The 47,096-nt window shown below is 68.4% G+C and carries 43 protein-coding genes, 1 tRNA gene, 2 rRNA genes and 1 pseudogene (1 of these 47 cut by a window edge); 21 read left to right on the top strand and 26 right to left on the bottom strand.

Going from position 1 to position 47,096, the window contains the following annotated elements:
• Window positions 1-115: 115 nt before the first annotated feature.
• Complete coding sequence (gene ykgO, locus ABDK56_RS09360) at window positions 116-241, bottom strand: type B 50S ribosomal protein L36 (protein WP_006833921.1); 126 nt, start codon at window positions 239-241, stop codon at window positions 116-118.
• Window positions 242-417: 176 nt separating this feature from the next.
• Between ykgO and ABDK56_RS09355 the strand changes: the two genes are divergently transcribed.
• Both ABDK56_RS09355 and gpmA read left to right on the top strand, forming a co-directional pair.
• Window positions 418-1,584 carry a M14 family metallopeptidase gene (locus ABDK56_RS09355; RefSeq protein WP_349807993.1) on the top strand — a complete coding sequence of 389 codons (1,167 nt, stop codon included), beginning with the start codon at window positions 418-420 and terminating at the stop codon, window positions 1,582-1,584.
• Window positions 1,584-2,270 carry a 2,3-diphosphoglycerate-dependent phosphoglycerate mutase gene (gene gpmA / locus ABDK56_RS09350; RefSeq protein WP_349807992.1) on the top strand — a complete coding sequence of 229 codons (687 nt, stop codon included), beginning with the start codon at window positions 1,584-1,586 and terminating at the stop codon, window positions 2,268-2,270. Before ABDK56_RS09355 ends, gpmA begins: the two co-directional genes overlap by 1 nt.
• 4 nt (window positions 2,271-2,274) lie before the next feature.
• Here the strand turns inward: gpmA and ABDK56_RS09345 are convergent, their stop codons facing one another.
• Window positions 2,275-2,853, bottom strand: coding sequence for a GGDEF domain-containing protein (locus tag ABDK56_RS09345; RefSeq protein ID WP_349807991.1), 579 nt, complete (start codon window positions 2,851-2,853; stop codon window positions 2,275-2,277).
• Window positions 2,854-3,032: 179 nt separating this feature from the next.
• On the opposite strand from ABDK56_RS09345, the gene purE reads away from it, so the two are divergent.
• Both purE and ABDK56_RS09335 read left to right on the top strand, forming a co-directional pair.
• On the top strand, window positions 3,033-3,488 hold the full coding sequence (gene purE / locus ABDK56_RS09340) for a 5-(carboxyamino)imidazole ribonucleotide mutase (protein WP_349808144.1): 456 nt from the start codon (window positions 3,033-3,035) through the stop codon (window positions 3,486-3,488).
• Window positions 3,485-4,549 (top strand): 5-(carboxyamino)imidazole ribonucleotide synthase, encoded by a 1,065-nt coding sequence (locus ABDK56_RS09335; protein ID WP_349807990.1) that lies wholly within the window; start codon window positions 3,485-3,487, stop codon window positions 4,547-4,549. Before purE ends, ABDK56_RS09335 begins: the two co-directional genes overlap by 4 nt.
• Before the next feature lie 346 nt (window positions 4,550-4,895).
• Here the strand turns inward: ABDK56_RS09335 and ABDK56_RS09330 are convergent, their stop codons facing one another.
• Together ABDK56_RS09330 and ABDK56_RS09325 are read right to left on the bottom strand one after the other, a co-directional pair.
• Window positions 4,896-7,721 (bottom strand): M16 family metallopeptidase, encoded by a 2,826-nt coding sequence (locus ABDK56_RS09330; RefSeq protein WP_349807989.1) that lies wholly within the window; start codon window positions 7,719-7,721, stop codon window positions 4,896-4,898.
• Between the two features lie 110 nt (window positions 7,722-7,831).
• Window positions 7,832-8,605 (bottom strand): DUF1206 domain-containing protein, encoded by a 774-nt coding sequence (locus ABDK56_RS09325; RefSeq protein ID WP_349807988.1) that lies wholly within the window; start codon window positions 8,603-8,605, stop codon window positions 7,832-7,834.
• 86 nt (window positions 8,606-8,691) lie between these two features.
• On the opposite strand from ABDK56_RS09325, the gene lepA reads away from it, so the two are divergent.
• On the top strand, window positions 8,692-10,512 hold the full coding sequence (gene lepA / locus ABDK56_RS09320) for a translation elongation factor 4 (protein ID WP_349807987.1): 1,821 nt from the start codon (window positions 8,692-8,694) through the stop codon (window positions 10,510-10,512).
• Window positions 10,513-10,632: 120 nt separating this feature from the next.
• On the opposite strand, the gene ABDK56_RS09315 is transcribed toward lepA, so the two are convergent.
• From ABDK56_RS09315 to ABDK56_RS09290, 6 genes are read right to left on the bottom strand one after another with little or no spacing between them, the layout of a single operon-like run.
• Complete coding sequence (locus ABDK56_RS09315; protein ID WP_349807986.1) at window positions 10,633-11,505, bottom strand: restriction endonuclease; 873 nt, start codon at window positions 11,503-11,505, stop codon at window positions 10,633-10,635.
• Window positions 11,502-11,735 carry a hypothetical protein gene (locus ABDK56_RS09310; RefSeq protein ID WP_349807985.1) on the bottom strand — a complete coding sequence of 78 codons (234 nt, stop codon included), beginning with the start codon at window positions 11,733-11,735 and terminating at the stop codon, window positions 11,502-11,504. The genes ABDK56_RS09315 and ABDK56_RS09310 overlap by 4 nt, the downstream gene beginning before the upstream one ends.
• Window positions 11,732-11,923, bottom strand: coding sequence for a hypothetical protein (locus ABDK56_RS09305; RefSeq protein ID WP_349807984.1), 192 nt, complete (start codon window positions 11,921-11,923; stop codon window positions 11,732-11,734). Before ABDK56_RS09305 ends, ABDK56_RS09310 begins: the two co-directional genes overlap by 4 nt.
• Entirely contained in the window at window positions 11,883-13,415 is a 1,533-nt protein-coding gene (locus ABDK56_RS09300) for a site-specific DNA-methyltransferase (RefSeq protein WP_349807983.1), read from the bottom strand. Before ABDK56_RS09300 ends, ABDK56_RS09305 begins: the two co-directional genes overlap by 41 nt.
• Window positions 13,416-13,474: 59 nt before the next feature.
• The gene (locus ABDK56_RS09295) at window positions 13,475-13,813 is read right to left on the bottom strand and encodes a hypothetical protein (RefSeq protein WP_349807982.1); all 339 of its coding nucleotides are present in this window, start codon (window positions 13,811-13,813) and stop codon (window positions 13,475-13,477) included.
• A 52-nt stretch (window positions 13,814-13,865) separates the two neighbouring features.
• Window positions 13,866-14,888 carry a hypothetical protein gene (locus ABDK56_RS09290; protein WP_349807981.1) on the bottom strand — a complete coding sequence of 341 codons (1,023 nt, stop codon included), beginning with the start codon at window positions 14,886-14,888 and terminating at the stop codon, window positions 13,866-13,868.
• A 73-nt stretch (window positions 14,889-14,961) separates the two neighbouring features.
• Here ABDK56_RS09290 and ABDK56_RS13150 point away from each other — a divergent pair.
• Window positions 14,962-15,246, top strand: a pseudogene (locus ABDK56_RS13150) (DUF202 domain-containing protein); the annotation flags it as partial.
• Here the strand turns inward: ABDK56_RS13150 and ABDK56_RS09285 are convergent.
• The 3 genes from ABDK56_RS09285 to crcB are packed head-to-tail and all read right to left on the bottom strand — an operon-like array spanning window position 15,150 to window position 16,680.
• Entirely contained in the window at window positions 15,150-15,434 is a 285-nt protein-coding gene (locus tag ABDK56_RS09285; protein WP_349807980.1) for a hypothetical protein, read from the bottom strand. The pseudogene ABDK56_RS13150 and the gene ABDK56_RS09285 overlap by 97 nt on opposite strands.
• A complete protein-coding gene (gene yghU, locus ABDK56_RS09280) occupies window positions 15,424-16,269 on the bottom strand; it encodes a glutathione-dependent disulfide-bond oxidoreductase (RefSeq protein WP_349807979.1) in 846 nt (281 codons plus the stop codon). The genes ABDK56_RS09285 and yghU overlap by 11 nt, the downstream gene beginning before the upstream one ends.
• 42 nt (window positions 16,270-16,311) lie before the next feature.
• Complete coding sequence (gene crcB, locus ABDK56_RS09275) at window positions 16,312-16,680, bottom strand: fluoride efflux transporter CrcB (RefSeq protein ID WP_349807978.1); 369 nt, start codon at window positions 16,678-16,680, stop codon at window positions 16,312-16,314.
• Between the two features lie 74 nt (window positions 16,681-16,754).
• Here crcB and ABDK56_RS09270 point away from each other — a divergent pair, with 74 nt between their 5' ends.
• The gene (locus ABDK56_RS09270; RefSeq protein ID WP_349807977.1) at window positions 16,755-20,156 is read left to right on the top strand and encodes a trifunctional glycoside hydrolase family 18/polysaccharide deacetylase/glycosyltransferase family 2 protein; all 3,402 of its coding nucleotides are present in this window, start codon (window positions 16,755-16,757) and stop codon (window positions 20,154-20,156) included.
• On the opposite strand, the gene ABDK56_RS09265 is transcribed toward ABDK56_RS09270, so the two are convergent.
• Window positions 20,153-20,491: a winged helix-turn-helix transcriptional regulator gene (locus ABDK56_RS09265; protein ID WP_349807976.1), complete on the bottom strand. Its 339-nt coding sequence runs from the start codon at window positions 20,489-20,491 to the stop codon at window positions 20,153-20,155. The genes ABDK56_RS09270 and ABDK56_RS09265 overlap by 4 nt on opposite strands.
• 81 nt (window positions 20,492-20,572) lie before the next feature.
• Between ABDK56_RS09265 and ABDK56_RS09260 the strand changes: the two genes are divergently transcribed.
• From ABDK56_RS09260 to ABDK56_RS09220, 9 genes are all read left to right on the top strand, one after another.
• The gene (locus tag ABDK56_RS09260; protein WP_349807975.1) at window positions 20,573-21,103 is read left to right on the top strand and encodes a hypothetical protein; all 531 of its coding nucleotides are present in this window, start codon (window positions 20,573-20,575) and stop codon (window positions 21,101-21,103) included.
• A gap of 48 nt (window positions 21,104-21,151) precedes the next feature.
• A complete protein-coding gene (gene serS, locus ABDK56_RS09255) occupies window positions 21,152-22,414 on the top strand; it encodes a serine--tRNA ligase (RefSeq protein ID WP_349807974.1) in 1,263 nt (420 codons plus the stop codon).
• Complete coding sequence (locus tag ABDK56_RS09250) at window positions 22,401-23,093, top strand: alpha/beta hydrolase (protein ID WP_349807973.1); 693 nt, start codon at window positions 22,401-22,403, stop codon at window positions 23,091-23,093. The genes serS and ABDK56_RS09250 overlap by 14 nt, the downstream gene beginning before the upstream one ends.
• Window positions 23,094-23,138: 45 nt before the next feature.
• Window positions 23,139-23,945 (top strand): esterase/lipase family protein, encoded by an 807-nt coding sequence (locus ABDK56_RS09245; RefSeq protein WP_349807972.1) that lies wholly within the window; start codon window positions 23,139-23,141, stop codon window positions 23,943-23,945.
• Window positions 23,946-24,035: 90 nt separating this feature from the next.
• The gene (locus ABDK56_RS09240; RefSeq protein WP_349807971.1) at window positions 24,036-24,749 is read left to right on the top strand and encodes an ImuA family protein; all 714 of its coding nucleotides are present in this window, start codon (window positions 24,036-24,038) and stop codon (window positions 24,747-24,749) included.
• Window positions 24,658-26,187, top strand: a complete 1,530-nt coding sequence (locus tag ABDK56_RS09235) for a DUF6504 family protein (RefSeq protein ID WP_349807970.1) — start codon at window positions 24,658-24,660, stop codon at window positions 26,185-26,187. The genes ABDK56_RS09240 and ABDK56_RS09235 overlap by 92 nt, the downstream gene beginning before the upstream one ends.
• Before the next feature lie 64 nt (window positions 26,188-26,251).
• Window positions 26,252-29,548 (top strand): error-prone DNA polymerase, encoded by a 3,297-nt coding sequence (locus ABDK56_RS09230; RefSeq protein WP_502959288.1) that lies wholly within the window; start codon window positions 26,252-26,254, stop codon window positions 29,546-29,548.
• A gap of 71 nt (window positions 29,549-29,619) precedes the next feature.
• Window positions 29,620-30,003, top strand: a complete 384-nt coding sequence (locus ABDK56_RS09225) for a DUF2147 domain-containing protein (RefSeq protein ID WP_349807969.1) — start codon at window positions 29,620-29,622, stop codon at window positions 30,001-30,003.
• 47 nt (window positions 30,004-30,050) lie between these two features.
• Window positions 30,051-30,692, top strand: a complete 642-nt coding sequence (locus tag ABDK56_RS09220) for a DedA family protein (protein WP_349807968.1) — start codon at window positions 30,051-30,053, stop codon at window positions 30,690-30,692.
• On the opposite strand, the gene hutH is transcribed toward ABDK56_RS09220, so the two are convergent.
• Window positions 30,641-32,146: a histidine ammonia-lyase gene (hutH, locus tag ABDK56_RS09215; protein WP_349807967.1), complete on the bottom strand. Its 1,506-nt coding sequence runs from the start codon at window positions 32,144-32,146 to the stop codon at window positions 30,641-30,643. The genes ABDK56_RS09220 and hutH overlap by 52 nt on opposite strands.
• A 136-nt stretch (window positions 32,147-32,282) precedes the next feature.
• Between hutH and ABDK56_RS09210 the strand changes: the two genes are divergently transcribed.
• Together ABDK56_RS09210 and ABDK56_RS09205 are read left to right on the top strand one after the other, a co-directional pair.
• The gene (locus tag ABDK56_RS09210) at window positions 32,283-32,441 is read left to right on the top strand and encodes a Flp family type IVb pilin (protein WP_349807966.1); all 159 of its coding nucleotides are present in this window, start codon (window positions 32,283-32,285) and stop codon (window positions 32,439-32,441) included.
• Between the two features lie 215 nt (window positions 32,442-32,656).
• Window positions 32,657-34,822 (top strand): fused MFS/spermidine synthase, encoded by a 2,166-nt coding sequence (locus tag ABDK56_RS09205; RefSeq protein ID WP_349807965.1) that lies wholly within the window; start codon window positions 32,657-32,659, stop codon window positions 34,820-34,822.
• Between the two features lie 246 nt (window positions 34,823-35,068).
• On the opposite strand, the gene ABDK56_RS09200 is transcribed toward ABDK56_RS09205, so the two are convergent.
• The 4 genes from ABDK56_RS09200 to ABDK56_RS09185 form a co-directional block, all read right to left on the bottom strand.
• A complete protein-coding gene (locus ABDK56_RS09200; protein ID WP_349807964.1) occupies window positions 35,069-35,467 on the bottom strand; it encodes a lysozyme inhibitor LprI family protein in 399 nt (132 codons plus the stop codon).
• Window positions 35,464-37,134 (bottom strand): urocanate hydratase, encoded by a 1,671-nt coding sequence (gene hutU / locus ABDK56_RS09195; protein WP_349807963.1) that lies wholly within the window; start codon window positions 37,132-37,134, stop codon window positions 35,464-35,466. The genes ABDK56_RS09200 and hutU overlap by 4 nt, the downstream gene beginning before the upstream one ends.
• Window positions 37,135-37,174: 40 nt before the next feature.
• Window positions 37,175-37,765 carry a Pr6Pr family membrane protein gene (locus ABDK56_RS09190; RefSeq protein WP_349807962.1) on the bottom strand — a complete coding sequence of 197 codons (591 nt, stop codon included), beginning with the start codon at window positions 37,763-37,765 and terminating at the stop codon, window positions 37,175-37,177.
• 94 nt (window positions 37,766-37,859) lie between these two features.
• Window positions 37,860-38,441 (bottom strand): hypothetical protein, encoded by a 582-nt coding sequence (locus ABDK56_RS09185; RefSeq protein WP_349807961.1) that lies wholly within the window; start codon window positions 38,439-38,441, stop codon window positions 37,860-37,862.
• A gap of 37 nt (window positions 38,442-38,478) precedes the next feature.
• Between ABDK56_RS09185 and ABDK56_RS09180 the strand changes: the two genes are divergently transcribed.
• Window positions 38,479-38,730: a hypothetical protein gene (locus ABDK56_RS09180; RefSeq protein ID WP_349807960.1), complete on the top strand. Its 252-nt coding sequence runs from the start codon at window positions 38,479-38,481 to the stop codon at window positions 38,728-38,730.
• Between the two features lie 26 nt (window positions 38,731-38,756).
• Here the strand turns inward: ABDK56_RS09180 and ABDK56_RS09175 are convergent, their stop codons facing one another.
• On the bottom strand, window positions 38,757-39,356 hold the full coding sequence (locus ABDK56_RS09175; protein WP_349807959.1) for a hypothetical protein: 600 nt from the start codon (window positions 39,354-39,356) through the stop codon (window positions 38,757-38,759).
• A 214-nt stretch (window positions 39,357-39,570) separates the two neighbouring features.
• Window positions 39,571-39,966: an MAPEG family protein gene (locus tag ABDK56_RS09170; RefSeq protein ID WP_349807958.1), complete on the bottom strand. Its 396-nt coding sequence runs from the start codon at window positions 39,964-39,966 to the stop codon at window positions 39,571-39,573.
• Between the two features lie 255 nt (window positions 39,967-40,221).
• On the opposite strand from ABDK56_RS09170, the gene ABDK56_RS09165 reads away from it, so the two are divergent.
• On the top strand, window positions 40,222-41,016 hold the full coding sequence (locus ABDK56_RS09165; protein ID WP_349807957.1) for a TerC family protein: 795 nt from the start codon (window positions 40,222-40,224) through the stop codon (window positions 41,014-41,016).
• Here ABDK56_RS09165 and hutI read toward each other — a convergent pair.
• On the bottom strand, window positions 41,013-42,218 hold the full coding sequence (hutI, locus tag ABDK56_RS09160) for an imidazolonepropionase (protein WP_349807956.1): 1,206 nt from the start codon (window positions 42,216-42,218) through the stop codon (window positions 41,013-41,015). The genes ABDK56_RS09165 and hutI overlap by 4 nt on opposite strands.
• Window positions 42,219-42,257: 39 nt before the next feature.
• Between hutI and ABDK56_RS09155 the strand changes: the two genes are divergently transcribed.
• Complete coding sequence (locus tag ABDK56_RS09155) at window positions 42,258-43,136, top strand: arginase family protein (RefSeq protein WP_349807955.1); 879 nt, start codon at window positions 42,258-42,260, stop codon at window positions 43,134-43,136.
• A 3-nt stretch (window positions 43,137-43,139) separates the two neighbouring features.
• Here the strand turns inward: ABDK56_RS09155 and ABDK56_RS09150 are convergent, their stop codons facing one another.
• The 4 genes from ABDK56_RS09150 to ABDK56_RS09135 form a co-directional block, all read right to left on the bottom strand.
• A complete protein-coding gene (locus ABDK56_RS09150; protein WP_349807954.1) occupies window positions 43,140-43,919 on the bottom strand; it encodes a transporter in 780 nt (259 codons plus the stop codon).
• A gap of 228 nt (window positions 43,920-44,147) precedes the next feature.
• Window positions 44,148-44,224: transfer RNA gene (locus tag ABDK56_RS09145), tRNA-Met, on the bottom strand.
• 213 nt (window positions 44,225-44,437) lie between these two features.
• Window positions 44,438-44,552, bottom strand: a 5S ribosomal RNA gene (rrf, locus tag ABDK56_RS09140).
• 130 nt (window positions 44,553-44,682) lie between these two features.
• Window positions 44,683-47,096: ribosomal RNA gene (locus tag ABDK56_RS09135) — 23S ribosomal RNA — on the bottom strand; it runs 407 nt beyond the window's last position.

The raw sequence follows: 47,096 nt of genomic DNA, 5'->3' as shown, positions 1-47,096 counted from the left end.
ACGGCGGCTGTCGATCCGCCGGACGCGCTAAAGCCGCCCCCGGCATCCCGGCGGCGGCTTTCGCGGGTCGGTGGCTCAGCCCGGATGGTCCCGGCGTCCAGCGTCCTTTAGGACGTTAGCCCTGCCTCGCCTTAAAACGGCGGTTCGTCTTGTTGATGACGTAGGTCCGGCCGCGACGGCGAATCACCCGGCAATCGCGGTGACGCGACTTGAGCGACTTGAGTGAATTGCGAATCTTCATGGCCGAAAACGCCTGCCTTCGTCTGATTGTCTGAATTGGACGGTCCGAAGACCGGCGGTCCCCCTACGGAGCGAGGGCGCGCGAGTCAAGGCACGAAGGAGGGGCAGGAGGGGGTTTGCCGTTCGCGGGCGGCGCGACTATGGCCGCGCCATCCTTGGCCGACGAGTAGGGGCGTCATGAGCATTACCATTTCCAGCGCGTTCGACGCGGGCAACATCCGCGTCACCGGCATCGACGGCGACACCGCCACGCTGGAGATCGTCACCGATCACATGAGCGACTTCTACCAGTGGTTCCACTTCCGCCTCGCCGGCGCGGGCGGGCGCGAGGTGACGCTGAAGATCACCAACTGCGCCGGGTCGGCCTATCCCGATGGCTGGCCCGACTACAAGGCGTGCGTGTCGCTCGACCGCGAGGACTGGACCCGGGTGCAGGACACCCGCTTCGACGGCAAGGTGCTGACGATCAGGCTGGTGCCCGAGACCGACTGCGTGTGGATCGCCTATTTCGCGCCCTATTCGATGGAGCGGCACCACGACCTCGTCTCGACCGTCGCCGCGCTTCCGGGGGTCGACTATCGCTCGCTCGGCAAGTCGCTCGACGGGCAGGACATCGACTGCCTGACGATCGGCGAGGGCAAGCTGACCTGCTGGCTCTACGCCCGCCAGCACCCGGGCGAGACGATGGCCGAATGGTGGATGGAAGGCGCGCTCGAGAAGCTGACCGATCCCGACGACCCGGTCGCGCGCGCGCTGCGCACCGCCTGCACCTTCCACGTCGTTCCCAACATGAACCCCGACGGGTCGCGCCGCGGGCACCTCAGGACCAACGCGGTCGGCGTCAACCTCAACCGCGAATGGCACGCGCCGAGCGCCGACAAGAGCCCCGAAGTGCTGGTCGTGCGCAACCGGATGGACGAAACCGGGGTCGATTTCGCGATGGACGTCCACGGCGACGAGGCGATCCCCGCCAACTTCCTCGCCGGGTTCGAGGGCATCCCCTCGCTGACCGAGCGGCAGTCGCGGCTGTTCGACCTGTTCAGCAAGACGCTCGAGAAGGTCTCGCCCGATTTCCAGACGCGGCAGGGCTACGAGCTCGCCGCGCCCGGGCAGGCGAACATGAGCATGTCGACCACCCAGCTGGCCGAGCGCTACGGCTGCGTGTCGATGACGCTCGAAATGCCGTTCAAGGACAATTTCGACCTGCCGGACCCGGTTTACGGGTGGAGCCCGGAGCGGTCGAAATATCTCGCCGGGGCGTGCCTCGACGCGCTGCACATGATCCTGCCCGAGCTGGAGCGCGCGCGCGCCGACAAGCCGGCGCGCGCGAGCGTCGACGCCTGATGCCGACGCTGATCCTCCTCCGCCACGGCCAGTCGCAGTGGAACCTCGAGAACCGTTTCACCGGCTGGTGGGACGTCGACCTGACCGACACCGGGGTCGCCGAGGCGCGCGCGGCGGGGCGGCTGCTGGCCGACAAGGGGCATGACATCGACCGCTGCTTCACCTCGGTGCTGACGCGGGCGAACAGGACGCTCAACCTCGTGCTCGAGGAAATGAAGCGGCTGTGGCTTCCGGTCGAGAAGAGCTGGCTGCTCAACGAGCGCCACTATGGCGGGCTGACCGGACTCAACAAGCAGGAGACGATCGACAAGGTCGGCGCCGAGCAGGTCAAGATCTGGCGGCGCAGCTTCGACATCCCCCCGCCCCCGCTCGACGCCGACAGCCCCTACCAGCTGGCCGGCGACCGGCGCTACGCGGGGATCGCGATCCCCCAGACCGAGAGCCTGAAGGACACGATCGCGCGGGTGCTGCCCTATTATGAGGCGGCGATCGTCCCGGCGCTGAAGGCGGGCGAGCGGGTGATCGTCGCCGCGCACGGCAATTCGCTCCGCGCGCTGGAAAAGCACCTTTCGGCGATCCCCGACGACGAGATCGTCGAGCTGGAGATCCCGACCGGGCAGCCGATCGTCTACGAGCTCGACGACGCGCTGAAGCCGACCGCGCGCTACTACGCGAGCGAACGCTAAAGGCTCACGCCGCCGACTTTACCCGGTACATCGCCTGGTCGGCGCGGGCGAGGACCGACTGGGGGGTGTCGCCGGGCTCGATCATCGTCGCGCCGATCGCCACCGACAGCGGCATCGGCTTGCCTTCGAACAGGAAGTCGTCCCCCGCGATCGCCTCGATCAGCCGCTCGGCGGTGGCCATCGCGGTCGCCTGGTCGGCATGGTCGAGCAGGACGCAGAACTCATCCCCGCCGAGCCGCGCCACCGTGTCGGTCGCGCGCGTGCCGTCGCGAAGCTGTTCGCAGACATGGACCAGCGCCGCGTCGCCGCCCGAATGGCCGTAGCGGTCGTTGACCTGCTTGAGCCCGTCGAGATCGACGAACAGCACCGCCGCCGGCTCGCCGAAGCGCGCGTGGCGGGCGATCAGCTTGTCGAGCTCGCGCATCATCCCGCGCCGGTTGGCGGCGGGGACCAGCACGTCTTGGCAGGCGAGCGCGTCGAGCTCGCCGACGCGCTGCCGAAGCGCGGCGACCTCCGCCTTGAGCGCGGCGATCTCCTCGAGCAGGGCGCCGGGCGCGCGATCCTCCAAAGCCACGTCGTGCATCGTGATTCTCAACCCCAGGACCGGGGCTATATCCTAAACCTGGATCAATGTTGAGCCGATTCCACGCGCCTGTCCCGGATTGCGCCAGTCCCTGATTGCGCCGGTTCGACGGGGACGCTAGCAACCGCACGCTCTGGCGAGCTTGCGGGAACCGGCGATTGAGCGACATCGGCATCATCATGGGCAGCACCTCCGACTGGGAGACGATGCGCCACGCCGCCGAGACGCTCGACGCGCTCGGTATCGCGCACGAGGTCAAGGTGGTCTCGGCGCACCGCACCCCCAGGCGGCTCTACGACTATGCCGCGGGCGCGGCGGCGCGCGGGCTCAAGCTGATCATCGCCGGCGCGGGCGGCGCGGCGCACCTGCCGGGCATGGCGGCGTCGATGACCGAGCTGCCGGTGCTCGGCGTTCCGGTCGAATCGAAGGCGCTCAAGGGCATGGATAGCCTGCTGTCGATCGTCCAGATGCCCGCCGGAATCCCGGTGGGGACGCTCGCGATCGGCAAGGCGGGGGCGATCAACGCGGCGCTGCTCGGCGCGGCGATGCTGGCGACCCACGACGAGGCGCTGGCCGGGCGGCTCAAGGCGTGGCGCGCGGCGCAGACCGACAGCGTGCCCGAGGCGCCCGAATGATCGAACCGGGCGCGACGATCGGCATCGTCGGGGGCGGCCAGCTCGGGCGGATGCTGGCGATCGCCGCCGCCCAGCTCGGCTATCGCTGCCACGTCTTCGACCCGCACGAGGCGCCCTGCGCGGCCGAGGTCGCCGCAAAGCACACCCGCGCCGCGTTTGACGACCAGGCCGCGCTGAAGGCGTTCGCCGCCGACTGCGCGGTGGTCACCTACGAGTTCGAGAATCTGCCGAGCGCGCCTTTGGGGGTGATCGACGCGGCGATCCGCCCGTCGCGGCGCAGCCTGGAAGTGTCGCAGGACCGCGCCGAGGAAAAGGCTTTCCTCGAGAGCGCTGGGGCGCGGGTCGCGCCGTGGCGGACGGTCGACAGCGCCGCCGACGCGCGCGCCGCCTTCGAAGCGCTGGGCGGACCGGTGCTGCTGAAGACCCGGCGGATGGGCTATGACGGCAAGGGGCAGGCGTGGCTGTCCGCCGCCGACGAGGCCGAGACGGCGCATGAGGCGATCGGCCGCCAGCCGGCGGTGGCCGAGGCGAAGGTCGCGTTCGACGCCGAATTCTCGGTGATCGTCGGGCGCGGGCCCGACGGCGCGACCGCCGCCTTCCCCGTCCCGCGCAACGAGCATCGCGACGGAATCCTGCGCCACAGCATCGTGCCCGCCGGCCCGCTGGTCGCGCCCCACGAGGCCGAGGCGGTGCGGCTCGCCACCGGGATCGCCGCCGCGCTCGACCATGTCGGGGTGATCACCATCGAGTTCTTCGCCTGCGCCGACGGGCCGCTGGTCAACGAGTTCGCCCCGCGCGTCCATAACAGCGGCCACTGGACGATCGAGGGGGCCGAGACCTCGCAGTTCGAACAGCATGTCCGCGCGATCTGCGGACTCCCGCTCGGCCCGACCGGGCTGACCGGCGCGCGAGTGGTGATGGACAACCTCATCGGCCGCGACGTCGAGGCGTGGCCGGCGCTGATCGCCGAACCGGGCGCGCACCTGCACCTCTACGGGAAAGGCGAAGCGCGCGACGGGCGAAAGATGGGGCATGTGACGAGAGTGAGCCGCCGAGCGTAACGCCGCCGACGCGCATCGCACGTCGCGCGTTACGCGAAGAGACGGCGAGCCCCGGCGGAGCGACCCAAGGTTCTGGCGGCGCGAAGCGCCGTTGGAAAGGGAGCGGAGGTCGGCGTGCGCGCAAGCGGCCGAAGCCGCGCCGCGCGACACGACCGACGTCACGGGGATTTACTCCCCGTGACCCGCAGCGCTGCCCAAGAGAGACCTCCCACCGACACAGGCCGTCACGGGAATAAATCCCGTGACGTCGGTCCTGTCGCTTCGCGCAGGCCGGCCGGCTCGGGCCGGCTCTACGCGCAAGCCCGGCGAGGCGCACGCGCCTCTTCGGGCTTGCGCTCGGCGGCCCTCAGCGCGGCTGCTGCACCTCCACATTATACCCCAGCTTGTCGAGCTGCGGCTTGACCGTCTTCGCGTCGCCGACGACGACGAAGGTGAAGCCGGTCGGGCGGATCGCCGCCTTGAACGCGGCATCGGCCTGCGCCGGGGTGAGCGCGCGGAACTTGGGCCCGAACGTCTCGTAATAATTGTCCGGGCGGCCGAACTGGGCGTTGCCGATCATCGCCGACAGCACCGCCGCGCCGGTTTCGAACTGGCCGGGCAGCCCGTCGACGTTGTTCGCCACCGCCTGCGACAGTTCGGCGGCGGTGATCGGGGTGCCGCCGTTCATCCCGTTGAGCTGGCTGACGATCTCCGCAATCGATTCGCCGGTGCGGTCGGCCTGGACCGGGGCGGAGACGAGGTAGGGCACCGCGTTGGCCTGCATCCGAAGGCCGCCGCCCGCCCCGTACGACCAGCTCTTCTGTTCGCGCAGGTCGAGGTTGAGGCGCGAGCTCGCCATCCCGCCGAACACGTCGCTCGCCGCCATCACCGGGATGGTGTCGCCGCGCGGGTCGACCGGGGTCAGCTGCCCGCCGAGGATCACCGACTGGGGCGAGCCCGGCCGGTCGATCAGCACGATCCGCGGCGCCGCCGGTGCGGCGGGCATCGGCCCGAACTGCTTGACCCCGGCGGGGGTCGCGGGCGCCTGCCAATGGCCGAAGGCGGCGTCGAGCAGCGGCAGGATCTTGGCCAGCGGCTCGTCCGACACGACGAACAGCCGCGCCTTGTCGGGCCGGAGCCAGCGGTCCTTGAACGCCATCAGGTCGGCGCGGGTGAAGCCCTTGACCGCCGCCTCGTCGCCGAGCGCCGAGCCGCCGTAGGGGCTCGCCTCGCCATAGAGCAGCGCGGGGAGCGCGCGGCGCGCGATCGAGCCGGGGTCGGTCTTGGCCTGCGCGATCCCGGTCAGCAGCTGGCTCCGCACCCGGTCGATGTCCGACGGGTTGAAGTCGGGCCGCTCGACCAGCGTCCGCACCAGCGCCAGCGACGGGGCGAGGTTGGCGCTCAGCGCCGAAAGCGTCACGGTGGTGTCGTCGGACGAGCCCGCCGCGCCGATCGACGCGCCGAGCCGCTCCTTCGCCTCGGCGATCTGCTGCGACGTCATGCCGCCGGCGCCTTCGTCGAGCAGCGAGACGGTCATGTTCTGGAGGCCGCGGCCGGTCGGCGCGTCGGCGGCGACCCCGGCATCGAACATCAGCGCCATCTGGGTCAGCGGCGCGGCGGTGCGCTGCGCATAATCGACCGCGATCCCGTTCGACAGCCGGACGTGCTGGACCTGCGGGAAGACCAGCGCGGGGGCCGGGCCGGCGGGGGGCATGGTCCGCTTGACCGAGGCGACCGGGATGTCGGCGGCCGCGCTGCGCGGGGCGGCGACCGGCTTGGCCTCGTCGTAGGGCGGGCGCTCGCCCGGCTCCATGACGATGGTCAGCGCGGGGCGGCCCATCCACTTGGCGACCTCGCCGCGCACCTGCGCGGGGGTGGCGGCGGCGTAACGGGCGAGCGAGGCCTTGTAATAATCCGAGCTGCCGGTGAACAGCTTGCCTTCGGCCAGCGTGCCCGCCTGGCCGCTGAACCCGCCGACCTTTTCGAGCGCGCGGATCTGGTCGCCGACCTCGCTGGTCACGGCGCGGCGGACGTCGTCGGCGGTGGGGCCGTTGGCGATGTAGGCGGCGACCACCTCGTCGAGCCGCTTTTCGACCAGCGCGGGGTCGGTGCCCGGCTTCACCGTCGCGCTGACCTCGAGCAGGCTGAGCTTCTGGTGCGGTTCGATCCCGGCGCTGACCGACACGGCGATCTTCTCGTCGCGCACCAGCGTCTTGTCGAGCTTCGAGCTACCGAGCCCGCCGAGCACCGACACGCCGACGTCGAGCGGTTCGAGCTCGTTCGACTGGTAGCCGGGGACCGCCCAATATTTGTGGATGGTGACCGCCGCGACGCGGTCCTTCATCACGATCCGCCTGGCCGCGGGCAGCGTCGGGATCGGGGCGATCACCGGCTTGACCTTCGGCCCGGCGGGAATCGCGCCGAAATATTTGGTCATCAGCGTCCGCGCCTCGGCCGGGGTGATGTCGCCGGCGAGGCTGACCACCGCGTTGTTGGGCGCATAATGGTCGAGGAACCAGCGCTTGACGTCGGCCAGGCTGGCGGCGTCGAGGTCGGCCATCGAGCCGATCGTGGTGTGGTGGAACGGGTGGCCGGCGGGGAAGAGATTCTCCAGCTCGGCATATTCGATCAGCCCGCCGGGCGCATTGTCGCCCTGCCGCTTCTCGTTCTGGACGACCCCGCGCTGCAGGTCGAGCCGTTTCTGGTCGATCGCGGGCAGGAGGTACCCCATGCGGTCGCTTTCCATGAACAGCACTTTTTCAAGCGCGCTCTTGGGTACCGTCTCGAAATAGTTGGTGCGGTCGTACCAGGTGGTGCCGTTCCAGTCGGTCGCGCCGGTCTTCTCGAGCCAGCCGAGGATGTTTTCGCGCAGATTGTCCGACCCGTAAAACATCAGATGCTCGTAGAGGTGGGCGAAGCCGGTCTTGCGCGCGGGCTCGTTGGTCGAGCCGACCCCGTACCATACGCTGAACGCGACGACCGGCGCCTTATGGTCCTCGTGGACCAGAACGGTGAGGCCGTTGGGCAGCTTGAACTCGGTATGCGGCAGCGCGACCGAGCGGGCGAGCGAGGACAGCGGCGCGGGCGGCTGGTCGAGGCTCGCGACCGCGGCCGGTTGCGGCGCGGCGGCGATCGCGGCGACGGGGGTCAGCAGGCTCGCCGACAGCAGGAGCATCAAGGTACGCTTGGTCATGGAAATAGTCCCTCCGATCGCCGGGGAGACTAGGCCGCGCGTTGCGCGATGCAATTCCCTTCGTCGAGCCCGACCCCGCTCCTGCGGAAAACAGCCGGGGCGGACGGAATTCAGCCGGGGAGCGCGTCGCCGATCTTGCGCCTGACGCTCCGGTCCTCGGGGAAGCGGCGGTAGCGCGCCTCGACCAGGCTGAACGCGCCGAACAGCGCCAGCCCGATCGCGACCGGGACGAACAGCGTGGGATGACGCCCGATCGCGGCGAACCCCTGCCGCCAGTCGCGCAGGTGCTGGCCGCCCAGCCCGAAGCGAAGGATCGACCAGCCGACGACCAGGAACACCGCCCCGCGCGCGGCGTGGCCGGCGCGGCCCAGCCAGCAGGCCCAGCCGGGCGTATCGTCCTGCATGCAGCGCATGAAGCGCGCGGTCACCGCGGTCGCGAACTGGCCGATCGCCGCGCCGATCACCACCAGCCCGAGCGCGATCATCGCCAGCCCGCCCCCCGGCGCGGCGCGGACGTCGTGCGCGGTCGCGGTCGAACTGGGAGTGGCAGCGGTTCCGTCGAGCAACAGCTGCAGCGCGAACCAGGCGAGCGCGAGATAGCCGAGCGCGCCGATCGCGCGGCCGAGCCGCTGCAGCCGCGGCCGGACGCCGTCGCCGCGATGGTCGAGGTCGAACGCCGCCTCGACCAGCCGGAACAGCCCGATCCCGACCAGTCCGACGATCGCCACCGCCAGGATCACCCCGCCGAGCGGCAGGTCGCGCATCGCCTCGACCACGCCGTCGGGCGAAATCGCGCGGCGGGTGACGAGCGCGACCAGCCCGAGCGCGACCCACACCACCCCGCGCACGACGTGGCCGAGGCGAAACCAGCTTTTGAGCGACACTTTCTCCACCCCGGGCAGACGCCGCGCGCCCGCCAACGGTTCCCCCAGATGACAGCCGCCCCCCACCCTGCTAGCGCCCGCCGCAAATGACCGAGCTTCGTAGAATCCGCAATTTCAGCATCATTGCCCACATCGATCATGGGAAGTCGACGCTGGCCGACCGGTTGATCCAGCGGACCGGCGGGCTGTCCGAGCGCGAGATGACGCATGGGCAGGTGCTCGACAACATGGAGATCGAGCAGGAGCGCGGGATCACCATCAAGGCGCAGACGGTGCGGCTGGAATGGCCCGATTCCAACGGCGACGTCTACGAGCTAAACCTGATGGACACGCCGGGCCACGTCGACTTCGCCTATGAAGTGTCGCGCTCGCTCGCGGCGTGCGAGGGGGCGCTGCTGGTGGTCGACGCGGCGCAGGGGGTCGAGGCGCAGACGCTGGCCAACGTCTACCAGTCGATCGAGCACGACCACGAGATCGTGCCGGTGATCAACAAGATCGACCTGCCCGCCGCCGAACCCGAAAAGGTGCGCGCGGAAATCGAGGACATCATCGGGCTCGACGCGAGCGAGGCGGTGCTGGCGAGCGCCAAGTCGGGCATCGGCATCGACGAGATCCTGCAGGCGATCATCGACAAGATCCCGCCGCCCAAGGGCGACCGCGACGCGCCGCTGAAGGCGATGCTGGTCGATTCATGGTACGACCCCTACCTCGGCGTGGTCATCCTCGTCCGCGTGATCGACGGGGCGATCCGCAAGGGCCAGCAGGTCAAGTTCATGCAGGCGGGCACCCAGCACCTGGTCGACCGGGTCGGCTGCTTCACGCCCAAGCGGGTCGAGCTGCCCGAACTGGGGCCGGGCGAAATCGGCTTCATCACCGCGCAGATCAAGGAAGTCAGCCAGACCGCGGTCGGCGACACGATCACCGACGTCAAGCGCCCCGCCGCCGAGGCGCTGCCCGGCTTCAAGGAAGTGCAGCCGGTGGTGTTCTGCGGGCTGTTCCCGGTCGACGCCGCCGATTACGAGAAGCTGCGCGACAGCCTGTACAAGCTGCGGCTGAACGACGCGTCCTTTTCGTTCGAGGTCGAGACGAGCGCGGCGCTGGGGTTCGGGTTCCGCTGCGGATTCCTGGGGCTGCTCCACCTCGAGATCATCCAGGAGCGGCTGACGCGCGAATATGACCTCGACCTCATCACCACCGCGCCGAGCGTGGTGTACCGGATGCACCTGGGGCACACGAAGAACGAGGATGCGAAGACGATCGAGCTTCACAACCCGGCCGACATGCCCGACCCCAACCGCATCCAGAGCATCGAGGAGCCGTGGATCGCGGCGACCATCTATACCCCCGACGAATATCTCGGCGGCATCCTCAAGCTGTGCCAGGACCGGCGCGGGATCCAGACGCAGCTGACGTACGTGGGCGACCGCGCGCAGGTGAAGTACGAGCTGCCGCTCAACGAGGTGGTGTTCGACTTCTACGACCGGCTGAAGAGCATTTCGAAGGGCTATGCCAGCTTCGACTATGAGCAGATCGGCTATCGCGAGGGCGACCTCGTCAAGATGAGCATCCTGGTCAACGAGGAGCCGGTCGACGCGCTCAGCATGATCGTCCACCGCGGCACCGCCGAGGCGCGCGGGCGCGGGATGTGCGAGCGGCTGAAGGAGCTGATCCCGAGGCACCTGTTCAAGATCCCGATCCAGGCGGCGATCGGCGGCAAGGTCATCGCGAGAGAAACGATCAGCGCGATGCGCAAGGACGTCACCGCGAAGTGCTACGGCGGCGACGCGACGCGGAAGCGGAAGCTGCTGGAGAAGCAGAAGAAGGGCAAAGCCCGGATGCGCGAATACGGCAACGTGTCGATCCCGCAGGAGGCGTTCATCGCTGCGCTGCGGATGGGTGAAGAATAGCCGAGCCTAAGCGAGCGATTGCGCCAGCAATCGTGAGCTTAGGCGAAGAGACTATGCCGACCCGGCCGGCGGGTGGCCGAAGGCCAGCCCGTTCGACGTCACGGATTTACTCCGTGACGGCTAAATCTCGTCGAAAAACTCATCGATGATTGTCACTTCCTCGACCATCTCTACACGAACTCCCAGACGATTGTCCTTCAATAGAAGACACAAGGTCTGCCCATCGATCAGATCGATTGCCGGTGCACCGTCGCGCGTCGCTTCCTTCCGCGCGTCAGGAGTAAACGTGCCAGTGGTGATAATAAGGCCCTTGTCGGCTCTACCTTGCATGGCGCCGCGGAAGTCCCGGACCGTGCTTGAGCCTACCGATCCTTGGTATCGCTTGCACTGGAAAAGGACATGGAAAGAGACAAGGTTTACGCGAACAACGCCCTTCCCATCTATCCCGCCGTCGCCAGATTTGCCGGTTACCTCGACCTGCGTAAACCCAGCCTTGCGGAGAAGACGCTGACAAAGCCTCTCAAAGGCGTACGGCTCTATTGATTGAACCTTTGCGAGAAGCGTATCCGTCCAAGCGGCATCATCGGGCACGTTTGCATCCTCGACGAAGACTGGCTTCTCGGATTTCTTCTCTGCCTTTTTCTCCTGATATCGCTTGTTATATTCCTTCATGGCCGATTTCACGGCCTCCCGAATCGCTGCTTCTCCGGCGCCAAGCTTTTCTCGCCCTCTGTCGGTGAGAACCCAAAGCCCGCGCCCTTCGCTTTCAACCATCCCGCCTTCGCGCAGGTAAGATCGGGCCCAGCTGATTTTGTCCGGCACCATCAAGGCGCCGCTCTTGTCGTAGCGAGTCTCCAGATCGGCAGTCGTCAATTGCTTGAGTTCAATGACGCGGTTGTCGATCTCCTCAACTTGTCCGGACCCACCGAGTTCATCCAGTGCCCGCAAAACCGGCAGATAGAAATCATCTTTGCGAAGGTCCTTGATGCTCATCGGTCGGTGCCCTTTTCGCCAGCTCCGGGGTCGAAACTGTCCGTCCAAGAATGGTGCAGCCGCGCGAGAAGATCGTCCAATTCCCTTGCGCGTTTGCTTTTTCGGAAGCCCAGTTCTGCACGAAGCGCCTTCAAATCGCTGAGATCTCCGACCTTCTTCACGTGCGCTTCCATCTCATCGATCGAATAATGATAGAAAGGCCGTCCGGCCACGCCACCGCTTCGCTTCACAACAAATTTCCCTGCTTACCCGCGCTGCCATCTTCGCGCTTCGCGCGCTTGACGCTGGCCGGGTCGACGAAGGGGATGTCGGGCTTCTTGCCCTGGAACAGTTCGGCCAGCGTGATGATCTGTAGGCGGGGGTAGGTGCGGCCCCATTCATCCTCGAAGCGACCGACGGCGGCGGCTTCGGTTTCCATCGGGCGGGTCGGGAGAGCGGCGCAGACGAAGACGCCGATGGGCGCTTTCTCGCGCTCCATCGCGCTGTGGAGGTCGCGTAATTTTGACGTCGACCTTCCCGCCGCCCTTGACCGAGACGAGCGCCTTTTCGGTGCGCTTGCCGTCGGGCTTGAAATAGATGATGCCGTCGATGCCGCCGTCGGCCCCCTTCTTTTTTCCGCCGAAGGGGAGCGCATCGACCATCGACACCGCCCACCACTGGAACTGGTATTTGTCGCGTTCGGCGAGGTCCTGCGCACTGGCAAGGTCCTTGGGCGTGCCTTCGACGGTGAACTGGATGTCGGGATAGCGATCCTTCAGGCGCTTTTCGATCAGCGAAATGGCGAGGTGGGTGACGTCGATCCCGATCCACTGTCGACCCAACTTTTGTGCGGCATCGACCGCCGTGCCACAACCACAGAAGGGGTCGAGCACGATATCCCCCTCGTTGGAGGAGGCGGCGATGATGCGTTCGAGGAGTGCGACTGGCTTTTGCGTGGGGTATCCCAAGCTCTCGTTGCCAACTGCGGGCGGAATGTCTTCCCAATTATTCTGAAGGGGAACGCCTGGCATTTCGTCCAAGAAACGCTTGTATTCTGGCATGCCACTCGATGCATAGGCGAGACGATCCTCGCTCGCGAACTTTCGCATGTTGGCTTTAGAGTAAGCCCAAAACCGACGATTGTATGGTGGGACTTGCTTATATTCCCATCCATCAAGGGGCTTCTTAAACTCGTCGTCTAGGTCGGCTTCCCAAGTACTTCCCAAAAGTCGCTTAACTGGCCAAAGATAGCTTACATCCCCACCCGGCTTCGCGGCCGTGAGATTGTCTCGGCGATATCGGCGCCCATTGTCATCGATCAGCCGGTATGCTGAATTTTTGTAGGCATCATCGTAGTCCGTGTAGAGCCAATTCCACGTCCACTCCGACGATTTGCTGTAGAAAAATATTGTATCTCGAATGTTGCCGTACTGCGTACGACCTTGCTTGGCGTCGTTGTGCGCAGAGGATCGTTTCCAACTTATCTCAGTGCGATAACCGACGGGTCCAAACACCCCATCCAACAACAGCTTCAGATAATGCGACGCCGTCGGATCGCAGTGAAGATAGAGACTCCCCGTCGGCTTCAGCACCCGATGCAATTCGATCAGGCGGATCGCCATCATCGCCAGATAGGCCATCATGTCGTTCTCGCCGAGGAAGCCGCGCATGGCGCGGAGCAGTTCGGCGGCGGCGGTGTTGCCGCTGCGGATCACCTGATCGAAGGCGTCCTCGGCATGGTCGTTCCAGTGCCAGGTATCCTCGAACGCCTCGATCTGTGCGTCCGAACCGTCACCGGTCTTCGACTTGAACAGGATGTTGTAGTTGGCGTTCGAATTGAACGGCGGGTCGAGGTAGATGAGGTCGACGCTCTCGTCCGCGATATGGTCGCGCAGCACGTTTAGATTGTCGCCGTAGAACAGCTTGTTCACGCATTCCCCCACACTCGGCAAGCACACGATGCCGAAGGCGTGAGTCTGCGTCCAGCAGATTAGTCGTTCCCCTCTCCGCCAATCAGCCCCAGCCCCACCAACACCCGCCATTCGCATTGCGCCTTGGCCAGCGCCTCCGCCAACTCCGCCGCCAGCACCTCCACCACCTCCCCGCCGATCCTCGGTGCCATCTCCCACGGCACGATCAGCCGGTCGAGCTCGTCATCGCACAGCGCCCGCTCGCACCAATCCAGCCGCCGCGCGCGCCGATGCTCGGGCACCGCGAGCGCGGCGTAGGCTTCGGGGCTGTTGAGGCGGTAGGTGCGCTGGTTCGGGGCGCGGCGCTGGTGGCCGGCGGCGAGGGCGGCGGCGATGAGTTGTTCGTGGGTGAGTTTCATGGGCGGCGTCGCCTCTTTCGCTGGCGGGCCGACGCGGAGTAAATCCGCGTCGTCAGTCCTGTCGCCTATTCGGCGCAGGCTGACCTCCGCTCCCATTCCCGCGACGCTTCGCGCCGCCGGAACCTTGGGTCGCTCCGCCGGCGCGCGCCGTCTCTTCGACAGAACGACGCTTGCTGCGCTTCGCTTTCGTCCTGCTCGGCGGCGCTGGCGTTGGCGCCACCCAGCTCCCGTCGGCCTGTTCGGTCCAGCCCGCCCTCGCCAGGCCCTCGCGGAAGTAGGCGAGGTCGGCGTGCTGGTCGCGGTCGAGGGTGGCTTCGCGGGCCTTCAGCTCGGCCGCGACCTCGGCCTTGAAGGACAGGAAGGCGTCGGGCAGGCTGGGGGAGAGTTGGGGCAGGAAGCCGGCCTGGGCGGTGATGACCATGTCGCCGTCGCCCATGTTGGGGTGGGCGGGCGAGACCGGGTCGGGGGCGCCGGGGCGGCCGAGCGTTTTCCAGTCGACCGGGCCGACCAGCCGGGTCCAGGCGCGGCGCCTGGCCGGGTCGTGGGCGATCGAGCACAGGAACAGCTCGCGCGCCTTGCGCAGGCGCCATTCGATCCGCGCATAGGCCTCGGCGGCCAGTTCCTCGGCGGCGATCTCGTCATCGTCACAGGCGCTGCCGCTTCCGCCGCCGCCGTGGCCGCGGCCTTCGAACACCGAGCGGGTACGCAGCGCCGCTTCGCGCGTGCGATCGGCGAGCGCGGTCAAATGGGTGCCCATCTCGGCCAGCTCGCGCTGGCGATGGAGGTCGAGCGCGTTGGTCCAGGCGAGCGCGAACGAGGCGCCACCCGGCTTTTGGCGGAGGCGTTCGGCGCCGAACGGGTAGCGGCCGATTGCGCGCGCCGCCTGGTTGGGCGAGCCGGTGATCGCCAGCGCGGCGATGAAGCCGCGCTGGTGCGCCGGGGTCCAGTTGCGGTTGTGCGCGCGCAGCGGGACCGGGGTGAAATCGAGCAGCTCGGCGAAACCGGCGAACTGCGGCTCGGCGAGGTGGCCGGACGCACGGCAGACCTCGCAAATGACCGGGATTGGTTTGTCCATGACTCGATTTGCTAACCCAAATGGTTGGCTGTAGGACAGCGAAACTTTTCGTGAGCGCCCGGGTTGGGGAGGGATGGCCGAGCAAGCGAGGGAAGAAGCCGCCAAGACGGTCGTCGCCGCGAGCAAGGTGAGCGCGAAGAGCCAGCTGCGCCAGGAGCGGAGCGTCGGGCGGCAGGAAGACAGCCAGCACCGACAGGAGGAAAGCGCCGACCGGCGGACGGTGCTGGCGGGCGATCGCACCGTGCTGGCGGGCGAGCGGACCTATGCGGCGTGGATGCGGACCGGGCTGGCGGCGCTGGCAAGCGCGGTCGGCGCGGGGGCGCTGCTGGCCGATGTGGTCGCGCCGTGGCTGGCGATGGCGACGAGCCTGGTGCTGGGCGGCTTCGCGGCGTTCTGCTTCATCGCGGCGGTATGGCGCGAAATGACCGGAAAGGTTAGCCCCGAGCCCGACGTCAGCCGGTTGTGGCCGCCGCTGCTGATCGGCTTTTCGGGTTTATGGCGCTGGTGTCGGTGGCGGTGGAGGTGGGGCTGGTGGTTACCCGCCATCCTTAGCGAGCGCGGCGTCGATGTCGGCGGCGGAATGGCGATCGTGGAGGTCGGGGCTGTTGACCAGCTTGCCGCGGCGGACCGCGGGGCGGGCGGCGATCGACTCGGCCCAACGAACCAGGTTGGAATATTCCCTTGTTGCGAGGAAAGTGTCGGCGCCCTTGTAGGAGGTGCCGAGCGCGAGGCCGCCGTACCACGGCCAGAGCGCGATGTCGGCGATGCTGTAATTCTCGCCGTTGATGAACTCACGGCTCTCCAGCGCGCGGTCGAGGACGTCGAGCTGGCGCTTCACCTCCATCGCGTAGCGGTTCAGCGGATAGGCGAAGCGTTCGGGAGCGTAGGCGAAGAAGTGGCCGAAGCCGCCGCCGAGGATCGGCGCGGCGCCCATCTGCCAGAACAGCCAGTTGAGCGTTTCGGCGCGCGCCGGACCGTCGGCGGGGAGGAAGGCGCCGAACGCCTCGGCGAGGTGGACGAGGATGCTGCCGCTTTCGAACAGGCGGACGGGGCGCGCGGGGTCGCGGTTGTCGAGCAGCGCGGGGATCTTCTGGTTGGGGTTGAGCGCGGTGAAGCCCGAGCCGAACTGGTCGCTGTTCGAGATGTCGATCCGCCACGCGTCATACTCGGCGCCTTCGTGGCCGGTGGCGAGCAGCTCTTCGAACAGGATGGTGACCTTTTGCCCGTTGGGGGTGGCGAGCGAGTAGAGCTGGAACGGGTGGTCGCCCTGGGGGAGGTCGCGTTCGGCGCGGACGGCGGCGGTGGGGCGGTTGATCGCGGCGAAGGCGCCGCCGTTGCCTTCCTCAAACTGCCAGACTTCGCCGGGGTCGGTGACGGGCATGGATCGGTCTCCTTTTGCAACGCGAGACCGGCAGATGGGGAGTCAGGCGCGAACCAGCAAGGCGCCGACGGCGACCGCGGCGAGGCTCAAGACGACCGAGAGCGCGACATAGAGGACCGCGGCGCCCTGCTGCCCGCGCTGCCACAGGGTCAGCGCGTCGAGGCTGAAGGCGGAAAAAGTGGTGAAGCCGCCGAGCACGCCGGTGGTGAGGAACAGGCGGGTGTCGGGCGAGGCGCCGCTTCGCGCGAACAGGCCGGCGGTCATCCCCATGACGAGGCAGCCGAGCAGGTTGATCGCCACCGTCCACCACGGGAAGCCGGGGCCGAGCGTGGCGAGGCCGAGCCGGTTGACCCCGTGGCGCGCCGCGGCGCCGAGCCCGCCGCCGAGAAAGACGAGCAAGAAACTGTTCACTGGAAAAATCGAAAGCGGCGGTTCATGGGGCAATCCTTAGTCGGCCAAGTCCCGACGGGCAAAGGAATCGCGAAGTGGCCGAGCGTCCCATTTTCTTCGATCCGACCGGTCGTCGCAAGAAGCGGTTCCGGCTGGGGCTGAGCCTGTTCATCGCGCTGCTGCTGGTGTCGGCGATCGCGCTGGCGGCGACGATCGAGCTGGCGCCGCCGGGGGCGGTGCTGCCGGTCGCGGTCGAGAACAGCCGCGCCGCGCCGCCGCCGACGTCGAGCGCGGTGGCGCGCGGGGGCAAGGCGGTCCAGCGCGCGATCCGCGACCTGTTCTTCCCGGCGAGCGCGCACCCCCGCCATGCCCAGCCGGGCGGCGCGCTGGCGGTCGGCTTCACCGTGCCATGGGACCCCGAGAGCGTATCGTCGCTATCGCGCAACATCGAGCGGCTCGACTGGGTAGCGCCGGTGTGGCTGACGGTGACCGGGCCCAACCATCAGTTCAACCAGCTGGCCGATCCCGACACGCGGCAGGTGATCAACGCGTCGAAGCACAAGCCGCTGGTGGTCCCGGTGCTGCAGAACGCGGTCAACGGGCAATGGGACGCCAATGTCGGCGCGCTGCTGCGCGACAAGGCGGCGCGCGGGCGGCTGGTCGATCAGATCGTCGCCTACCTCGCCGCGAACAACGCCGGCGGGCTGATCTTCGACCTCGAGCAGGTCGCGCCGGGCGACCAGCCGGCCTATCGCGCGCTGCTGGCCGACGCGCGGGTCAAGTTCCGTCCGCGCGGCTGGGTAATCGGGGTCGCGGTACCGGTCGGCGAGGGCAACAATTACACCGCGCTCGCCCAGTTCGCCGACAAGGTCTTCCTGATGGCCTATGACGAGCATTCGGACAGCGACCCGCCGGGGCCGATCGCCAGCCGCCAGTGGTGGCTCCGCTCGATCGCCGACGCGGTGCGCGGGATCCCGGTGTCCAAGATCGTCGTCACCATCGGCAACTATGCCTACGACTGGCACGGCGGCACCGCCGACGTCGATACGGTCGAGGAGGCGTGGCAGACCGCCGCCGAAAGCGACGCCAAGCCGATGTTCGATCCGGCGAGCGGCAACAGCGGCTTCGCCTACGACGACGACGACGGGCACCATGTCGTGTGGATCCTCGACGCAGTCAGCGCCGCCGACGAGATCACCTACCTTCGCCGCGCGGGGATCAAGCAGGTCGCGCTGTGGCGGATGGGGGCCGAGGACCCGGCGCTGTGGCAGGTGTTCGGGCGCGGCGCGGGGACCAGCCTGGCCGGGGTCGAGCAGCTTCCGGCGGGATCGAACGTCGATATCGAGGGACCGGGCGAGATCTTGCGCATTGCCGCCACCCCAACCGCCGGCGAACGGCGGGTGACCGTCGGGACCGACGGGCTGGTGAAAAGCGCCGACTTCTCCTCGATGCCGCGCCCGTGGGTGGTGCGGCGGACCGGCTACCGACCGGGCGTGGTGGCGCTGACCTTCGACGACGGGCCCGACCCCAAGTGGACCCCGCAGATCCTCGACATCCTCAAGGCCAAGCACGTCCCCGGCACTTTTTTCGTCGTCGGCGAGAACATGCTGACCGAGCGCGGGCTGATGAAGCGGATGGTCGACGAGGGGCACGAGGTCGGCAGCCACACCTACACCCACCCCAATTTGGCGACGACCCCGCGCGCGCAGACATTGTTCGAGCTGAATGCCAACCAGCGATTGTTCCAGGCCTATACCGGGCGGTCGTTCAAGCTGTTCCGCCCGCCCTATTTCGGCGACGCCGAGCCGACCACCGCCGACGAACTGGGACCGGTGCTGGCGGCGCAGAACCGCGGCTACATCACCGTCGGCCTTCACGTCGACGCCGAGGACTGGCAGCGGCCGGGGGTCGCGGCGATCGTCAAGAACGTGCTCGACGGGGTCGCGCTGTCGCCGCCGGGGGTGCGGATGAGCGACGAGCAGTGCGCGCAGATGACCGACCAGCAGTGCAGCCATTCGATCGTCCTGCTGCACGACGCCGGGGGCGACCGGCAGCAGACGATCGAGGCGCTGCCGATCATCATCGACCAGCTTCGCGCGCGCGGGTACCAGCTGGTCGCGGTCAGCGATCTTGCCGGGCTCAGCCGCGACGCCGCCATGCCGCCGCTGTCGCGGAGCGAGGCGACGCTGGCGAAGATCGACCTGGGCCTGTTCCAGGCGGTGAGCGCGTCGGACCGGGGCCTGCGGATCCTGTTCGCGGTGGCGATCACGCTCGGCATCCTGCGCGCGCTGGCGCTGTCGGGGCTGGCGCTTAACGCGGCGAAGCGCGAGATCGGGCGGGTCAAGCCGCCGATCGACCCAAAACGCGCGGTCACCGTCATCATCCCCGCCTATAACGAGGAGCGGGTGATCGAGCGGTCGGTGCGGCAGGTGCTGGCGAGCACCGAGGTCGAATTGCAGCTGATCGTCGTCGACGACGGGTCGAAGGACCGCACCAGCGCGGTGGTCGCCGAGCATTTCGGGAGCGACCCGCGCGTCACGTTGCTGACCATCCCCAACGGCGGCAAGGCGCGCGCGCTCAACCTCGCTTTGAGCCATGCGACCAGCGAGATCGTCATCGCGCTCGACGCCGACACCCAGTTCGAGCCGACGACGGTGGCGCGGCTGGCGCGCTGGTTCGACGACCCGAAGCTGGGCGCGGTCGCGGGCAACGCCAAGGTCGGCAACCGCATAAACCTGGTCACCAAGTGGCAGGCGCTGGAATATATCACCGCGCAGAACCTCGAGCGGCGGGCGCTGACCCGGCTGGGGGCGATGATGGTCGTCCCCGGCGCGGTCGGGGCGTGGCGCAAGGCGGCGATCATGGACGTCGGCGGCTATCCGCCCGACACGCTGGCCGAGGACCAGGACCTCACCATCGCCATCCAGCGCAAGGGCTGGGCGGTCAATTACGACCAGGCGGCGGTGGCATGGACCGAGGCGCCGCACACGCTTCGCGGGCTGGCCAAGCAACGCTTCCGCTGGGCGTTCGGGACGCTCCAGTGCCTGTGGAAGCATGGCGCGGTGATGCGGACCGGCAAGCCCCGCGGGCTGGCGTGGATCGGGATGCCGCAGGCGATCCTGTTCCAGCTGCTGTTCGCGGCGGTCAGCCCGGTGATCGACCTCGCGCTGATCGTCAACCTGGCGCAGACCGCGCTGTCGATCCACGAGCATGGCTATGAGGACGTGCAGGGCGACCTTGGCCACATGCTCGCCTTCTGGCTGATCTTCGCCGCGATCGACCTGCTGGCGGCCGGGATCGCCTTCGCGCTCGAGCGCAAGGAACGCTGGTCGCTGCTCGGCTGGCTGCTGCCGCAGCGCTTCGTCTATCGGCAGGTGATGTATTACGTCGTGCTGAAGGCGCTGGTGCAGGCGCTGCGCGGGCCGATGGTCGGGTGGACCAGCGTGGCGCGGACCGGGTCGGTCGAGGTCAGGCCGAGGGCCGACGCCAGCGCCTAACCGCCGAAGCGTTCGATATGGCCGCGCCCGAAGTGGCGCAGCGCGTCGACCAGCGGGATCGCCGAACGACCGTAGTCGGTCAGCGAATAGACGACCGGCGCGGGGGCCGGGCCGGTTTCGGTGCGGTCGACCAGCCCGTCGGCGACCAGTTCCTTTAACTGTTCGGCCAGCACCTTGGCCGACACCGACGACAGGCGGCGCGACAGGCCGGCGAAGTGAACCGGTTCCTGGGCGAGGAAGTAGAGGATGATCAGTTTCCACCGTCCGCCGATCGCGGCCTGCGCGGCGGTCAGCGGGCAGTCGCTGATCGGGTTGATCCGGCGGGGTTGATCCATGGTTACCTCAAGGTGCGTTCTGGCGGCTCGGCCGGTCGACCTGATAGCGGCTCCATCCTGATCAGGAAAAGGATTCAGCCGATGAAGACAGCGATACTCGCCGCGCTGGCCATGCTGGGCTCGCCCGCATCCGCCGCGCGGCTTCGCGACGGGTCACACGACTTCGACTTCGCCGCGGGAAAGTGGACGACGCAAGTGACGGTCTTCAAGGACCCGTTCGGCGATCCGACCAAGTTCACCTCGATGACCGGCACCAAGGTCGCCCGGCCGCTGTGGGGCGGGCGCGGCTGGATCGAGGAAATCGAGGCGGGGACCGGCGCCGACCACTGGCAGGGCGCGACGATCTTCCTCTACGACCCGGTCGCGCACCAGTGGAGCCAGACCTATGCCGACGGCGACACCGGCCGGATGGACGCGGTGGCGGGCGTCGGCCAGTGGCACGAGGGCACGCTCGAGTTTCACTGGCAGCAGCCGGTCGACGGGCGGATGACGATGATGCGCGGCGTGTGGAAGGACTTTACCCCAACCGCCCACACCTACGAGATCGACCGGTCGAACGACGGCGGGCGAAGCTGGCACGCGGCGTTCATCGCACGGGTGACCCGCGCCTGACGCCAGCGCCCTTGCGCGGGCGGGCGGTTTCGCGCAACGACCCGGACCATGCTGGGACTGGATTTCATCAAGGCGAACCGCGACGCGGTCGAACGCGCGATCCGTGACAAGGGGGTTGAGGTCGACCTCGACGCGCTGCTGGCGCTCGACGGCGAGGCGCGCGGCCTCAAGACGCGGATCGACGAGCTGCGCGCGTCGCGCAACGCGATCAGCGCGCGGTTCAAGGACGCCGCGCCCGAAGAGAAGGCGGCGCTTGGCGCGGAGGCAAAGGCGGCGGGCGCCGAGGCGGGCGCGCTCGAACAGGAGCTCGGCGAGAAGGACGCGGGGCTGAAGGCGCTGCTGATGAAGCTGCCCGGGATTCCGTGGGAGGGCGCACCGGTCGGGCCTGACGAGAGCTTCAACACGGTCATCCGGACCGAGGGTACGGTGCCCGCGTTCGACTTCGAGCCGCTCGACCATGTCGCGCTGATCGAGAAGAACGACTGGGCGGACCTGTCGCGGATCGTGCAGGTGTCGGGGAGCCGGACCTATTGCCTGAAGGGGCGGCTGGCGCTGCTCGAGATGAAGCTGATGGCCTATGCGATGGACAAGATCGCGGCCGCCGGCTTCACCCCGATCACCGTCCCGGCGATCGCGCGCGAGCAGGCCTTCCTGAACCAGGGGCAGTTTCCCGGCCATGTCGAGGAGACCTACGCGCTGCCGAACGACGACGCCTACCTGGCGGGGACGGCGGAGGTCGCGCTGACCAGCCTTCATTCGGGCGAGATCGTCGACGGGGCCAAGCTGCCGATCACCTATGCCGGCTATTCGCCCTGTTTCCGCCGCGAGGCGGGGAGCGCGGGCAAGGACGTGCGCGGGCTGCTTCGCGTCCACCAGTTCCTGAAGGTCGAGCAATGGGTGATGTGCGAGGCCGACGAGGCGGTGAGCGCGTCGTGGCACGCGAAGCTGCTCGAGCTGGCCGAGAGCCTGCTGCGCGACCTCGAAATCCCCTACCAGGTGATCGAGACCTCGACCGGCGACATGGGGCTGGGCAAGTACCGGATGAACGACATCGAGAGCTGGGTCCCGAGCCTCGGCAAGTATCGCGAGACGCACAGCTGCTCGACGCTGCACGACTGGCAGGCGCGGCGCGCGAACCTTCGCTATCGCGACGCCGAGGGCAAGGTGCGGTTCGCGCACACGCTCAACAACACCGCGCTGGCCTCCCCCAGGATCCTCGTGCCGCTGCTCGAAAATCACCAGACCGCCGACGGGCGGGTGAAGCTGCCCGAAGCGCTGCGCGCGGTGATGGGCGGGGATGAGTATCTCTGACGACATGGCGCCGCCGTCGCGGTGGCGGCGGACGGTCGAGTTCGCGGGGGTGGTGCCGCGGCTGGCGAACAGCATCGGGCATCTGGGGCCGCGCGGGCCGGTCGGGGGACCGCCGGCACTGGTCGTTCCGGGCTTCCTCGCGACCGACCGGACGACGCTGGCGCTGCGCCGCGCGCTCGCTGATGCGGGTTTTCGGGTGCACCCGTGGGGGATGGGGCCGAACATGGGGGCGCGGGCCGACACGATCGATCGGCTGGTGGCGCGGCTGGCGGCGTTCGAGGCGCCGGTGCTGCTGGTCGGGTGGAGCCTTGGCGGGCTCTACGCGCGCGAGCTGGCGCGGGCGGCGCCGGGCAAGGTGCGCGCGGTCGTGACGCTGGGCAGTCCCTTTTCGGGCGACCCGCGCGCGAACAACGTCTGGCGGCTGTACGAGTGGATCGCGGGGCACAGCGTCGATTCGCCGCCGATCGCGCGCGACAGCGCCAAGCCGCCGGTGCCGACGCTGGCGCTGTGGAGCCGCCGCGACGGGATCGTCGCCCCCGCCGCCGCGCGCGGGCTGCCGCGGGAGAGCGACCGGGCGGTCGAGCTGGCGTGCGGGCACATGGCGTTCGGCGTGTCGCGCCGCGCCGGGCGCGCGGTGGTGCGCGAAATCGACAGCTTCCTGAAAATGGTCGAGGGCTGAGCGCGGCTCGCTTGTTTCGGCGGCGGCGCGGAATAGGTTGGTCGGGTGAAGCCCGATCGCACCCTGAAGTCCGACGCCGTCGCCGCGCCCGAGCCTGCCAATCTCGACCCGGCCAATCTCGACCCGGACAGCGTCGCGCCGCCGTTCTGGGGGCGGCTGAGCGAGCTGGCCTATCACCTGCCGCGGGTGCTGGCGGGGCTCGGGCCGCTGGGGCCGCGCGGGCCCGAGGACGGGCCGCCGGCGCTGGTCATCCCCGGCTTTATGGCGACCGACCGGACGACGATGGACCTGCGCCGCGCGCTGGCGCGGGCGGGGTGGCGCGCGCATCCGTGGCTGCTGGGGACCAACGGGGGGGCGAAAAAGGATACGCTCGAGCTGCTTTCCAGCCGGCTCGACGCGATCTGGGACGGGCGGCCGGTCCTGCTGGTCGGGTGGAGCCTCGGCGGGATGTTCGCGCGCGAGCTGGCGCACGCGGTGCCGGGCAAGATCCGCGCGGTGGTGACGCTCGGTTCGCCCTTTTCGGGCGATTACAAGACCAACACCAACATTCGCGAATTTTACGAGTGGAAGGCGGGGCACGACGTCGACGCCCCGCCCTTTCCCCGCCATGTCGAGAAGCCGCCGGTGCCGACGCTGGCCTTCTGGTCGAGGAAGGACGGGATCGTCGCCCCGGCGGCGGCGCGCGGCGCGGCGGGCGAGGTCGACAAGGCGATCGAGGTCGAGAGCCGCCATTCGGGCTTTACCGCCGACCGACCGACGATGAGCCGGGTGACGAGCGAGATCCGCCGCTTCCTGACCGAGCAGGAAGGCAAGGATCCGGGGCTGAAACCGCAGATTTCGGGCAAGCCCTGAGCGCCGCTTGACTCCCGCCACGGACTCGCGGGAAATAGAACAAATAAAGAACAAAGACGTTCGAGTCGTGTGGCCCATGGATTGTCCCTGGTGGCCGGCGGCGGCGGCGCTGCGCCTTCGGTCGAGGGGCGGCGGGGCCGGCGTTCGGGCCTTTCGCAGCCGCCCCCGGTGGAGGTCGGCGAGCGCTTCGTGCTGCCCGCGAGCGGGGCGACCTTGGCCGAGCTGTTCGCCCATCCCGGCGACGGCGGCTGGGCGGGGTTGCTGCGCGCGTGGCTGGCTACGGAGCGCCCGCTGCTGTGGGTGCAGGAGCGGATGGCGATGCTCGAGGGCGGGCGGGTCTATCCGCCTGGGCTGGGGCTCGACCTCATCCACGTCTGCGCGCGCGACGCGCGCGAGGCGCTGTGGGCAATGGAGGAGGGGCTGCGATGTCCCGGCCTGAGCGCGGTGGTGGGGGAGATTTACGGCGACCCGGCGCGGCTCGATTTCACCGCGACGCGGCGGCTGGCGGTCGCCGCCGAGCGGAGCGGGGTGGCGGCGTGGCTGGTGCGGCTCAACGGCACCGCCAACCTCAGCGGGGCGCGGCGGCGCTGGCGGGTCGCGAGCGCGCCGAGCCTTGCCAACCCGTTCGACCCCAAGGCGCCCGGCGCATCGGCGTGGGATGCCGAGCTGTTCCGGGCGCGGGGGAGCCCGCCCGGGCGATGGACGCTAGGCCATGACCCGGCGGGCACAGGCGCGGATCCTGTCCGCCTGGTTGCCGCGGCTGGCGATCGAGCGGTGGAGCAAGGAGAGCGGCGCGCCGGCTGAGGCGCGGGTCGCGCTGGTCGTCGAGGCGGCGCACGGGCAGCGGATCCACGCGGTGAGCGATGCCGCGCGGGCGATGGGGGCGCGGCCGGGGATGCGGCTGACCGACGCGCGCGCGCTCGACCCCGGCCTGCAGGCGGTGGCGGCGGACCTCGCCGGCGACGCGGCGCTGCTCGCCCGGCTGGCGCGCTGGGCGGGACGATGGTCGCCGCTGGTCGAGGTCGACGGCGACGACGGGCTGCGGATCGACATCAGCGGGGTCGCGCATTTGTTCGGCGGCGAGGCGGGGCTGGTCCGCGACGTCGAGGCGCGGTTCGCGGCGATGGGGCTGAGCGTTCAGACCGCGATCGCGGCGACCGCGGGGGCGGCGTGGGCGCTGGCGCGCTATGGCGGGGCACCGCGCGGGCAGCGGGGCGACCTGGCCGCGCAGGTCGCCCCGCTGCCGGTGGCGGCGCTGCGGCTGGGGCCGGCGGTAACGCGGACGCTCGAGCGGCTGGGGCTGAAGACGATCGGGACGCTGGCGGGGGTCGAGCGGCGCAGCCTGGCGCGGCGGTTCCGCGATGCCGACAACCCGCTCGACGCGCTCGACCGGATGCTCGGGCGCAAGGCCGAGCCGCTGACCGCGACCCCGCCCGACCGGCCGCCGCGCGCCTCGCTGCGGCTGGCCGAGCCGGTCGCGCACCCCGAGGCCGCGCCGCAGGCGCTCGCGCTGTTGGTGCCCAAGCTGGTCGCCGAGCTGGAGGCGCGCAAGCTCGGCGCGCGGCGGCTGGTGCTGGCGGGCTACCGGGTCGACGGCGAGGTCGCGGCGATCGCCGCGGGCTGCGCGCTGGCGACGCGCGAGGCGGGGCATCTGACTCGGCTTCTGGCCGACCGGACCGACACGATGGACCCGGGGTTCGGGTTCGACGGCTTCGTGCTCGAGGCGAGCTGGGCCGAGCCGTTGGCGAGCGGACAGGACGGGCTACTCGCCCCGCCGCCGGGATCGCGCGAGGTGGCGCGGCTGGTCGACCGGCTGACCACCCGGCTGGGGCCCGACAGGGTGCGGCGGCCGGTGACGCGCGAGAGCCATCTGCCCGAGCGGGCGAGCGGCTGGGCCCCCGCGGTCGACACGCCGGGTGGGACTACACACGGCGGGCGCGGGGGGCGCGCCCTGCCCCACCATTTGCTCGACCGGCCCGAGGCGATCGCGGTGATCTATGCCACCCCCGAGGGGCTTCCGCGCCGGTTCGTGTGGCGGCGACGGGTGCACGACGTGACTCGCGCCGAGGGGCCCGAGCGGATCGGCCCCGAATGGTGGCGCGAGCGCTCGAGCGCGCGGGCGCGCGACTATTACCGGGTCGAGGACGGCGAGGGCCGCCGCTTCTGGATCTATCGCGACGGGCGCCACGGCGACGGGCGCGGGGGCGAGCCGGTGTGGTACCTTCACGGCCTGTTCGGATGACCATCCGAACCCCAAACCAAAGCGCTCGGATGAAATCCGAACCTGACACCGGAGCGCTCGGCTGATGCCCGAATATACCGGCTTCGCGCGCAAGAAACTGACGATGGGCGACGGCGAGCCGGCCGAGCCGATCGCCCCCGCCGCCTTCGTCGAGCTGGGGATCGCGACGCCCTTTTCCTTTCTTCGCGGCGCGTCCGACGCGATCGAGCTGGTGCTGGCCGCGCACGGCCACGCGATGGACTCGATCGGGATCGCCGACCGCGACACGCTGGCGGGGGTGGTGCGGATGCACAGCGCGGCCAAGGGCGCGGGGCTGCGCCCGCTGATCGGGTGCCGGCTGTGCCCGGTCGATGCGCCCGAACTGATCGCCTACCCGATCGACCGCGAGGGCTATGCCGGGCTGTCGCGGCTGCTGAGCCTGGGCAAGATGCGGAGCGACAAGGGCGAATGCGACCTGCGGCTGAGCGAGATCGCGGCCGAGGCCGGGCGGATCGCTTTCATCGCCATGCCCGGCGCCGACCTCGACGCGTTCGAGGCGGCGCTGCCCGCGCTGGTCGCCGCACTTCCCAGCCTGCGCCATGTCGGCGCGGCGCATCATTATCGCGGCGACGACCTCGCGCGGATCGAGCGGCTCGACCGGATGGCGCGCGCGCACGGGTGCACGATCCTCGCCACCAACGACGTGCTCTACCACGCGCCCGAGCGGCGGCCGTTGCAGGACGTGATGAGCTGCATCCGCGAGAAGGTGACGCTGGCATCCGCCGGGTACCTGCTCAACCCCAACGCCGAGCGGCACCTGAAGTCGCCGGCGGAGATGGCGCGGCTGTTCGCGCGCTGGCCGCACGCGATCGCCGCGACCCGCGCCTTCGCCGACGCGATTCGTTTTTCGCTCGACGAACTGCGTTACGAATATCCGCGCGAGGTGGTGCCCGAGGGGCGGAGCCCGCAGGCGCATCTCGACCATCTCACCTGGGCGGGCGCGGCAGTGCGCTATCCGGGCGGGGTGCCCGAAAAGGTCGAGCGCCAGTTGCGGCACGAGCTGGCGCTGATCGAGAAGCTCGACTTCGCGCGATACTTCCTGACCGTCCACGACATCGTCGCCTTCGCACGCGGGCTCGACCCGCCGATCCTGTGCCAGGGGCGCGGGAGCGCGGCGAACAGCGCGGTCTGCTACGTGCTGGGCGTCACCGCGGTCGACCCGTCGGTCAACGAGCTATTGTTCGAGCGCTTCATTTCCGAGGAGCGCCGCGAGCCGCCCGACATCGACGTCGATTTCGAGCATGAGCGGCGCGAGGAGGTGATCCAGCACATCTACGCCAAATATGGCCGCGACCGCGCGGGGATCGCCGCGACCGTGATCCATTACCGCCCGCGAAGCGCGATCCGCGAGGTCGGCAAGGTGATGGGGCTCAGCGAAGACGTCACCGCCGCGATCGCCTCGACCCACTGGGGCAGCATGGAGGCCGAGATCGAGGAGGCGCGGGTCGGCGAGGCGGGGCTCGATTTTTCGGACCCGCACCTCAAGCGGACGATCGCGCTGGCGAGCCAGCTGATCGGGATGCCGCGCCATTTGAGCCAGCACGTCGGCGGGTTCATCCTGACCGAGCGGCCGCTGACCGAGACGGTGCCGATCGGCAATGGCGCGATGCCCGACCGCACCTTCATCGAGTGGGACAAGGACGACATCGAGGAGCTGGGCATCCTCAAGATCGACGTGCTCGCGCTCGGCATGCTGACCTGTTGCCGCAAGGCGTTCGACCTGATCGCCGAGCATCACGGCAAGCGGTGGGAGCTGGCGACCGTCCCGCGCGAGGTGCCGCAAGTCTACGACATGCTGTGCAAGGGCGATTCGCTGGGGGTGTTCCAGGTCGAGAGCCGGGCGCAGATGAACATGCTGCCGAGGCTCCGCCCGCGCGAGTTCTACGACCTCGTCATCGAGGTGGCGATCGTCCGGCCGGGACCGATCCAGGGCGACATGGTCCACCCCTACCTCAAGCGCCGGCAGGGGCGCGAGCCGATCACCTTTCCCTGCCCCGACCCCGACCACGGCCCGCCCGACGAGCTGGAAAAGATCCTCGGGCGGACGCTGGGCGTGCCGATCTTCCAGGAGCAGGCGATGAAGATCGCGCTCGACGCGGCCAAGTTCAGCCCGGCCGAGGCGAACCAGTTGCGCAAGGCGATGGCGACCTTTCGCAGCCGCGGGACGATCGACCTGCTGCAGGACCAGATGGTCGAGCGGATGGTCGAGCGCGGCTACGACCGCGACTTCGCCGAGCGCTGTTTCCACCAGATCCGCGGGTTCGGCGAATATGGCTTTCCCGAGAGCCACGCGGCGAGCTTCGCGCACCTCGTCTACGTGTCGAGCTGGGTACGCTGGGCCTATCCGGCGGCGTTCGCGGCGGCGTTGCTCAATTCGCAGCCGATGGGCTTCTACGCCCCCGCGCAGATCGTCCGCGACGCGCAGGACCATGGGGTCGAGGTGCGCGCGGTCGACGTCAACCATAGCGACTGGGACTGCACGCTGGAGCAGGGCGCGCTTCGGCTGGGGCTGAGGATGATCGACGGGCTTCGGCTCGACGATGCGACGCGGGTGGTCGCGGCACGCGGCAGCACGCCCTACGCCGGGGTCGAGGAGTTGAAGCGGCGCGCGGGGATCGGGGTGGCGGCGGTGCAGCGGCTGGCCGAGGCCGACGCCTTCCGCTCGATGAAGCTCGACCGGCGCGCGGCGCTGTGGGATTCGCGCGCGCTGAAGCAGGCCCCCGACCTGCCGCTGTTCGCCGCGGCGCAAGCGCGCGACGAGGGGTGGGAGGTCGAGCGGGTGCGGCTTCCCGCCATGCCGCTGAGCGAGCACGTCGTCAGCGACTACCAGACCATCCGGCTGAGCCTGAAGGCGCACCCGATGTCGTTCCTGCGCGACCATTATGCCGGGCGCGGGTTCGTCACCGCGGGCGAGCTTCGCAAGATGCGCTACGGGCGGCGGGTGAGCCTGGCGGGGCTGGTGCTGATCCGCCAGCGGCCGGGGAGCGCCAAGGGGGTGTGCTTCATCACGCTCGAGGACGAGACCGGGGTCGCCAACCTGGTGGTGTGGCCCGACCGCTTCGCGGCGCAGCGCGGGACGGTGATGGGGGCGCGGCTGATGGTCGTCCACGGGATCGTCCAGCACGACGAGGCGGTGGTGCACATCGTCGCCGCCAGGCTGGAGGACGATACCGCGATGCTGAGAGAGCTGAGCGAGGAGGCGATGCCCTCGACCCTGTCGAACGGCGATGGCGGGGGCGCTCAGGCCGGAGTTCGGCAGAAACCGCCGATGGTCCACCCGCGCAACGTCCAGTGCATTCCCAAGAGCCGCGATTTTCGTTGAGAATCAGCCTGTTCATGCCAGCGCAAGCGGGGCGTGCCATTGCTGCCACAAATCGCGTTTAGGGATTCCGCATGACCCGTTTTTCGATTCTCCTCGCCGCGCTTGCGCTTGCCACCCCCGCGATCGCCCACCCGCTCGAGGGGCTGTGGCGCAAGGGGAGCATGACGATCCGCATCGCCCCGTGCGGCGCGGCGATGTGCGGCACGGTGGTCAAGGCGTCGGACAGCCAGCAGCGAAAGGCGATGAACGGCAGCGGGACGCACCTGATCGGCGCGACGCTGATTCGCGGGATCGTGCCCGCGGGCGACGGCAGCTGGCGCGCCAAGGTTTTCGCCGCCGACCGCAACATCAACGCCAGCGGGTCGATCCGCCAACCCTCGCCCGACATGCTGCAGGTGCAGGGCTGCGCGTTCCTGTTCCTGTGCCGCACCCAGACCTGGGTGCGCGTCCGCTGAACCGCGGCGGTTGCGCCGCCGCCCGGTGACGGGCATGGCGGCGCGCGATGAGCGGCCTTCACCACCTGATTCACCAGTACGGGCACCTCGGCGTGTTCCTGGTCGCCTTCGTCGAGGGCGAGTTCGGGCCGCTGGTCGGCGGCGCGCTCGCCAAGCTGGGCAAGCTCAACCCGGTGCTGGTCGTGCTGCTGTCGTGGGCGGGCGCGTTCCTGTCGACCACCATGCTGTTCTTCCTCGGCCGCTGGCGGCGCGAGAGCAAGATCGTCCACAAGGTCACCGACAAGCGCGCCTTCGCGCTGGCGCTCAAGTGGATCGACCGGCATCCGCGGTTGTTCTGTTTCGGCTATCGCTTCGTCTACGGGATGCGGATCGTCGGGCCGATCACGATCAGCCTGAGCCATGTGCCGTGGCGGGTGTTCGTGCTTCTGAACCTCCTCAACGGCATCGTCTGGGCGGTGATCCTGACCGCGTTCGGCTGGTTCGTCGGGCCGCACCTGGCGCGCGCGGTGGCCAGCTGGTTCACGCCCGAGCGGTTCACCATCGCCAGCGTGGTCGCGCTGGGTGCGCTGCTGATCGTCATCGCGCATCGCGCCGAGCGGTCGGCGGCGAAGAAGCGCGCCGCCGCGATCGAGGCCGATCAGGCGAGCCAGTCGGCCGCGCCGATCTCCCCCGCCAGCACCGCCGACTGAAGCGCCGCCATCTCCTCGGCCCAGTAGCGGTCGGTCTCGAGCCGCGGCGACAGCGCGCGGACCCGGGCGTGGAGCGCCTTCAGCGCCTTCCCGGTTTCGAGCGGGGCGTGATAGTCGACCCCCTGCGCGGCGGCGATCAGCTCGACCGCGACGATGCCGGCGGTGTTCTTCGCGATCGCGGTCGCCTTGCGCGCCGCGATCGGCGCCATCGACACATGGTCCTCCTGCCCCGCCGAGGTCGGGATCGAATCGACCGAGGCGGGAAAGGCGAGGCTCTTGTTCTCGGATGTCAGCGCGGCGGCGGTGACCTGCGGGATCATCAGCCCCGAATTGACCCCGCCGTCGTCGGTCAGGAAGGCGGGAAGCCCGCTCATCTTCGGGTCGACGAGGACGCTGGTGCGGCGTTCGCTGAGCGATCCCACCTCGCATAGCGCCATGGCGATGGTATCGGCGGCGAAGGCGACCGGCTGGGCATGGAAATTGCCGCCCGAGATGGCGTCGTCGTCCTCTTCGAACACCACCGGGTTGTCGGTCACCGCGGCGGCCTCGATCGTCAGCGTGCGCGCGGCATTGACGAGCAGGTCGAGCGAGGCGCCCATCACCTGCGGCTGGCATCGGAAGCTGTACGGATCCTGCACCCGGCCGCAGCGATGGTGGCTGGCGACGATCGGGCTGTCGGCGAGCAGCGCGCGGATCGCGGCGGCGACGCGGACCTGGCCGGGCTGGCCGCGAACCGCGCTGAGCCGCGGGTCGAACGGCTTGAGCGAGCCCTTGAGCGCGTCGACCCCGAGCGCGCCGCTGAGCACCGCCGCGCCGAACACGCGTTCGGCGAGAAACAGCGCGTCGAGCGCGATCGCGGTCGAGGCCTGGGTGCCGTTGATCAGCGCCAGCCCTTCCTTCGGCCCGAGCGCGAGCGGTTCGAGCCCGATGCGCGCGAGCGCGGCGGCGGCGGGCATCACCTCGCCGGCGAGGTCGATCCGGCCTTCGCCGAGCAGGGTCGCGACCATGTGCGCGAGCGGGGCGAGATCGCCCGAGGCGCCGACGCTGCCCTGCGACGGCACCACCGGCATCGCGTCATGGTCGAGCAGGCTCTGGAGCGCGTCGATCACGACCCGCCGGACCCCCGAATAGCCGCGCCCGAGCCCGACCAGCTTGAGCGCGATCATCAGCCGGACGACGTGGCGCGGCAGCGGGTCGCCGAGCCCGCAGCTGTGCGAGAGGATCAGGTTGCGCTGGAGCTCGGCGAGGCGGTCGGCGGGAATTCGCGTATTGGCGAGCAGCCCGAAGCCGGTGTTGACGCCGTAGACCGTCTCGCCCCCCGCGACGATCCGCCCGACCGCGGCGGCGGCGGCGTCGACCCGCGCCAGCGCCCCCGCGTCGAGCCGGCAGGGAGCGCCGCGCCACAGGTCGCGGAGGGTGGCGAGCGAAAGCGCTTCGGGATGGAGGGTCAGCATGGCGCGCCGTCTATCCGGTTCCGGCCGTTAACCCAAGTCGCGCCGCGCTGTCCCGGGGCGAGACGGGCGGCTGGCGCCCACTGGCGCGACCCGCGATCGGAAGGGACATTGGGCGCAACGAACAGGGAGAGTGACGATGCGCCGAGTGATGAAGCTGATCCGCGACAGCCGCGGCGCGACGGCGATCGAATATGCGATGATCGCCTCGCTGGTCTCGGTCGCCGCGCTTGGTGCCTACCAGCAGCTTGGCACCAGGGTCGACGCGAAATACCAGAGCATCAACAACGCGATGTAAGCCTTCTCGGGAGTGGGTGGGGACGGCGCGGAAGAGGCGACTCTTCCGCGCCGTTTTTTGCGCGGCGGGCGACCGGCGGTCTGTGAATTGGGGACTCGTTAACCATCGCCACATCAATGCACGCTAGCAGGGCGGCAGAGGGGAAGCGGGTGGCGAGCTTGGCATCGGATTCGACGACGACAGCGGCAGCCGACGGTCAGCGGTGGCCTTTCGCCGTGACCATCTTCGCCGGCAGCTTCCTCCTGTTCATGGTCGAACCGATGGTCGCGCGCATGGTGCTTCCCCGGCTGGGCGGCGCGCCGGCGGTGTGGAACAGCGCGATGCTGGTGTACCAGGTGCTGCTGCTCGGCGGTTACGCATTCGCGCATTGGCTGGGGCGGTTTTCGCCGCGGACCCAGGGCTTCGTCCAGGCCGGCGGCCTGCTGCTCGCGGCGCTGATGCTCCCACTCCACCTGCTCGACGCGGTCCCGCCGCCGAATGCCGACGCGTATCTGTGGGTGCCGTGGCTGCTGATCATGTCGATCGGCCCGCTGCTGCTGTTCATCTCGGCGCAGGCCCCGCTCGTCCAGCGCTGGTTCGCCTTGTCGGGGGGCGGCGATCCCTACCCGCTCTACGCGGCGTCCAATCTCGGCAGCTTCGCCGGCCTGCTCAGCTATCCGCTGCTGGTCGAGCCGCTGCTCACCGTGACCGAGCAGGCGCGGTACTGGAGCGTCGGCTACCTGCTGCTTCTCGTGCTCGTCGCGCTGACGGCGGCTCGCCTGCCGCGCGTCGCCCGCGCCGACGCCCGCCCGGTCGCCGACCAAGCGCCCCTGTCACGCAAGATAGTCGCGCGCTGGATCATGCTCGCGGCGATCCCGTCAGGCCTGATGTTGTCGACCACGCTTCACCTGACCACCGACCTCGTCGCGATGCCCTTGCTGTGGGTCGGGCCGCTGGGCTTGTACCTGCTGAGCTTTTCAGTGGCGTTCGCGCAGAACCGCCTGGCGGCGAGGGTGCTTGGCGCGGCGGCGCCGCTGCTGCTGATCACCGCCAGCTGGACCGTGTTCGCCGGGGTTTCGCCCTGGGCGCTGTCCATCGCCGCGCTGTCGCTGCTGACCATGTTCGCGCTGTCGGTCGCCATCCACGCGATCCTGTTCGACGAGCGGCCCGACCCCTCGCGCCTGACGGCCTTCTATCTCGCCATGTCGGTCGGCGGGGTCGTTGGCGGCCTGTTCTGCGCGCTGGCCGCGCCGCTTCTGTTCGACTGGGCCTACGAACATCCGATCCTCATGCTTGCCGCCGCCTATGTGCTCGGGGACCGGACGATCGTCCCCGCACTCGCGAAGCGGTGGGCCGATCCGGCGATGGCCGGGCGGGTCGCGCGACTGGGCGGACTCGCCCTCATCGCCGCCGCGCTGTTTCTTGCCAACTCCGGCCTTGAACAGGTGCCGGTGGCGAAGGGCGGCATGATCGCCCTGTTCAGCCTTGCCGCGCTGGTGGCCCTAGGCAATCGCCTGCTGTTCACCGCCGCGATCGCCGCGCTGATGCTGCTGACCGGCGGGCTCGAGCGGCTCGCCCTAAGTGTCGAGCCCGGCCGGATGACGCGCAGCTTCTTCGGCGTGGATACGATCGGCGTCACGCCCGATCATGCGCGGGTCCTGTTCCACGGCACCACCGTTCACGGGATCGAACTGCTGGGCAGTCCCGAGCGCGAACGGACGGCGGTCAGCTACTATAACCCCAATTCGGGCATCGGCCTCGCCATGCGCGCCGCGCCCGCGCTGTTCGGCGGGGCTGCGCGGATCGACGTCGTCGGCCTCGGCGCGGGCACGCTCGCCTGTTACGCCCAGCCCGGCCAATCCTGGCGCTTCTACGAAATCGATCCGGTGGTCGTTGGCATCGCCCGCCACCAGTTCTCGTTCCTGTCGCGGTGCGCGCCGGGCGCGCCGATCGAGGTCGGCGACGCGAGGCTGACGCTTGCCGGCAAACCCGGGGCGTCGGCCGACCTGCTCGCGATCGACGCCTTTTCGTCGGACAGCGTGCCGATGCACCTGCTGACGCTCGAGGCGTTCGATCTTTATCGCCGGCACCTCGCCAGCGACGGCCTGTTGATGGTCCACATCTCGAACCGGTTCCTCGATCTCGAGCCCGTGCTCGCCGAAGCCGCTGCGAAGGGGTGGGTTGCGCGTATCCGTTATTACGATCCGCCGCCCGCCGAGCGGGCGCGATATTATACGCACTCGCTGTGGGTCGCGATGTCGCCGTCGGCGGCGACGATCGAGGCGCTCGAACGCGCGTCGCCGCCCGAGGCGTGGCGGACGCTGCGGCGACGGGATGGCGCGACCGCATGGACCGACGATTACTCGACCATCCTGCCGGTGATCCGCTGGCAGGATGAGTGAAGGCGGCTCGTTAGGGCGTCGCGATCGCGTTCGAGATGCGCCGTCGCACCGGGCCAGTAAGCGATCAGGCGGCGGGTAAGCGCCGCGGGACGCGCAAGCCCTTGGTGCGGCTGGTGAGGTGGTAGGCGCGGCAAAGCGGGCAGCGGTAGGGGCGCAGGGTAACCGTTGCGTCGACGGCTACGGACCAAGCATCGGCTTCGGTCGGAAAACGGCGCTTTCGCGCACAAACGCCGGGGCGTGTTCGCATCAGCGGCCGACGGTTCGCAGCCATAGGATACGATTCCCGTTCTCCGCGAGACCGCAAGCATCCATCATAAGCAGCCAGATGGTGCCCCCTTCCTCCGACTTTCCTGACTCGACGCAACCACGGTATCGCGTCTTGATCCATTGTCGCTCAAGTGCCCGCAAGCGCGATCTCTGCTGCGGTGCAAGCCGGGTCATTGCAGCGCGATATTCGTGGTTTAACATGGCATCGAGCCGCTTGCCCTCTGCCTCGCTGCAATCGCGTATATTGGATGTGACGCCGCCGGAAGCCGCCATGCATCGTTCAAAAATCACGCTGGCGATCGTCGACTTGTTGGCCGAGGAAAATCGTGAATAGTCCGGGATGGCGGTGGACAGCAGCGCGAGGCCCAGGAAAATCATTTCGCAACGCCGATCATCGGCAGATCCAGCCCCTGTTCTCGCGCGCAGTCCATCGCGATGTCGTAGCCCGCGTCGGCGTGGCGCATGACGCCGGTGGCGGGGTCGTTCCACAGGACGCGCTTGAGGCGGCGCGCGGCGTCGTCGGTGCCGTCGGCGACGATCACCATGCCGGCGTGCTGCGAATAGCCCATGCCGACGCCGCCGCCATGGTGGAGCGAGACCCAGGTCGCGCCCGAAGCGGTGTTGAGCAGGGCGTTGAGCAGCGGCCAGTCGCTGACCGCGTCGCTGCCGTCCATCATGCTCTCGGTCTCGCGATTGGGGGAGGCGACGCTGCCGCTGTCGAGGTGGTCGCGGCCGATGACGATCGGCGCGCTGACTTCGCCGTTCCGGACCATTTCGTTGAAGGCGAGGCCGAGCTTGTGACGAAGCCCGAGCCCGACCCAGCAGATGCGCGCCGGCAGGCCCTGGAAGGCGATGCGTTCGCGCGCCATGTCGAGCCAGCGGTGGAGATGCGGGTCGTCGGGGATCAGTTCCTTGACCCGCTGGTCGGTGCGGTAAATGTCCTCCGGGTCGCCCGACAGCGCGGCCCAGCGGAACGGGCCGATGCCGCGGCAGAACAGCGGCCGGACATAGGCGGGGACGAAGCCGGGGAAGTCGAAGGCATTGGCGACGCCGTCGTCGAGCGCCTCCTGCCGGATGTTGTTGCCATAGTCGAAGGTGGGGATGCCTTGTCGCTTGAACGCGAGCATCGCCTCGACGTGGCGGGCCATCGAGTGGCGCGCCGCGGCGGCGACCGCGGCCGGGTCGCTCTCGCGCTTGGCGTGCCATTCGGCGACGGTCCAGCCGGCGGGGCAATAGCCGTTGGCGGGGTCGTGCGCGCTGGTCTGGTCGGTGACCGCGTCGGGGCGTAGCCCGCGCGCAACCATCTCGGGCAGGATTTCCGCCGCGTTTCCGAGCAGGCCGACGGAAGTGGGTTCGGTCGCGGTACGGATGATCTCGAGCGCTTCGTCGATGCTGGTCGCGCGACGGTCGAGGTAGCGGGTCGCGAGGCGTTTTTCGATCGAGCTTTCCTGGCATTCGATCGCGATGCAATGCGCGCCCGCCATCACCGCCGCGAGCGGTTGCGCCCCGCCCATTCCGCCCAGCCCGGCGGTGAGGATCCACTTGCCGGTGAGGTCGCCGCCATAATGCTGGCGGCCCATTTCGGCGAAGGTCTCGTAGGTGCCTTGCACGATGCCCTGCGAGCCGATGTAGATCCAGCTGCCCGCGGTCATCTGGCCGTACATCATCAGCCCGGCGCGATCGAGTTCGTTGAACTTTTCCCACGTCGCCCATTTCGGCACGAGGTTCGAGTTGGCGATCAGCACGCGCGGGGCGTCCTTGTGGGTGGTGAACACGCCGACCGGCTTGCCCGACTGGACGAGTAGCGTCTGGTTCTCGTCAAGCCGCTCGAGCACCTCGACGATCTTGTCGTAACAGGCCCAGTTGCGCGCGGCCCGACCGATGCCGCCGTAGACGACGAGGCTCTGAGGGTCTTCGGCCACCTCGTCGTCGAGGTTGTTCATCAGCATCCGCACCGCCGCCTCGGTGGTCCAGTGCCTGGCGATCTTGTGGGGGCCGGTGCGCGCCTTGATGTGGCGGCTGTTGTCGAGACGGGGATCGGTCATGGCGCGAGCGGTAGACCTATTCGCGCATCGGCCCAAGGGGTCAGTGGCGCGCGAGCCGGCGGTCGATCACCACGAGCGCGGCCCCGGCGAGCAGGAAGGCGACCGCGATGGCGGTGGCATAGAGCGCGACGGTGGCCCCGCCCAGTCGCCCGACGTTGAGGAAGGGGTAGGCGTAGACCCCTTCGGCAGCGCCGCGCGCGAGCGCGTAGGGCAAGTAGGCGAGCGGAAACAGCGCCCACAGCGCGGGGTCGATCCATTTGAGACGTCCCTTCGGGGCGAACACGGCCCACCACAGCGGCACCAGCAGAGGGGTGACGTAATGGAGCAGGCGGTCGGCGAGGAGCGCGCCGCCGCTGAGCTCGAGCAGGCCGCGCAGGAGGGTGATGTAGACCACGCCGACGAGGAGGATCGCCAGCGCCGCGCCGCCGAGCAGGCGCGGCGACACGGCGACGCCCGCCGCCCGCGCGGTCAGGGTCGACGCGACCATGAGGTTGGCGAGAATGGTGAAGTAGCGGGCGAGGATCCACAGCGTCGCGGGGGTCGAAAAGCCCTGCTCGCGGGTGGCGGCGAACTGGACGGCGAGGCCGACCCAGCCGGCGGCGGCGACAAGGCCGGCGGCGATCCTGGCCACATCGACGCGCGCTGGGCGTCGCTCGCTGATCCGTGTCTCTGGCGCCATGGCCTCGCTTTCCCGTGCGCGACTGAATCGGTTTCGGTCGCGGCGGTCAACCTTCGGCGGTGTACTCGACGCCCTCGAGCTTGCCGTCGCGGGTGCCGCGGCAGCGCCATGGTTTTTCCGCGCCCTCGACGTTGACGTAAATGTCGGTCGCGGCCTGCGACTGGTCGATGCGGTTGGTGCCGATCACGCGGGCGCCGGTTGCCTTCGCGACGGCGGCGAGGCATTTTTCCTCGAGCCCGCCCTTGCCGCGGATCGGGTCGGCGGACGCGGCCCTGGCGGGCGCGGGCATCGGTCGCGAGGGGACCGAGACGAGGGTGAAGCCGTCGACGGTCGCGACGACCTTGCCGCCGAGCGCCTTGGCCTGGTCGGCGGTGGGGCAACCGACGAGGTCGGCGCTGTCGTCGAGATAGTTGCTGGTCGCGGCGCTTTCGCCGAGGCGGCGGCAGGGGTCGCCGGCTTTCGGGTAGCCGTCGCCGAACGCGGCGAGCGAGGCGGGGAAGTCCGCCTTGACCGTGACGTTGTCGGTCGTCACCTGTTCGGGTTCGGACGTGTTCGCGACTTTTTCGGCCGGCTTGGGTCCGCAGGCGGCAAGCAGCGCGACGCCGCACAGCATGATCGTCAATTTCATGATAGACCGTCCTTTCGTCATCACGGGGAGCATCGCGATGAAGTGGTTGTTCTGGTTGTTCGCCGCGGCTTACCTGGTCGCCGTCGCGCTGTTCGCGGTTTCCGCCTTCGGCCTGTTCGGCCAGCCGCGCGATCCGCTCGGGGCGATCTTCCTGCTGCCGCTCGGCCTGCCGTGGACCCTGGTCGCGGCGCGGCTGGAAACGCCTCCCGCGCTGCTGGTCGTCGCCCTGCCGCTGATCAACCTCGCGATCCTCTACTGGCTATGGAAGGGTCGGCGCCGGACGGCGTGAAGCCGCCCGGCTGACCCGTCAGCCCATCAACGGCACTTCGGGTGGACGCGGATGTCGTTCGCCGCCACGACCCGGCCGTCGGCCATCGTCAGCTGTGCGCAGACCCGCGTCGCGCGGTTGTAGTAGATGCCGTACTGGGTGTTGGCCATGGTCGAGGAATCGACGTTGGCGAAGCCGCGCTCGGTCATCACGTCAATCGCGCGGATCGAATTCATCCCGGCGAGTCCGGCGAGCCCGTTGCCGGCCATCATCGGGCGGCCACCGGCGACCGAAATATCGAGGCGGAAGGCGCCGCGCTCGCCGCGCCGCGCCGACGCGCGCATCTGGTAGACGCGGATCTTGTAGGCGCCACTCGCGCTCAGCGTACCGCTGAAGTTGCGGCCTTCGTTCGAGCCGATGAAGATCGCCTGGTCGTTGCTGCCCGGCGGAAGGACGTTGAAATAGACGATCGGCGAGCCGGCAAGGCGGACGCGGAGCGTCTGGCCGGCGTTCGCGCGAACCACATAGTCGCGCGTCTGGTCGCCGGCGATCATCCCCGGGATGATCGTCGCCATCCGTCCGCGCGCGAAGTTCACATTGCTGGTGATGATCTGCGCCGAAGCGATCGTCGTGAGCGCGAGGCCCACGGCGAGGCCCGCGGCAATTTTTGGCGGCGACGAGGCGTGTGCGTGTCGGTTGCATGGGTATTGCCCTCCGTTCAAGCGGCGCCAGCAGGCCAAACGCAACCCGCGAGATGTCGCGCGCGAGCGATGCGACAACATAACCTGTATTAAATCAACCCTCGGCCGGAAATTAACGGGCCGGGCGCGCGCCGTCCTCTGGAACGGGCTGGCGCGGCGTTCAGCCGAACAGCAACGCCCACCAGATCATCAGCAGGCCGATGAGCGAAATGCCCCACACCAGCGTGCGGACCTTGGGCACGCCGGTCGCGTAGAGCGGGAGGTAGACGATCCGACCGGCGACGTAGATCACCGAGCCGAGCTCGGTCAGGCGGCCGAGGTGCCCCGCCGCCGCCGCCCCGAGCAGCGCGGCGACGAACAGGGGCAGGGTTTCGAACAGGTTCGCCTGCGCGCGAAGCAGCCGACCCCCGAGCGGGTTCAGGGGCGGCATCTTCTCGTCGCGCGCCCCCATGTTCCAGTCGGTCCCGTACTGGCGGGTCCGCGCATTGCCCGCCCACAGGATCTGGACGAGCGCGAGGAGGATGAGCACGCCGAGCATGGTATATTCGAGCCGCATCGCGCCGGTCCTTTCGATCGTGGGCCAGGGAAGAATAGGCGCTCGGCGGCGTGCGGCCAAGGGCGCGGGGTTGAAGCGCGGGAGGGGGCGGCCTAGATTGCGCGCGCGGACCGGGCCCCTCTGGCGGCTTCGATGACGAAGACGTGATGTCGGACCGCATCAGGAAATCGCCCGGTGCTCGTGCCCTTGTCGGCCACGCGCGCGGCGCGCTTTCCCGAGCGACAAGAACAGCGACCAGCCCGGGAGACTCGCATCATGGACGGCCTCATCACCCTGTTTTCGGACCCCGCGACCTGGGCCGCGCTGGCGACGCTGATCGTCATGGAAGTGGTGCTGGGGATCGACAATCTGGTATTCATCTCGATCCTGTCGAACAAGCTGCCCGAGGCGCAGCGGGTCCGGGCGCGGCGGCTGGGGATCGGGCTCGCGCTCGGGCTCCGCCTGGCACTGCTGTCGGGGATCAGCTGGCTGGTCGGGTTGACCGCGCCGGTGATCGACCTCGGGCTGGCGGGTGGACCGGGCCATGACGGCAAGCCGGTGTTCGAGACCGCCTTTTCGTGGCGCGACCTGATCCTGATCGCGGGCGGGCTGTTCCTGCTGTGGAAGGCGACCAAGGAAATCCACCACAATATCGACCCCAAGCCCAACGCCGATGTGTTCGACACGGGCAAGGCGGGGATCGCGTTCGGGGCGGCGATCGCGCAGATCCTGATGCTCGACCTCGTCTTTTCGGTCGATTCGATCCTGACCGCGGTCGGGATGACCGACGATTTGCCGGTGATGATCGTCGCGGTGATCGTGGCGGTAGCGGTGATGATGCTGGCGGCGACGCCGCTCGCCCGGTTCATCGAGCGCAACCCGAGCGTGGTAATGCTGGCGCTGGGCTTCCTTCTGATGATCGGCGCGGTGCTGATCGCCGACGGCTTCGGGGTGCATATCCCGAAGGGCTATATCTACGCGGCGATGGGCTTTTCGGGCGGCGTCGAGACGCTCAACATCCTCGCCCGGCGGCGGCGCGAGAAGCGCGAGGCGGCGGGGGCCGTCGCCTAGGCGTCGCGACCGGCGAACAACCGGCGGTCGGGGCCGGGCAGGCCGATCCAATAGGCGAGCTCGTCCAGATTCTCGATTCCCCACGCGCACAGGTCGGCGGCCTTGCCGGGGGCGATCGTCCCGACCTCGTGCGCGAGGCCGAGCGCGCGCGCTCCGCTCACCGTCATCCCCGCCAGCGCTTCCTCGGGGGTCAGGCCGAACAGGGTGGCGGCCATGTTCATCGCCAGCTGCGGGTTAAGCAGCGGCGCGGTGCCCGGATTGCAATCGGTGGCGATGGCGATGGGCACGCCCGCGGCGCGGAGCAGGTCGACCGGGGGCTTGCGGCTTTCCTGCAGCGCGTAAAAGGCGCCGGGAAGCAGCACGGCGACGGTGCCGGCGGCGGCCATCGCCTTGGCGCCCGCAGCGTCGAGATGTTCGAGATGGTCGGCGCTGAGCGCCTTGTATTTCGCCGCGAGCGCCGCGCCCTTCTGGTTGCTGAGCTGTTCGGCGTGGAGGCGGACCGGTAGGCCGTTGGCGCGCGCGGCGGTGAACACGCGCTCGACCTCGGCCGGGGAAAAGGCGATGGTTTCGCAAAAGGCGTCGACCGAGGTGGCGAGACCGGCCCTGGCGACGGCGGGAATCATCGCCTCGCAGATCATCGCGACCGTCGCCTCGCGGTCGGCGCCGGGTTCGAGCGCGTGCGCGGCGAGCAGGGTCGGGACGAGGCGGACCGGTTCGCCCTCGCCGAGCGCGCGGGTCGCGCGGAGCAGCTTCAGTTCGGTCGCGGTGTCGAGCCCGTAGCCCGACTTGACCTCGAGCGTAGTGACTCCGCCCGCCATCAGCGCGTGGAGGCGGCGGCGCGACTGGGCGACCAGCTCGGCCTCGCTCGCGGCGCGGGTCGCGGCGACGGTCGAGACGATCCCGCCGCCCGCCTTCGCGATCGCCTCGTAGCTCGCGCCCGAGCGGCGAAGCGCGTGCTCGTGCGCGCGGGTGCCGGCGAAGACGAGGTGGGTGTGGCAGTCGACCAGCCCCGGGGTGACCCACGCCCCGCCGAGCGCGGTCACCTCCTTGTAGCGGAACCCCGCGAGCTCGGCGCGCTTGCCGACCCGGACGATTCGCCCGCCGTCGATCCCGATCGCGGCGTTTTTAAGGAGGCCGAGCGGATTGCCCGGCGCGGGCACCATCGTCGCCACGTGGCAGTCGGTCAGCAGGCGGTCCCACATGGTGATGGCTTTGGGCGGCGGCGGTGCTAGGCGTCAAGCATGCGCTGGCCCAACCTCGCCGACCTGATCGTTTCCGCCGGCGCCGACGCGCCGGTCGGGCTGGTCGGGGCGCCGCTGGGGGCCGGGTCGGTCACGCCGGGGCGGTGCGACCTCGCGCCCGCGACGTTGCGCGCGACGCTGCGGCGGATCGGGCGCTACGACGTCGAGACGGGCCGCGAGCTGGTCACCCCGGTCACCGATTATGGCGACGTCGCGATCGACGGAATGACGATCGAGCAGGCGACCGCGCCGATCCGCGAGGTGGTCGCGGCGAGCGTGCGCGCGCACGCGCTGACGCTGGTCGCCGGGGGCAACAACGCGGTGACGCGTCCGGCGGTGCAGGGGCTGGGGCTGTCGCTGCAAGAGGTCGGGCTGATCACGCTCGACGCGCATTTCGACCTTCGCGACACGGCCGACGGGCTGGGCAACGGCAACCCGGTGCGCGCGCTTCGCGAGGACGGGTTGCCGGGGGCGAACGTCGCGCAGGTCGGACTGGCGCCGTTCGCGAACAGCGCGGCGATGCACCGCGACGCGATCGACGGCGGGCACCTGGTGGTGACGATCGGCGAGGTGCGCGCGGGAGGGATCGCTACGGCGGTCGAGCGCGCGCTGGCGCATGTCGCGCATTGCAACGCGATCGTCGTCGATTGCGACATCGACGTCATCGACCGCTCGCAATTTCCCGGCGCGCCGGGGGCACGGCCGGGCGGGATGGCGGTGGCGGACTTCTTCGCGGCGGTGCGGCGGCTGGCGGCCGAGCCGCGGGTGCGTGTGATCGACCTGACCGAATGGGACCCGCCGCTCGATCCGAGCGACCTCAGCGCGCTGACCGCGGCGCGGTGGGTGGCCGAATGCCTCGCGGGGTACGAGGCGCGCTGAGGGTCAGAAGCGCTGGGCGATGCCGGTGCTGAGCCGCCAGGCGGGGAAGTCGCCGCCGAGCCGCCGGTCGACCGCAACGTCGAGCTGGGTCTTGCCGCGCTGATAGATCAGCGCGAGTTCGGCGGCTTCGGAATGGGTGGTGCCCGAGGGGTCTTCGTCGCGCAAGGCGGACAGGTCGCCCTCGATCGCGACTTCCTTGGTCAGCGCCTGGTTGAGCGCGGCGGCGAACGTCTCGCCCGGGTGGTGGCCGTGCCCGTCGGCGTCGGCGAGCCAGTCGGCCTCGGGCATCAGCGTCAGCGTGGTCGCCTTCGACAGAGCGATGTCGACCGGGGCGAGCAGGCTCGCTTCGACCTTGCCGTTGCCGATCGGGGCGCGCGCGACCGGCAGCTTGATAAGCGGGTAGAGGCCAAACACGACCTTGGCGTCGGACGGGGTGAGGCGGAACTTGGCGCCGATGGTGGCGTCGCCGACCCCGTTCGCGGTGCTGATGTCGCCGCCGTCGCGCGAGCGAAGATGGACATAGGGCGTCCAGCTTGCCTGGATCTCGATCCCGTCGGCGACGCCGTAGCGCAGTTCGCTGCTCGCGAGGTCGAGCTCGTCGTCGCGGCTGGTGGCGGTGCGGCTGTTGGCCCACAGGAACGGCTCGGTTTCGAGCTGGAGGACGCCCTTGGGCATGGTGCAGGTGCCGGTGGCGAGGCCGGGAAGGTCGGCGCAAAAGTCGTCGTCGGCGAACGCTGGGGTCGCGAAGGCCAACAGGCCGAGAAGGGGGATTGAGCGCTTCATGGCGCGCCGCTTACGCGCGGCGTGGACAACAAGAAAGCCCCGCGAAGGCGAGCGCTGCTTGGTCTTGTTGCGGGGGTAGGATTTGAACCCGATCGGCTTCGCGGACTGCGCCCGGCAATCCGGTTGCCGATCGACCTTCAGGTCATGAGCCTGACGAGCGGACGCACAAAAACACCGTCCGGGGGCCGGTGTGACTGCGTTCGCGGGCTGCCGGGTCGGTGGTGTGTCTGGTTGCGGGGGTAGGATTTGAACCTACGACCTTCAGGTTATGAGCCTGACGAGCTACCGGGCTGCTCCACCCCGCGTCACCATTGTTGGCCTCAGGCGCCGGCGCTGGCATCCGCCAGCTGGGCTGTCCTCCCGCTCTGACGAGCGGTCCGGGCGGCCGTTCGGCCTTGCGAAGCCTTGCGGCTTCGGGGCCCTGCCCGGGACAAAAAAGCCGCCGCTCAGGTTTCCCCGGCAGCGGCCTTTTAATGAAATCGTGAATGGGTTTTTCCGTCTCTCGCGCCGGCTGCAAAGCCTGGCGACGACCTACTCTTCCGCAGCTTAAGCTGAAGTACCATCGGCGCTGTCTGGTTTCACGGCCGAGTTCGGGATGGGATCGGGTGGGTCACAGACGCTATGGCCACCAAGCTATGAAGCCGGCGCGGGAAGCGGAAAATTCTAGAAATCGTGCAATTGACCAAAAATATGGCGTCATCATCTAGCTGAAAAACCGTCATCGCCGACGTGCCCGACAGGGCTGTCGATGATGGTGGGATTCTTCAAGCGCGAACAGAGCAATTAGGACCGGTTAGCTCCATGCATTACTGCACTTCCACACCCGGCCTATCAACGTGGTGGTCTTCCACGGCTCGATGAAATCTTATCTTGAGGGAGGCTTCCCGCTTAGATGCTTTCAGCGGTTATCCCGTCCATACATAGCTACCCAGCTGCGCCGTTGGCACGACGACTGGTGCACCAGAGGTATGTTCAACCCGGTCCTCTCGTACTAGGGTCAACTCCTCTCAAATTTCGACGCCCACGGCAGATAGGGACCAAACTGTCTCGCGACGTTCTGAACCCAGCTCACGTACCACTTTAATTGGCGAACAGCCAAACCCTTGGGACCTGCTCCAGCCCCAGGATGTGATGAGCCGACATCGAGGTGCCAAACAACCCCGTCGATATGAGCTCTTGGGGGTTATCAGCCTGTTATCCCCGGCGTACCTTTTATCCGTTGAGCGATGGCCCTTCCACGAGGGACCACCGGATCACTATGACCGACTTTCGTCTCTGCTCGACTTGTCAGTCTCGCAGTCAGGCAGGCTTATGCCATTGCACTCTAACAGACGGTTTCCAACCGTCCTGAGCCTACCATCGCGCGCCTCCGTTACTCTTTAGGAGGCGACCGCCCCAGTCAAACTACCCGCCACAGAGGGTCCCTGCACCGGATAACGGTGCGAGGTTAGACTGTAGAAAACAACAGGGTGGTATTTCACATTGTGGCTCCACGACAGCTGGCGCCATCGCTTCAAAGCCTCCCACCTATTCTACACAATTGTTTCCCACAGCCACTCTGAAGCTGCAGTAAAGGTGCACGGGGTCTTTCCGTCTAACCGCGGGTACTCCGCATCTTCACGGAGAATTCAATTTCGCTGAGCATCTCCTGGAGACAGTGGGGAAGTCGTTACGCCATTCGTGCAGGTCGGAACTTACCCGACAAGGAATTTCGCTACCTTAGGACCGTTATAGTTACGGCCGCCGTTTACCTGGGCTTCAATTCGGAGCTTGCACTCCTCCTCTTAACCTTCAGGCACCGGGCAGGCGTCAGACCCTATACGTCGTCTTGAAGCCGACTTAGCAGAGCCCTGTGTTTTTGTTAAACAGTCGCTACCCCCTGGCCTGTGCCCCCCACGAAAAGTTGCCTTAACGTGGGGCCTCCTTCTTCCGAAGGTACGGAGGCAATTTGCCGAGTTCCTTCAGGAGACTTCTCTCAAGCGCCTTGGTATACTCTACCTGCCCACCTGTGTCGGTTTCGGGTACGGTCTATACGGTGGGGCTATTTCCTGGAACCTCTTCGCAGCCCTTATCAATCCGATAAGAAAGAACCACTTACGAGATCCGTCACACACCACCAGGTGCAGGAATATTAACCTGCTTCCCATCGACTACCCCCTTCGGGCTCGTCTTAGGGGCCGACTTACCCTGCGTTGATTAGCATTGCGCAGGAACCCTTGGGCTTTCGGCGAGAGGGCATCTAACCCTCTTTATCGCTACTCATGTCAGCATTCGCACTTCCGATATCTCCACCGTCGGTTACCCTTCGGCTTCACTGACTTACGGAACGCTCCGCTACCGCTGCAGTAAACTGCAACCCTAAGCTTCGGTGCATCACTTTAGCCCCGTTACATCTTCGCCGCAGAAACCCTTATTTAGACCAGTGAGCTGTTACGCTTTCTTTAAAGGATGGCTGCTTCTAAGCCAACCTCCTGGTTGTTTTGGGACTTCCACATGCTTTCCCACTTAGTGATGACTTGGGGACCTTAGCTGTAGGTTAGGGCTGTTTCCCTTTTGACGACGGACCTTAGCACCCGCCGTCTGTCTCCCGGACTATACTCTCAGGTATTCGGAGTTTGGTTAGGTTTGGTAGATCTCGCGACCCCCTAGCCCATCCAGTGCTCTACCCCCTGAGGAAAACATCCGAGGCACTACCTCAATAGTTTTCGCGGAGAACCAGCTATTTCCCGGCTTGATTGGCCTTTCACCCCTAAACACAACTCATCCGGTACCTTTTCAACGGTAATCGGTTCGAGCCTCCAGTGCGTGTTACCGCACCTTCACTCTGGTCATGCCTAGATCGCCGGGTTTCGGGTCTAATGCATCAAACTCAGTCGCCCTATTCAGACTCGCTTTCGCTGCGCCTACACCTATCGGCTTAAGCTTGCTTGATACATTAAGTCACTGACCCATTATGCAAGAGGTACGCGGTCAGATCTCAAGGATCCTCCCACTGCTTGTAGGCAACCGGTTTCAGGTACTGTTTCACTCCCCTCATCGGGGTGCTTTTCACCTTTCCCTCACGGTACTAGTTCACTATCGGTCATACACGAGTATTTAGGCTTGGAGGGTGGTCCCCCCATGTTCAGACAGGATTACACGTGTCCCGCCCTACTCGAGTCCAGTAAAGTTGTTTTC

The organism is Sphingomonas sp. ASV193, assembly GCF_040203355.1.
In the GTDB taxonomy this organism is placed as follows: Bacteria; Pseudomonadota; Alphaproteobacteria; order Sphingomonadales; family Sphingomonadaceae; genus Sphingomicrobium.
Note: the sequence above shows the minus strand (reverse complement) of the source record. Positions and strands in the feature narration are given on the sequence as shown.

Coding starts and splice junctions, on each gene's coding strand:
- ykgO (WP_006833921.1), bottom strand. CDS start 241: ATGAAGATTCGCAATTCACTCAAGTCGCTCAAGTCGCGTCACCGCGAT.
- ABDK56_RS09355 (WP_349807993.1), top strand. CDS start 418: ATGAGCATTACCATTTCCAGCGCGTTCGACGCGGGCAACATCCGCGTC.
- gpmA (WP_349807992.1), top strand. CDS start 1,584: ATGCCGACGCTGATCCTCCTCCGCCACGGCCAGTCGCAGTGGAACCTC.
- ABDK56_RS09345 (WP_349807991.1), bottom strand. CDS start 2,853: ATGCACGACGTGGCTTTGGAGGATCGCGCGCCCGGCGCCCTGCTCGAG.
- purE (WP_349808144.1), top strand. CDS start 3,033: ATGGGCAGCACCTCCGACTGGGAGACGATGCGCCACGCCGCCGAGACG.
- ABDK56_RS09335 (WP_349807990.1), top strand. CDS start 3,485: ATGATCGAACCGGGCGCGACGATCGGCATCGTCGGGGGCGGCCAGCTC.
- ABDK56_RS09330 (WP_349807989.1), bottom strand. CDS start 7,721: ATGACCAAGCGTACCTTGATGCTCCTGCTGTCGGCGAGCCTGCTGACC.
- lepA (WP_349807987.1), top strand. CDS start 8,692: ATGACCGAGCTTCGTAGAATCCGCAATTTCAGCATCATTGCCCACATC.
- ABDK56_RS09315 (WP_349807986.1), bottom strand. CDS start 11,505: ATGAGCATCAAGGACCTTCGCAAAGATGATTTCTATCTGCCGGTTTTG.
- ABDK56_RS09305 (WP_349807984.1), bottom strand. CDS start 11,923: ATGGAAACCGAAGCCGCCGCCGTCGGTCGCTTCGAGGATGAATGGGGC.
- ABDK56_RS09295 (WP_349807982.1), bottom strand. CDS start 13,813: ATGAAACTCACCCACGAACAACTCATCGCCGCCGCCCTCGCCGCCGGC.
- ABDK56_RS09290 (WP_349807981.1), bottom strand. CDS start 14,888: ATGGACAAACCAATCCCGGTCATTTGCGAGGTCTGCCGTGCGTCCGGC.
- ABDK56_RS09285 (WP_349807980.1), bottom strand. CDS start 15,434: ATGGCGGGTAACCACCAGCCCCACCTCCACCGCCACCGACACCAGCGC.
- yghU (WP_349807979.1), bottom strand. CDS start 16,269: ATGCCCGTCACCGACCCCGGCGAAGTCTGGCAGTTTGAGGAAGGCAAC.
- ABDK56_RS09265 (WP_349807976.1), bottom strand. CDS start 20,491: ATGGATCAACCCCGCCGGATCAACCCGATCAGCGACTGCCCGCTGACC.
- ABDK56_RS09260 (WP_349807975.1), top strand. CDS start 20,573: ATGAAGACAGCGATACTCGCCGCGCTGGCCATGCTGGGCTCGCCCGCA.
- serS (WP_349807974.1), top strand. CDS start 21,152: ATGCTGGGACTGGATTTCATCAAGGCGAACCGCGACGCGGTCGAACGC.
- ABDK56_RS09250 (WP_349807973.1), top strand. CDS start 22,401: ATGAGTATCTCTGACGACATGGCGCCGCCGTCGCGGTGGCGGCGGACG.
- ABDK56_RS09235 (WP_349807970.1), top strand. CDS start 24,658: ATGACCCGGCGGGCACAGGCGCGGATCCTGTCCGCCTGGTTGCCGCGG.
- ABDK56_RS09230 (WP_502959288.1), top strand. CDS start 26,252: ATGCCCGAATATACCGGCTTCGCGCGCAAGAAACTGACGATGGGCGAC.
- ABDK56_RS09225 (WP_349807969.1), top strand. CDS start 29,620: ATGACCCGTTTTTCGATTCTCCTCGCCGCGCTTGCGCTTGCCACCCCC.
- ABDK56_RS09220 (WP_349807968.1), top strand. CDS start 30,051: ATGAGCGGCCTTCACCACCTGATTCACCAGTACGGGCACCTCGGCGTG.
- hutH (WP_349807967.1), bottom strand. CDS start 32,146: ATGCTGACCCTCCATCCCGAAGCGCTTTCGCTCGCCACCCTCCGCGAC.
- ABDK56_RS09210 (WP_349807966.1), top strand. CDS start 32,283: ATGCGCCGAGTGATGAAGCTGATCCGCGACAGCCGCGGCGCGACGGCG.
- ABDK56_RS09200 (WP_349807964.1), bottom strand. CDS start 35,467: ATGATTTTCCTGGGCCTCGCGCTGCTGTCCACCGCCATCCCGGACTAT.
- hutU (WP_349807963.1), bottom strand. CDS start 37,134: ATGACCGATCCCCGTCTCGACAACAGCCGCCACATCAAGGCGCGCACC.
- ABDK56_RS09185 (WP_349807961.1), bottom strand. CDS start 38,441: ATGAAATTGACGATCATGCTGTGCGGCGTCGCGCTGCTTGCCGCCTGC.
- ABDK56_RS09180 (WP_349807960.1), top strand. CDS start 38,479: ATGAAGTGGTTGTTCTGGTTGTTCGCCGCGGCTTACCTGGTCGCCGTC.
- ABDK56_RS09170 (WP_349807958.1), bottom strand. CDS start 39,966: ATGCGGCTCGAATATACCATGCTCGGCGTGCTCATCCTCCTCGCGCTC.
- ABDK56_RS09165 (WP_349807957.1), top strand. CDS start 40,222: ATGGACGGCCTCATCACCCTGTTTTCGGACCCCGCGACCTGGGCCGCG.
- hutI (WP_349807956.1), bottom strand. CDS start 42,218: ATGTGGGACCGCCTGCTGACCGACTGCCACGTGGCGACGATGGTGCCC.
- ABDK56_RS09155 (WP_349807955.1), top strand. CDS start 42,258: ATGCGCTGGCCCAACCTCGCCGACCTGATCGTTTCCGCCGGCGCCGAC.
- ABDK56_RS09150 (WP_349807954.1), bottom strand. CDS start 43,919: ATGAAGCGCTCAATCCCCCTTCTCGGCCTGTTGGCCTTCGCGACCCCA.